The organism is Paenibacillus sp. GL_099_B, assembly GCF_057835695.1.
In genome coordinates this window covers 980,414-1,038,084 of the sequence record NZ_CM174430.1, presented here as the reverse complement: position 1 = coordinate 1,038,084, position 57,671 = coordinate 980,414, and the positions used below count along the sequence as shown (strand labels likewise).

Annotated in this window: 48 protein-coding genes (2 of these 48 running past the window's edge); 17 read left to right on the top strand and 31 right to left on the bottom strand. The window is 47.2% G+C overall.

What is annotated here, in order from left to right:
* A protein-coding gene (locus AC3ITG_RS04815) for an alpha-amylase family glycosyl hydrolase (RefSeq protein WP_489252973.1) crosses the window boundary here: on the top strand, positions 1–206 show its end. Its footprint begins 1,954 nt before the window's first position; 206 of the gene's 2,160 nt are visible here — the last part of the coding sequence; its start codon lies beyond the left edge, outside the window; the stop codon is at positions 204–206.
* Positions 207–305: 99 nt separating this feature from the next.
* Here AC3ITG_RS04815 and AC3ITG_RS04810 read toward each other — a convergent pair whose 3' ends face one another.
* From AC3ITG_RS04810 to AC3ITG_RS04795, 4 genes are all read right to left on the bottom strand, one after another.
* Positions 306–1,592 carry an MFS transporter gene (locus AC3ITG_RS04810; protein ID WP_413375535.1) on the bottom strand — a complete coding sequence of 429 codons (1,287 nt, stop codon included), beginning with the start codon at positions 1,590–1,592 and terminating at the stop codon, positions 306–308.
* 159 nt (positions 1,593–1,751) lie between these two features.
* Positions 1,752–2,588 carry a sugar ABC transporter permease gene (locus AC3ITG_RS04805; protein ID WP_024628944.1) on the bottom strand — a complete coding sequence of 279 codons (837 nt, stop codon included), beginning with the start codon at positions 2,586–2,588 and terminating at the stop codon, positions 1,752–1,754.
* On the bottom strand, positions 2,585–3,940 hold the full coding sequence (locus AC3ITG_RS04800) for a carbohydrate ABC transporter permease (RefSeq protein WP_413375533.1): 1,356 nt from the start codon (positions 3,938–3,940) through the stop codon (positions 2,585–2,587). The genes AC3ITG_RS04805 and AC3ITG_RS04800 overlap by 4 nt, the downstream gene beginning before the upstream one ends.
* A 94-nt stretch (positions 3,941–4,034) precedes the next feature.
* Positions 4,035–5,321: a sugar ABC transporter substrate-binding protein gene (locus AC3ITG_RS04795; RefSeq protein WP_413375531.1), complete on the bottom strand. Its 1,287-nt coding sequence runs from the start codon at positions 5,319–5,321 to the stop codon at positions 4,035–4,037.
* 457 nt (positions 5,322–5,778) lie between these two features.
* On the opposite strand from AC3ITG_RS04795, the gene AC3ITG_RS04790 reads away from it, so the two are divergent.
* The gene (locus AC3ITG_RS04790; RefSeq protein ID WP_413375529.1) at positions 5,779–6,807 is read left to right on the top strand and encodes a LacI family DNA-binding transcriptional regulator; all 1,029 of its coding nucleotides are present in this window, start codon (positions 5,779–5,781) and stop codon (positions 6,805–6,807) included.
* A gap of 124 nt (positions 6,808–6,931) precedes the next feature.
* On the opposite strand, the gene AC3ITG_RS04785 is transcribed toward AC3ITG_RS04790, so the two are convergent.
* Positions 6,932–7,690 (bottom strand): SDR family oxidoreductase, encoded by a 759-nt coding sequence (locus AC3ITG_RS04785; RefSeq protein ID WP_024628948.1) that lies wholly within the window; start codon positions 7,688–7,690, stop codon positions 6,932–6,934.
* A 190-nt stretch (positions 7,691–7,880) separates the two neighbouring features.
* On the opposite strand from AC3ITG_RS04785, the gene AC3ITG_RS04780 reads away from it, so the two are divergent.
* The 3 genes from AC3ITG_RS04780 (at position 7,881) to AC3ITG_RS04770 (ending at position 10,511) form a co-directional block, all read left to right on the top strand.
* A complete protein-coding gene (locus AC3ITG_RS04780) occupies positions 7,881–8,489 on the top strand; it encodes a TetR/AcrR family transcriptional regulator (protein ID WP_489252972.1) in 609 nt (202 codons plus the stop codon).
* 165 nt (positions 8,490–8,654) lie between these two features.
* Positions 8,655–9,698, top strand: coding sequence for a cupin domain-containing protein (locus AC3ITG_RS04775; protein ID WP_489252971.1), 1,044 nt, complete (start codon positions 8,655–8,657; stop codon positions 9,696–9,698).
* A gap of 99 nt (positions 9,699–9,797) precedes the next feature.
* Entirely contained in the window at positions 9,798–10,511 is a 714-nt protein-coding gene (locus AC3ITG_RS04770; protein WP_489252970.1) for a YoaK family protein, read from the top strand.
* A 107-nt stretch (positions 10,512–10,618) separates the two neighbouring features.
* Here AC3ITG_RS04770 and AC3ITG_RS04765 read toward each other — a convergent pair whose 3' ends face one another.
* The 5 genes from AC3ITG_RS04765 to AC3ITG_RS04745 all read right to left on the bottom strand — a co-directional run bounded on the left by AC3ITG_RS04765 (position 10,619) and on the right by AC3ITG_RS04745 (position 17,605).
* Positions 10,619–11,758, bottom strand: a complete 1,140-nt coding sequence (locus AC3ITG_RS04765; RefSeq protein ID WP_489252969.1) for a toxic anion resistance protein — start codon at positions 11,756–11,758, stop codon at positions 10,619–10,621.
* An 81-nt stretch (positions 11,759–11,839) separates the two neighbouring features.
* On the bottom strand, positions 11,840–13,528 hold the full coding sequence (locus tag AC3ITG_RS04760) for a vWA domain-containing protein (RefSeq protein ID WP_413375519.1): 1,689 nt from the start codon (positions 13,526–13,528) through the stop codon (positions 11,840–11,842).
* Positions 13,529–13,540: 12 nt separating this feature from the next.
* Positions 13,541–14,272 carry a hypothetical protein gene (locus AC3ITG_RS04755; protein ID WP_413375517.1) on the bottom strand — a complete coding sequence of 244 codons (732 nt, stop codon included), beginning with the start codon at positions 14,270–14,272 and terminating at the stop codon, positions 13,541–13,543.
* Positions 14,273–14,633: 361 nt separating this feature from the next.
* Positions 14,634–15,200, bottom strand: coding sequence for a Uma2 family endonuclease (locus AC3ITG_RS04750; protein ID WP_489252968.1), 567 nt, complete (start codon positions 15,198–15,200; stop codon positions 14,634–14,636).
* A gap of 83 nt (positions 15,201–15,283) precedes the next feature.
* The gene (locus AC3ITG_RS04745) at positions 15,284–17,605 is read right to left on the bottom strand and encodes a beta-L-arabinofuranosidase domain-containing protein (protein ID WP_489252967.1); all 2,322 of its coding nucleotides are present in this window, start codon (positions 17,603–17,605) and stop codon (positions 15,284–15,286) included.
* Between the two features lie 194 nt (positions 17,606–17,799).
* Here AC3ITG_RS04745 and AC3ITG_RS04740 point away from each other — a divergent pair, with 194 nt between their 5' ends.
* The 3 genes from AC3ITG_RS04740 (at position 17,800) to AC3ITG_RS04730 (ending at position 20,718) form a co-directional block, all read left to right on the top strand.
* A complete protein-coding gene (locus AC3ITG_RS04740) occupies positions 17,800–18,567 on the top strand; it encodes a helix-turn-helix transcriptional regulator (RefSeq protein ID WP_489252966.1) in 768 nt (255 codons plus the stop codon).
* Positions 18,568–18,733: 166 nt separating this feature from the next.
* Complete coding sequence (locus tag AC3ITG_RS04735) at positions 18,734–19,243, top strand: GNAT family N-acetyltransferase (protein ID WP_379376911.1); 510 nt, start codon at positions 18,734–18,736, stop codon at positions 19,241–19,243.
* A 147-nt stretch (positions 19,244–19,390) separates the two neighbouring features.
* Positions 19,391–20,718 (top strand): IS3 family transposase gene (locus AC3ITG_RS04730; protein ID WP_489252965.1). Its coding sequence is split into 2 segments (ribosomal slippage): positions 19,391–19,775 and positions 19,775–20,718, totalling 1,329 coding nucleotides; the frame shifts between segments, so codons are not numbered across the junction.
* A 132-nt stretch (positions 20,719–20,850) separates the two neighbouring features.
* Here the strand turns inward: AC3ITG_RS04730 and AC3ITG_RS04725 are convergent.
* The gene (locus tag AC3ITG_RS04725) at positions 20,851–21,894 is read right to left on the bottom strand and encodes a 2,3-butanediol dehydrogenase (RefSeq protein WP_413375509.1); all 1,044 of its coding nucleotides are present in this window, start codon (positions 21,892–21,894) and stop codon (positions 20,851–20,853) included.
* 141 nt (positions 21,895–22,035) lie between these two features.
* Between AC3ITG_RS04725 and AC3ITG_RS04720 the strand changes: the two genes are divergently transcribed.
* On the top strand, positions 22,036–22,941 hold the full coding sequence (locus tag AC3ITG_RS04720) for a LysR family transcriptional regulator (protein WP_489252964.1): 906 nt from the start codon (positions 22,036–22,038) through the stop codon (positions 22,939–22,941).
* A gap of 93 nt (positions 22,942–23,034) precedes the next feature.
* Here AC3ITG_RS04720 and AC3ITG_RS04715 read toward each other — a convergent pair whose 3' ends face one another.
* From AC3ITG_RS04715 to AC3ITG_RS04705, 3 genes are all read right to left on the bottom strand, one after another.
* Entirely contained in the window at positions 23,035–24,789 is a 1,755-nt protein-coding gene (locus tag AC3ITG_RS04715; RefSeq protein ID WP_489252963.1) for a methyl-accepting chemotaxis protein, read from the bottom strand.
* Between the two features lie 179 nt (positions 24,790–24,968).
* Positions 24,969–26,309, bottom strand: coding sequence for an amino acid permease (locus tag AC3ITG_RS04710; RefSeq protein ID WP_489252962.1), 1,341 nt, complete (start codon positions 26,307–26,309; stop codon positions 24,969–24,971).
* A 357-nt stretch (positions 26,310–26,666) separates the two neighbouring features.
* Complete coding sequence (locus AC3ITG_RS04705; protein WP_090952748.1) at positions 26,667–27,122, bottom strand: GNAT family N-acetyltransferase; 456 nt, start codon at positions 27,120–27,122, stop codon at positions 26,667–26,669.
* 254 nt (positions 27,123–27,376) lie between these two features.
* Here AC3ITG_RS04705 and AC3ITG_RS04700 point away from each other — a divergent pair, with 254 nt between their 5' ends.
* The gene (locus AC3ITG_RS04700) at positions 27,377–27,952 is read left to right on the top strand and encodes a GNAT family N-acetyltransferase (protein ID WP_489252961.1); all 576 of its coding nucleotides are present in this window, start codon (positions 27,377–27,379) and stop codon (positions 27,950–27,952) included.
* A 2-nt stretch (positions 27,953–27,954) separates the two neighbouring features.
* A complete protein-coding gene (locus AC3ITG_RS04695) occupies positions 27,955–28,296 on the top strand; it encodes a DUF1801 domain-containing protein (RefSeq protein ID WP_413379443.1) in 342 nt (113 codons plus the stop codon).
* Between the two features lie 451 nt (positions 28,297–28,747).
* Here the strand turns inward: AC3ITG_RS04695 and AC3ITG_RS04690 are convergent, their stop codons facing one another.
* The 4 genes from AC3ITG_RS04690 to AC3ITG_RS04675 all read right to left on the bottom strand — a co-directional run bounded on the left by AC3ITG_RS04690 (position 28,748) and on the right by AC3ITG_RS04675 (position 34,498).
* On the bottom strand, positions 28,748–30,052 hold the full coding sequence (locus AC3ITG_RS04690) for a DUF1963 domain-containing protein (protein ID WP_489252960.1): 1,305 nt from the start codon (positions 30,050–30,052) through the stop codon (positions 28,748–28,750).
* A 78-nt stretch (positions 30,053–30,130) separates the two neighbouring features.
* On the bottom strand, positions 30,131–31,309 hold the full coding sequence (locus AC3ITG_RS04685; RefSeq protein WP_489254411.1) for an alanyl-tRNA editing protein: 1,179 nt from the start codon (positions 31,307–31,309) through the stop codon (positions 30,131–30,133).
* A gap of 280 nt (positions 31,310–31,589) precedes the next feature.
* On the bottom strand, positions 31,590–33,359 hold the full coding sequence (gene dhaK / locus AC3ITG_RS04680) for a dihydroxyacetone kinase subunit DhaK (protein ID WP_489252959.1): 1,770 nt from the start codon (positions 33,357–33,359) through the stop codon (positions 31,590–31,592).
* A complete protein-coding gene (locus tag AC3ITG_RS04675; protein WP_489252958.1) occupies positions 33,359–34,498 on the bottom strand; it encodes a glycerol dehydrogenase in 1,140 nt (379 codons plus the stop codon). Before AC3ITG_RS04675 ends, dhaK begins: the two co-directional genes overlap by 1 nt.
* 367 nt (positions 34,499–34,865) lie before the next feature.
* Here AC3ITG_RS04675 and AC3ITG_RS04670 point away from each other — a divergent pair, with 367 nt between their 5' ends.
* Both AC3ITG_RS04670 and AC3ITG_RS04665 read left to right on the top strand, forming a co-directional pair.
* Entirely contained in the window at positions 34,866–35,897 is a 1,032-nt protein-coding gene (locus AC3ITG_RS04670) for a PocR ligand-binding domain-containing protein (RefSeq protein ID WP_489252957.1), read from the top strand.
* A gap of 140 nt (positions 35,898–36,037) precedes the next feature.
* Positions 36,038–37,027, top strand: coding sequence for an aldo/keto reductase family protein (locus AC3ITG_RS04665; RefSeq protein ID WP_489252956.1), 990 nt, complete (start codon positions 36,038–36,040; stop codon positions 37,025–37,027).
* Positions 37,028–37,064: 37 nt separating this feature from the next.
* Here AC3ITG_RS04665 and AC3ITG_RS04660 read toward each other — a convergent pair whose 3' ends face one another.
* From AC3ITG_RS04660 to AC3ITG_RS04645, 4 genes are all read right to left on the bottom strand, one after another.
* Entirely contained in the window at positions 37,065–37,952 is an 888-nt protein-coding gene (locus AC3ITG_RS04660; protein ID WP_489252955.1) for a LysR substrate-binding domain-containing protein, read from the bottom strand.
* Between the two features lie 32 nt (positions 37,953–37,984).
* Positions 37,985–38,455, bottom strand: a complete 471-nt coding sequence (locus AC3ITG_RS04655; protein ID WP_076290404.1) for an SMI1/KNR4 family protein — start codon at positions 38,453–38,455, stop codon at positions 37,985–37,987.
* A gap of 199 nt (positions 38,456–38,654) precedes the next feature.
* Positions 38,655–39,755, bottom strand: coding sequence for a threonine aldolase family protein (locus AC3ITG_RS04650; protein ID WP_489252954.1), 1,101 nt, complete (start codon positions 39,753–39,755; stop codon positions 38,655–38,657).
* Positions 39,756–39,761: 6 nt separating this feature from the next.
* Entirely contained in the window at positions 39,762–40,637 is an 876-nt protein-coding gene (locus AC3ITG_RS04645) for a LysR family transcriptional regulator (protein WP_489252953.1), read from the bottom strand.
* A gap of 137 nt (positions 40,638–40,774) precedes the next feature.
* Between AC3ITG_RS04645 and AC3ITG_RS04640 the strand changes: the two genes are divergently transcribed.
* The 3 genes from AC3ITG_RS04640 (at position 40,775) to AC3ITG_RS04630 (ending at position 43,269) form a co-directional block, all read left to right on the top strand.
* Positions 40,775–41,764, top strand: a complete 990-nt coding sequence (locus AC3ITG_RS04640) for a quinone oxidoreductase family protein (protein ID WP_489252952.1) — start codon at positions 40,775–40,777, stop codon at positions 41,762–41,764.
* Between the two features lie 393 nt (positions 41,765–42,157).
* On the top strand, positions 42,158–42,376 hold the full coding sequence (locus tag AC3ITG_RS04635; RefSeq protein WP_489252951.1) for a bacteriocin immunity protein: 219 nt from the start codon (positions 42,158–42,160) through the stop codon (positions 42,374–42,376).
* Positions 42,377–42,480: 104 nt separating this feature from the next.
* Complete coding sequence (locus AC3ITG_RS04630) at positions 42,481–43,269, top strand: formate/nitrite transporter family protein (protein ID WP_053784134.1); 789 nt, start codon at positions 42,481–42,483, stop codon at positions 43,267–43,269.
* A gap of 201 nt (positions 43,270–43,470) precedes the next feature.
* Here AC3ITG_RS04630 and AC3ITG_RS04625 read toward each other — a convergent pair whose 3' ends face one another.
* The 5 genes from AC3ITG_RS04625 to fabF form a co-directional block, all read right to left on the bottom strand.
* Positions 43,471–44,457, bottom strand: a complete 987-nt coding sequence (locus AC3ITG_RS04625) for a WXG100 family type VII secretion target (protein WP_090952727.1) — start codon at positions 44,455–44,457, stop codon at positions 43,471–43,473.
* Positions 44,458–44,508: 51 nt separating this feature from the next.
* On the bottom strand, positions 44,509–44,967 hold the full coding sequence (locus AC3ITG_RS04620) for an acetyltransferase (RefSeq protein ID WP_063566042.1): 459 nt from the start codon (positions 44,965–44,967) through the stop codon (positions 44,509–44,511).
* A gap of 313 nt (positions 44,968–45,280) precedes the next feature.
* Positions 45,281–50,266: a DUF4132 domain-containing protein gene (locus AC3ITG_RS04615; RefSeq protein ID WP_489252950.1), complete on the bottom strand. Its 4,986-nt coding sequence runs from the start codon at positions 50,264–50,266 to the stop codon at positions 45,281–45,283.
* A 23-nt stretch (positions 50,267–50,289) separates the two neighbouring features.
* Positions 50,290–50,709, bottom strand: coding sequence for a hypothetical protein (locus AC3ITG_RS04610; protein WP_063566044.1), 420 nt, complete (start codon positions 50,707–50,709; stop codon positions 50,290–50,292).
* Positions 50,710–51,016: 307 nt separating this feature from the next.
* Positions 51,017–52,255, bottom strand: a complete 1,239-nt coding sequence (fabF, locus tag AC3ITG_RS04605; RefSeq protein WP_489252949.1) for a beta-ketoacyl-ACP synthase II — start codon at positions 52,253–52,255, stop codon at positions 51,017–51,019.
* Between the two features lie 142 nt (positions 52,256–52,397).
* Here fabF and AC3ITG_RS04600 point away from each other — a divergent pair, with 142 nt between their 5' ends.
* Positions 52,398–53,261 (top strand): helix-turn-helix transcriptional regulator, encoded by an 864-nt coding sequence (locus AC3ITG_RS04600; RefSeq protein ID WP_099855384.1) that lies wholly within the window; start codon positions 52,398–52,400, stop codon positions 53,259–53,261.
* 125 nt (positions 53,262–53,386) lie between these two features.
* Here the strand turns inward: AC3ITG_RS04600 and AC3ITG_RS04595 are convergent, their stop codons facing one another.
* The 4 genes from AC3ITG_RS04595 to AC3ITG_RS04580 form a co-directional block, all read right to left on the bottom strand.
* Positions 53,387–54,226 (bottom strand): MetQ/NlpA family ABC transporter substrate-binding protein, encoded by an 840-nt coding sequence (locus AC3ITG_RS04595; RefSeq protein ID WP_489252948.1) that lies wholly within the window; start codon positions 54,224–54,226, stop codon positions 53,387–53,389.
* Positions 54,227–54,302: 76 nt separating this feature from the next.
* A complete protein-coding gene (locus AC3ITG_RS04590; RefSeq protein ID WP_413375450.1) occupies positions 54,303–54,971 on the bottom strand; it encodes a methionine ABC transporter permease in 669 nt (222 codons plus the stop codon).
* The gene (locus tag AC3ITG_RS04585) at positions 54,961–55,779 is read right to left on the bottom strand and encodes a methionine ABC transporter ATP-binding protein (protein WP_413375448.1); all 819 of its coding nucleotides are present in this window, start codon (positions 55,777–55,779) and stop codon (positions 54,961–54,963) included. The genes AC3ITG_RS04590 and AC3ITG_RS04585 overlap by 11 nt, the downstream gene beginning before the upstream one ends.
* A gap of 131 nt (positions 55,780–55,910) precedes the next feature.
* Positions 55,911–57,671, bottom strand: partial view of an outer membrane protein assembly factor BamB family protein gene (locus AC3ITG_RS04580; protein ID WP_489252947.1) — the 3' portion only. The gene runs 528 nt beyond the window's last position; 1,761 of the gene's 2,289 nt are visible here — the last part of the coding sequence; its start codon lies off the right edge, out of view; the stop codon is at positions 55,911–55,913.

Below are 57,671 nucleotides of genomic sequence, written 5' to 3'. Positions count from 1 at the left end.
CTCTCGCCATTGGTCCGGTCTTCAATCAGGTCATCTATTCTTATCCAACCTGGTATTATGACGTCAGCGTGCCTGCCGGAACCAATCTGGAATTCAAGTTTTTCAAAAAGAACGGCTCTACGATTACGTGGGAAAATGGCAACAATCATACCTTCACCACACCAACCAGTGGAACCGCGACCGTTACAGTGGACTGGCAACCTTAATTTCTTCACCGTCCTATCATTCAACCCGGAGTCAGACGCGACAAGCGCCTGCTTCCGGGTTCTTTGATTAGGCTCGTCCTTATCTATGGCATGCATTTACTATCGATAGGTACGAATGGATTTTAATCCTGCTGCCGCAATAATTCCTACCACCAACAGCAATGCTCCCAGGCTCTCCAGCACGGTTTGGGCACCCCACTGATCAGCCAAAACGGAAACCACCGTTAATCCCAGGATCGGTGCTGTACTTGTTATGGTTCCGAGCACTCCGTAGATTCTCCCCTGCAGCTCATCGGGAACCTCTGCACGCATCATGATCTGGGTTAACATCGTACAGCATGCAAACATGGCTCCCCCGGCAATGATCAGCGGCAAGGCCACCAAAGGAGAAGAAACATTGGATAACAGCATATACAATGGACCAAGAACCAGTAGACCGATAAACACCCATCGTCCTCTTCGTTTCAGCCGATTGCCTGAGGCGATCAGAATCCCGGAACCCAGCATGTACCCCAGTGGAATACATGTCTCGATCAGTCCGAACTGGACAGGATTCGCCTGCCATACTTTGACGGCCATGACTTGAACAAGCATGATGGCTGACATGAAGAAGAGAATCAGCAGCGGATTAAGAATAACGATTGAACGAATCAGAGGATGTGCAAAGATGTAGGAAAATGAACCGCCCCACTCCTTTACGAATGATCCTCTATGCATGGAAGAGCGTTGTACATCCGGAAAACGCCCGGCCAACATCACACATATCGCAGACAGCAAAAAGGTCACACCCGTAATCATAATAGCCGTAAATCCTCCAAATGCAGAAACCGCAATCCCCGCTGCGGCCAATCCGCTGATCCGGGCAATATTATCGACCAGATGAATGGTTCCTGTAGCTTGTTGCAGATGCTCCCTCCCCACCAGACTGGTTACCGAAGCATGAAATGCAGGCGCCTGAAACAGGCTGGAAAACATCGAAAGGGAAAGCATGAGCAGTACGATTGCAAAAGGAGCGTGCAGCACAAACAGACTCACCGCGATGATAAACGCTATAGCCCCACGAAACAAATCCGACGACAGCATCAATGTTCTGCGATCCAGCCTGTCGGCAAACGTGCCCGCGAATGATCCAAACAAAAAACTGACGACCATATTACATACTTGTACAGCTGCCATGCTCTTCGCACTTCCCGTGGTCTGCAACACCCACAGACTGATGGCAATGCCGTTGAAACAATCACCAAATACGGAGATGCCGTAGCCACACAAAATTCTGCGATAAGCAACATTGCGCCACAGCGCTCTGTTAGCCATTTTCTGACTCTCCGCAGCAGCAAGAGCCCCGTTCGGTCCCAATTCTGGTTCTGGGGACTGTAGCGTTCCCATCGATCTTTTCCTCCTCTTGTCATTCGGATCTCAGACAGCAGGCAGGCGCTTCCGGAGTAGTTCCAGCGATGAATGGAACCTCTCAGAAGCGCCTGATTGGTGGCCTGAATATGTTCTACAGGCTGTCTATGCGATTTGGGTGTTTATCCACTTATCCTTTTATCCTTTGGAGGCGCCAGAGGTCAGCCCCTGCACCAGGAAGCGTTGCAGGAATACAAACAACAATGTAATTGGAATGGCGATCAGTACCGCCCCGGCAGCAAACATCGTAAAGTTACTGTCCTGATAACGGCTAACTAGATCCCACATGCCAACTGCAAGTGTCCAGTTTTCTTTTGTTCGAAGTACCAGCCGGGCAAAGATAAAATCCATCCACGCACCAGTGAAGCTGGTTAAGGCTACATAGGTCAGCATCGGCCGGGACAACGGCAAAATGATACTGGTGAACACACGCAGATGACTGGCACCGTCAATTCGTGCTGCTTCATCCAAACTGCGCGGGATGGTATCAAAGAACCCTTTAACAATAAATCCACCCAGTACGGCCCCAGAAGAATAGACCAGAATCAACGCGGCATGGGTGTCCAACAATTTGATCTGAAGCAAAATAATATAAATGGCAATCATGCTCATGAAGCTGGGGAACATCCCCAGGATCAGCATGGTGGATAGAATGGTCTTGCGACCGCGAAACCGGAACCGGGATAAGGCATACATGCCCAAAGTGACCATAAGCGTTGAGAAAATCATGGTGAAAAAGGCGATCTTCAACGTGTTCAGATACCACGTTCCATACATGAACGACGGGTTGTTAAACAGTTCCCCATAATGGGCCAGCGTGAACGCTTCAGGCCACAGACGTTCACTGAACAGGGCCGCACCTGGACGCAGTGACGAGAGAAATATCCACAAGACGGGATACACCGATACGATGGCAATGATGACCAGCAGCACATAACTGATCGTCAGACGCATGGGATTATTGCGCTTTTTCATTGAATCATGTCCTCCTCCTTGAACGATTTGGAACGACGGAAATTCCAGATGGAGAACGACGCAATAATCAGGAAAATAATGATGCCGACCGCCGAAGCCATATTGAACTTGTTGTTATCCAACGTCAGTTTGTACAACCAGGTCACGAGAAGATCGGTTGATCCCGCATACTGATAATCACCACGTAGTGGATTACCGTTCGTCAGCAGGAAGATGACATTGAAGTTGTTGAAATTCCCGGCAAATTGCATAATAAGCACCGGTGTCGTAGCGAACATGATAAAGGGAAGCGTAATGATGCGGAACTTCTGAAAGCCGGACGCACCGTCTACCTCAGCCGCTTCATACAAATCCCGTGGAATCGCCGTCAGCACGCCCAGTATGAGCACCATGCTGACCGGGATTCCAATCCACATGTTGACAATGACGACTGTAACTTTTGCCCAGAATGGATCGGTTAACCATGGCAATCCCTCAAGGCCAAAAGCCTTCATATACGTATTAATGGGACCAAACTGTCCGTTGAACAGGTTACGCATTAGGAGCAGTGAGATAATCTGTGGAATGGCATAAGGAAGAATGAATATCGTCCGCCACACCTTTTTGAAGCGAATACCCTTCTGCTCGATGAGAAGTGCAACCAGCACCCCTCCGAAATACGTGGTGACCGTTGCCAGAATGGCCCAGATCACCGTCCACGTTAATACCCCAAAAAAGGTATGGCTCCACGATTTAAGCTGGATCAGATCCGTGAATGTCTTGAAACCAACCCAGTCCACCAGCTTGGCGGGCGGAATATGATCCGGTGCCGAGTAATTGGTGAAGGCCAAGGTAATCGTAAACAAAATCGGCATAATCGTGAAAAACAGGATGCCGAGTGCAGGGATGGATAAGAAAAGATACGGGAATTGTTTATCGAGCAGATATCTCAGGGAAGCAGAAGCTCCGGTGGCCTGCTTTCCTTCCTCTCTTAATTTTCCCGTGATGTACGCATCCCGGATATTGAAGATATACAGAAGAAGAAAAACGAAAAATACCAAAAGCACTATAATTCCATTGAGCAGCAAAAAGATGGAGTGGTCGCCCTGTTGAAGCACCGTTGATCCATTGACTTTGACGAAACGCTGCGTCTGCTCGCCCAGCGTCCATACTCCCCATACGGCCTGATTCAAACGGGGAATCAGATATGCGAGTCCCACTCCCTCTAAGATCAGAAAACAGATTCCCTTGATCCATTGACGGTTATACAACTGTCCAAGTCCTTGCAGGACAAGGGACAACACAGCCGCTGTCATGCGATGCTGTCTTTCTCGATTCGGTTTAACAGTGACTGGAACATGCTGTTGTTTCATTCATTCCTACTCCTTCCCGGCAAGCGAAGTTACCGATCAGTTATAGCAGAGTGCAGAGGATATGTTGACTTCCTCTGCACCTGCTCTTTCTTTTTTATTGGACAGTTGCAAGGCTCTCCTTGACTTGTTTGACTGCGTTATCCAGAGAGGTTTTGACATCCTTGCCTCCATCCCATATGTCGGTAATTGCCGCGCTGATGGGACCCCATACGCTATCCATGGCAGGAAGCGAAGGCATTGGGGTGGAGTTGTTGAATTGCTCAAGGAATGCCTTCGTGATTTCATCCCCTTGAATCTTCGGATCTGCCGCCACGTCTTTATTGGCTGGGAGAGTTCCGTTCATCTCAAAGTTGACCATCTGGGAATCGGCACTGGAGAGATAAGCTGCAAATAACTTGGCAGCATTCGGATAGGTTGTAAATGCATTGACGTAATATGCCTTGACTCCAGAGAAGGAGGTCATCGGTTTGCCTTCAATCGCCGGGAGTGGCGCAACACCGAAGTCAATGCCCGCATTGCGATAATCGGCGATGGACCAAGGTCCGTTAATATCCATGGCCAGTTTCCCGCTTGAGAAGAGACCTTTCTTGATGTCATAGTTCACATCGCCCATCTTCACAGGCAGTACTTCCGATTTCAGCGTTTGCAAGAACTGACCGCCCTTGATGGCTCCCTCATTGTTGAGGCCAATATCCTCGCTGTTCATGCCTTCATCACCAAAGATATATCCGCCCTGGGAAGCCAGATAAGCAAAGTTATAATAGAACTGCTGTAACTCCCACATCAGAGTGTACTTGTTGTTTTTGGTGTCATTAAAGGTTTTGGCAAAGCTGATAATGTCATCAAATGATTTCGGTGCTTCGGGATAAAGCTTTTTGTTGTAGAACAACGCATAGGTTTCTACGCTGTAGGGATAGCCGTATAAGATGTCTTTGAAGGTTACGGCTTTAACCGCATTGTCACTAGTGGATTGTGTAGTCTGTTGCTCAAAAATATCGTTCGGCAAAATCAGTCCGGCTTCTGAAGCGCTGCCAATCTTGTCATGTGGGAAAACGACCACATCCGCAGCCAATCCCGCAGGTCCGTCCGTAGTGAGCTTGGTCACTTGATCGGTCGGCGGCAATTCCTCGATTTTTACAGAAACGCCGTACTCTTCTTCAAATTTCTTCGCCCGCTCCTCGATAAAGCTTCGCTGATTTTTATCCTCCCATATGACAAGGCTTGCGCCCTCTTCTGGCTGAATATTTTCCGCGGTCACTGTGGTTTCTCCAGTCTCACCGCTGTCTGTTGTGGTTGGCGCAGCCCCTCCACCTCCGCTTGAACACGCGGTAAGTGTGAGTACCATGAATCCTGCAAGTGCTGCTTGCTGCCATTTTCTCATTGAATTTCCCCCTTTTCGTAGTCATGATCGATGCTGTACTCGCGCTTTTCACCCGTTTTTCTGTGTACTGTTCCTGTATTCCGAAGTTCGGCTTGTATCCGTTTGAACGCAATACAAACGTTTGCTCATATTAACCTCAGATGGGTACAATCCTTATGTAATCGGGATGAATTTTCTAGGAAGTATGTTGACTCAAGTCATGTAAGCGCTATAATAACAATCACATCATACAATAGTGAACTTTATTTGCACAAACGTTTGCACAAGTCATTTTCGTCCATTTTCCTTCACTTTTATGGCTTATGTTCCTGTAATTTCCGATTTGCTTGATCTCCCGCCGTCTTCCTTTGTTTTGCTTTCCCATCTTCACCATGATGCAGTTAGCAATTGATTTATCGAAGTCTTTGAATTAACATAGGAGACATGTTGAAATGCTTGTACAGAAGGGATTTTTCACATGATTACAATCAAAGATATTGCCAAATTGGCGGGTGTATCCCCTTCTACGGTCTCACGGGTTATTTCCAACCATCCCAGAATCAGTTCGGAAACGTCACTCAAAGTGAAGCAAATCATGAAAGAAATGAATTATCATCCAAATATGATGGCCAAAAGCCTTGTTTCCAAAACGACTCAAACCCTGGGTATCATGCTACCCCGACCTGCTGAAGAGCTGTTTCAGAACTACTTTTTCGGAGAATTGCTTCGGGGAATCATTACGTATGCCACCCGCATGAATTATGAACTTCTTCTCTCCACCGAAACGTCTTCCAGCGATGAATTGAATGCCATATCCCGCCTGGTACATGGGCGACGCGTGGATGGTATCTTGCTGCTTGGCTCCAAAAGGGAAGATCCGATTATTTCGTTTTTGGAGGCGGAAAAGTTTCCTTTTGTGCTGATTGGCCGTAGCGAAACGCATCCCGATGCACCAATGGTGGACAATAACAATGTACAGACAGCATTCGATGCAACCACACATCTGATTGCCCAAGGGCATAAACGAATCGGATTTGTCAGCGGACCACCAGATTTGACGTTATCTCATGATCGCATGCGAGGATACAAAAATGCGCTTGAAGAAGCGGGTCTTGATGCTAACAATGACTGGATCGTGGAAGGAGAATTCCTGCAGGAAAGCGGCTTCCGGGCGATGTCCCTGTTCATGTCGATACCCGACAGGCCAACCGCCCTCGTTGTCATCGACGACAATGTTGCCTTTGGCGTGCTTCGCGCTCTGGCTGAACTGGGATATAACGTCCCTGAAGATATAAGTGTTGTAAGCTTTAACAATATTGCCTTATCGGAACTTGCTTCACCGCCGCTAAGTTCCATTGATATCGGAACTTATCAGCTAGGTTATACTGCGGTTCAGGTATTGTTAAAAATTCTAAATGGTGAACACCTGCCTCAGAATCCGGTTATTATTCCGCACCGCTTGATTGTTCGGGATTCGTCCCTGTTTACGTTATCCGGGAATGCGTAGACATGTTTGTGCAAACGTTTGTCCTACTCAACTAATGTCCCACATTATCGCCTGTTGTGAACATGCAAAAGAAGCCCATACACTGGTATGAGCTTCTTTGCATATTTCAGTTATGAACGACGGATTAGTAAGAGCTCCATCCTGCATCTGCCGTTACGACTGTTCCGTTCACGAAGCTGGATTCATCCGAACCAAGGAACAGCGCTACCTGTGCAATTTCTTCACTTTTACCTGCACGCGGATTGATCGCCATTCCCAGCTGTTGTCTGCTGGCACCGAAGTGGTTAATGTTTGTCATTGTGGAAGCAATATTGGTTTCAACTCCACCCGGAGCAATTGCGTTACAGCGAATACCTTGCTGAGCATACATGAAGCCTGTATTTTTGGTGAATCCCACAACTGCATGTTTGGAAGCCGTATAAGCCGCGCCTGCACGTGCACCATGCAATCCGCCTGCTGAAGCGATGTTGACGATAACGCCTTTTTGTTTTTCCAGGAAGATTGGCAGCACTTTGCGGGTAGCACGCATGACACTTGTTGTGTTGATTGCAAAGATCCGCTCCCACTTGTCATCCACAATGTCACCAGCTGGTTCCATACTGTCCATAATGCCTGCATTATTGACCAGAATGTCCACTGTTCCATAGGTGTTAACCGTCGTATCGATCAGGTTCTGAATATCCTCTTCCTTCGCCACATTGGCAACCACAAACGTCGCTTCTCCACCTTTTGCCTTGATATCCTCAGCAACCGCCTGCGCTGAAGCTTCATTGATATCCGATACAACCACCTTAGCCCCTTCTTGCGCGTACAGTGTTGCAATCGCTTTGCCCATGCCGGAACCCGCACCTGTTACTACAGCTACTTTATCTTGAAGTCTCATATTGTATCATCCTCCATGTATTCGTTTACAATAAGTTAACAAACAAATGTTCATTAACTCTTATCCTTAGTATAATAAGTCATAGCATTCTTGTTCAATCAGTAAAAGCTTGCCCAATTGTACGTTAATCAACACTTCTAATTCCGAATGTACTTTATCTTAAAATACCTATTTACGAGGAGTACTGTATATGGCCGAACTTCCGAGTTCTATGGACCGAAGAATCAAGAAATCCAAAGCGGCGCTGAAGGGTGCCCTGATTCAATTAATGCAAAAGCAGTCATTCAAGGAAATATCCATTACCGATATCGTGCAGCTGGCGGATCTGAATCGGGGAACTTTTTACAGACACTATCAATACAAAGAAGACCTGTTCAATGAGATCATCGATGACATCATTAAGGATCTGGTCTTCTCCTATCGTGAGCCTTATCTGGATAAAGAAATATTTGAAGTAAGTCATATGCCCTCTTCCGCTATCAAAATATTTGAACATGTGCATCAGCATGCGCAATTCTACACCCTTGTCGTGAAGTCGGAGGCATCGTCCAATTTTCAGCAGATGATCTGCGATGTTCTGCGTGACCTTGCTCTTCAGGACCTGAACGAAATATTTCCGTCCCACATTAATCGCGAGCTGCTGGCAAGTTATCAATCCCATGCGATCTTTGGCATGATCATCGAATGGATTCGACAGGAATTCAAGCATAGTCCCGCTTATATGGCAGATGAGTTATTTAAAATCATTAATTACAAGCCTGGCAATGTAGTGTATCACACCTCGTATAAGGCACCCTAAGTACAACATGTACAGACAAATCAACATTAATTTTGAATGAAAGTCTCTCTTTTTCCTCATATTAATCAGGAATCAAATTGAATAGTTTCGCAAAATATGGGTAAAAGGTATGAACGCCATATTTAACTATTTACATGTGTACCTAATATAATATGAGGAGGAATCATGATGACATCTTTCAAATATCGGCTCGAACAAAAAGAACCCCGTACGGGCCCTGGCGGTATTACCCGCGGTGCTTCCGTTCGGGATTTTCCTGCGTCCATTGGAATAGCGGGTGTATCCATGCGCCTGGAACCGGGAGGCATGCGTGAATTGCACTGGCATGCCAATGCGGCAGAATGGGCTTACGTGATCAGTGGCTCCTGTCGCACCACTGTCATTCATCCGGACGGACATGCGTACACCGATACATTTGAGCCAGGAGATGTGTGGTATTTCCCACGTGGTTACGGACACTCCATTCAGGGATTGGGACCGGACGAATGCCATTTTATTCTGATATTTGATAATGGTGATTTCTCGGAAGATCACACGTTCAGCATTACCGATTTCCTGTCTCATACACCGAACAACATTGTTGCCCAGAATCTTGGGATTACCCCCGAGCGTGCAGCGAAAGTGCCTCAGGGAGAAGCCTATTTCGTCAAAGGGCCTGTCCCTAATGACAGCTCCTCTTCCGGGACCTATCGCCGCAATTCGGAGCTGACGACTCCCCACCGATACCCGCTGCATGCCAAGCAGCCAAGACGTGCGCCAGGCGGCGGAACCCAGCGCACGGTTACTGTCGAAGATTTCCCCATCTCCACCACGATGGCCGGATCACTGATCGAGCTGCAACCAGGCGCATTACGAGAGATGCATTGGCATCCCAACGCCGACGAATGGCAGTATTACATTAGCGGCACTGCCGAAATGACAGTATTTCTGGCAGAAGGTCATGCGGTGACAGAGCAATTCGAAGCCGGGGATGTGGGTTATGCCCCGATGGGTGCAGGTCACTATATCAAAAATACGGGAGATGAGGTCTGCCGTGTGTTAATCGGGTTCAACAGCGGACACTATGAAGCTATTGATCTGAGCGAGTGGCTCGCAGGCAATCCGAATGATGTGCTGTCCACGAATCTGGAAATGTCCAAAGAGGAAGCCGAACAGCTTCCGAATGATACTCTTTTTATCGCACCGGCCCCGAATAAGCCGAAGTCATAGTCCAACTACCGGTACCTATTGAATATAGGTTTGGGTTAGTGATCTTTCTGTCATATATCACGAAACCACTCCAGTATCATGGAAAAGGGGTTGGACATCATGGCTTCTGCTTCCGATTCCGATTCGACCAGTGATCGCAAACGCGTGGGACATACCGTAGAACGACTGGAGCCGGGTCTTTCCCGGCTTCTGCTGTCATGTGTACTTGTGCTGATCTCTGGTTTCATTGATGCGGTCGGCTATCTGCAGCTGGGGAAAATCTATCTTTCTTTCATGAGTGGTAACAGTACCAAGCTTGGCATCGCGCTATTTGAAGGAGACTCCGCTGTATTAACGAATATAGGTCTGGTCATCTTTTTATTCGTTGTAGGCGCCTTTATCGGAACGTTTATCACAGATCGATCGGGAAAAAGGCGACTGGCGGGCATTTTAGGCTTTGAATCTTTGCTTTTTGCCGGCGCCATTGTATTCTTGCTGTTCCTCCATACACAGAGCGTACTTTTCCCGATTGCCGTTGCCATGGGTATGCAAAACACTATGCACCAGATGGTTGCTCATGCTGATGTAGGCAAGGGCTTTGTGACAGGCACATTATTCGGTATTGGACAGGCACTGGCCAAAGCCGTTCGGGGTAAGGCTCCTGCTTCCGAATGGGCAGTACTCGCCCTGTCCTGGGTTATTTTTGTGATCGGTGCAGCTCTGGGAGCACTGCTATTAACCCAAGGAAGCCTGCTGCTTGCCCTGATAGCCTCACTGGCTCTACTTCTTCTGCTGATCCCCTACGTCCTCCATGTTCAACGTGATTTGACCTAATCAGCAGAAAATCAAAAAAAAACGGTTGAACCAGAGCTTATCTGTGTTCAACCGTTTTTTGAGGTCATGCCCGAAATTTCCGCTATACCTTCTGAATACCTTTCAAACTACAGCCCCAGCTTCTGCCCTTTCTCCAACCGCTGAATCTGCTGCTCTCCGGTATCCGCCAGTTCACGGAATTGATTAATAGTTTCCCGCATCCGTGGCAAAGCCTCCTGCTTATAGAGACTGATGGAGTCGAGCGCGGAAAGCACATCTGTGAAGGCCTGCTTCATCGTATCCACGGAAATGCTGGCCTCATAAGCTTGCTTCTGGATGGCAATGCCCTGATCTTTCAGCATTTTGGACGTACCTGCGATCAGGTCGTTGGTCGTCCGGTTAAGCAGTTCAATTTTCTGCAATACAATCTTCTGATTGTACAGTGCACTCGCAACAGTGACGGCAATTTTCAATGCCGAGATCGTTACATTTTTGGCCCGATCCACACCGCGGATCAATTCCTTGTTGTTGCGAATGACAACTTCAATCGCCATGATGCCCTGCTGGTTCACCACCAGCATTTGCTGCAAATCCATGACCCGCTGACGTAGCGGGAACAGTACTTCTTCCGTAATAAAACGGACTTTCTCCAGGTCCTCATTACGCACTTTGGCAGCTTCGATCTGTGCGTCAATCGACTCATCCATCAGCACCCCAAGCTGAATTTCCTTTTGCAGTCGTTTGGTGAGTTCCCGCAGATTTTGCTGTTCAATCTCCAATGTTGTATTGTCGTTTCTCAAGGTCGCTCTGCCTTTATCCAGCGAGGTTACGATATCGGCGATAACAGCGTCAGCCTTCTGGTATTTCAGGAAATAGGCCCGGAGCGGATTGAACAATTTACCGAGAAATCCGATCTTGGCGAAATCGACCACGCTGGGGTCTAGATCCTTCAGTTGCATATGCAGCTCGGTCAAGCCTTTGGCGACCTGACCGCCCTCGTCTCCCGTCTTGGACAGATGTCCAACGGAGACTTGAAGCAACGCGTTTTTCTCGGAAGAGGATCTCATCGTATTCATGCCAAAGCCATCAATGGATTGCAGAATCTCCTTGCGTTTCTCCAACGATTCGAGATCCAGTGTCATGATCATCTCCACGTTGGCATTTGCGACTTGCTGCAGCTCCGCCACCTCGGCAGGTACGGGCTTTATTTCCTCCTCAATCACCTTCTGAATTTCCTTCTGGCTAGGTATCTCCATCGAAAACGACATCCAAGTTCCCCCTTCAATTACGTGCTATATAAAATGGAATAATGTACCTTACATTAGGTAAATTTGAGTGCAATCCCCGTGCTACATCTGCACGTTGAACAGGTTACCGATTTTGTATACAACATCGTCTGTATCCGCGTTAATGCTCGCCGCTTCGTTAATGCTGGAGATGCTCTCCAAAGCTTTGATGTCCGCGTTATAACCAATCGTGTAGATCGGCACTTTGTACGTCTCGACCAGATCACGAATATCCTTCAGTGTATGACCTTCGTTGGTTTCTCCATCACTTAGGACAAAGATCAGTGGCTTCACATTTGGATCAGTAGCCATATAATCTTCCAGCATCTTCATCGCCACAACGATCCCATCAAAGGTTGCCGTACCGCCACCCGCTTGCAGGCTATCCACCGTACCGACAAACATCGACTGCTGATTCGTATCATACTTGGCAATCGGCAGGTTCACAGTTACTCCACTAGAATAGGAGACGAGGCCGATACTGTTGTCTGTGCCAAGAAACTTCTGGCCTTTGCGCAATGATTCCTTGAGTCGATTCAGCGGTTCGCCATCCATACTTCCGGATACGTCGGTTACAAATACGGCTGCAATGGGTTTACTGCCGTTCTTTTTCTCTTTCCATACTTTCTGAGCGGACAACAAGGTGCCACCATCCACTGTGTTCAATTCGGACTTGTAATCCTGCAAACCGTTGAAGCCGAACTCCTCAGCCGATTGCTGATACTTCGCTTGGGTTACGAATTCCGCATACTTCTTAATGATCTCTTGCTTGTTCTGCGGCAGTTGCCCCAATGCATACAGTGGGCTGTCATGTCTTACACCAAAAGGTGTAAAGACATATCCGCTTTTCAGATCTGCGGTGTTTACGTAAGTCTGGTATTCCAGTACAAATGCGTCCAGTCGCCCTGACTTGGCTGCCTCACGCATCTGAATGGTTGTGGAAGCCGTAAACGGTACGTTCGCTTGGAACTTCTCAAAACCCTCAATCGCTTTCTCTCCAAGAGGATTGGAGCTGTCGTATGTGTTGAGTGCCGTCACAAGAAAGTTCAATCCCGTGGAGCTGGCGAACGGATCGGTGTACCCCATTGCGAGTTCATTGTTCGCAATCGCTTCGGTCACAGTTTTTACATTAACTGAGCCGTACGTGTCGACCAGCGCATCATATTTGGCTTTGGAGATGACGATACCGGGAACGTTCCCCACCAGTCTTTTGGATACCAGGTCTGTCTTTACTCCGCTTGCAGCCACCATCTCGCCCCACAACTCATTCGAGGGGGTAAACGCATCAGGTACATATTTGCCTGACTTGATATAATCAGCAGCCGTACCGGATGCGATATTGCGTAATTTCACCGAAACCTGTTTGCCATCAACGGTAATGTTAGCCTTGTTGAACTCTTCGCTCACCTCGGTTAACCAGCCATCTGCCCCGGTTCCCGCCTTTTCGATGGAAGAAAAGATCTCTACATAATCATTCGTTGTATTCTCGACCGTGATCGGAAATTTCGAGATGTCCGGCAGTGATTCAGCCACATCCACCGGATCGAGATCAATCTGTCCCTTCACGGGTTCAGCCGTTGCCGGAGCAATGTCTGCATACAGCTTGCCTAACTCTTTGCCTGCATTCTCTGTCGTTACCTGTGTACTGGTTTTACCAACGTTCGACGTCAGCGTGATACCTGCGTATACCAATCCGAACACGAGCACCAGCATCAAGATCGATATGAAAAAAAACTTTCCCTTCTTAGCCATACGTACAACCCCTCACTGTCTGTATAATTTGGTGTGCTTGATTAATTGGTCAATTTCCTGCATACAAGGCATCTGTTCGATATCTCCAGCTTCAAAGCTGTCCAGGCGGGAGATTTCCAGCATCAACTGGTCGAGCTTCAAAAGAATTTCCTCATTGGTATGAAGCGAGTTTTTCACATAGCTTAGATAGTCGTTATATACTTTGGTCTTCTCTTGAAAGAGCTTCTGGGGAAGTGTAGCGGATTTGGACTTCATCAGGCTGGCGTACTCGGCTTCATCGAACACATTGAGTCGGTTAAGTACACTTCGGATGTTGAGGTATAACAGCTTCTCCACTTCGAGGGTGACCGAAGCAAATTTCTTGTAACTCAGTTCCCCCGGATCAAATCGCTGATTCAGCACGTTCAGGAGGGTTTCTTTCTTTTTCTTCATACGACTCAGTTGGGATAATCCCAGTGTGATATCTTCCTCAAGCACTTTAATGCGTCGATAAAAGGATAACGCTTCCACATAATCTTCATGGGTTTCGATATTCTTCACGGGCAGGACTACAGGCTGTCTGAACAACAAGGTGTAGCTTCCATAGAAGAGAGCCAGCACGCTGCCGAACAGAAATGTCACCGAGAGCGCTGTCGTAAATGCTCCCCCGCCAAACTCCAGTCCGATGAATCCTGGCGAGAACAATAGAACATTCATGACCACAACGCCGAAGATCAGCCCCAGCAGTTTTATGTACTTTATCATGTAAATCATCAGACCCCCTTCGCGCTATGTGTTGGACCTTTATGTCGATATTTACCATTGGAACTTTATTTCATTGTACATGATGTTGCCGCATTCGGGTGGATTAATATGGATATTCATAATATACGTGGCATAGGCTTATCCCATTTCATCTTTAGAGGGACAACGTGGATAAGATTTTGTAACCTTTGGGAAGCGAGCCTGGTGCCCTTGAACAATCAGTGGCGGAAAAAGAAATGTTATCAGGTAATACGTGGAAATTTGCAGTGCGTGTCATTTTTTATATAGGGCTAATTCGATACGATAAAAATCAAAAAAACACCCCGACGCCAGCGCCGGAGTGATTATGATGTTGTCAGATCTAATTCAGCTTGAATAAATTTCGAAGCGGAATCTCCAGTTCCGGATATAACACCGATTGAATCGTTTCTTGCTCCGTGTACAGATGACGGTTCTGGTAACTTCCTTCTTCCAATGTGTACACATGAACGGTCTGATTGCCAGGGTCAACAATCCAATATTCATTCACACCATATTTCTGATACAGATTAAACTTCTCATTAAAATCCTTCAGCGCAGTTGATGGAGACAATACTTCTATGATTAGAGACGGCGCACCTTGACAGCCGTTTTTGGTGATTTGGTCTTTGGAAAAAACCACCGATAAATCTGGTTGGACAACATGATCAGGTACGTCATACTGTTCACTCTCGCTGAAATACACGTCAAAGGGAGCAACAAATACAATACATTTCCGATTCTGAAAAAAAGTACGCAAGGAGAAGTGCAGCTCACCCACAATAAACTGGTGTAATGAGGTGGGGGCTGGAGACATATTGAACGCTTTGCCGTTAATTAACTCCCAAGTCCCCTCCCAAGTTAACCAATCCTGAAAACTATAGATGCCTTTATTATCCGGTTTTGCCACACTTCCATCCTCCTCTTTTACCTAATCAGCATTTTGCTTTTATTATACCATTGTGTTTGCCCATTTTCATACAAATGCCTCTTTTATGAAAAGATGGATTCCGGTTTGCTGCGCGTTGTACGTACCTCCACGACTTTCCCGGCACAACCCTTGTCGTCCAACGCTTGGAATGCAACTCGCACACTGTCTTTACCTGACGTAACCGTCTGAGGGATGTCATAGGTAACGTAGAATACTTCGCCGATCTTGTTCATATGAATCCGCTGTTCACCGACCACATGTCCATCGACGGCGATACTAAATATTCTCTCATGCCGTGTTCCTTCCCGTTCAAAAGGAGAATGATCCCCGCCCCAGTATGCCACGCATACATAGTTCGGTGCAGAACCATCCACCGCCAGCTGGTAGCTGAAGTAAGCTCCGCTGACACCAAAAGCTTCCCGCCACATATGCAGCTTGTTGCGGCTGTCTGTATACGAACCGTTATGATGATCTGCACGGCAATTGCTATCCAGATGATGTCCGATCTCATCCTGCTGACCATCGGGCTGCACCCTGTCGATGGTGATATCATTTAATTCCTTCTCCAGCGCATCCCCTTCATCGTTAAACGGCCAATAGACCGTATAGAACTCATGATGCACATCATAGAACGGAATCAGTTTCACCGGGTTACCGTCCGATGTGACATCCTTGCTGATCTCAAACGTCAACGTACTTGCGTCTACAACCTTGATCCACTCGCGCACATCCTCCTGCTCTGTCCAGATCACAGGTACAGGTGCGGTTTTGGGATTCAGTGCCGTTTCGTCCACGATGGTATCCTCGGGCAGCCCTTCGCTTCCCAGAGCCCCTGCCAGTACAATGGGGCCGTACAGGAATGCCACCTTGTGCGCATCATCCCGGGACGTGTAATGATGGAGCGACATCGGCAGCGTGATTGTGATGACATCACCAGCGGTCCATGTGCGCTCGATGTCGAGGTATCCGGGTTCCATCCGGGTATGCGGATGAGCCGTATCCCCGTTGACCGTTGCCGTCATTGGCTCCTGCAGCCATGAGGGCACGCGTAGTCTAAGATTGGCCGAGGCGCTGCCTTCGGTGATCGTAAGGGTTACCTTTTCCGAATAAGGAAAGTCGGTTTCGAGCTTCAGCGATATGCCTTGGGATCTCCAGTCCAACTGGGAAGCAATATACAGGTTAACGTACAGATCCTGCTCATCCTCGAAATAGATCGCCTCGGCGTATTTGCCCGGGTTTTCCATGCCAGATCCTGTGCAGCACCACCAGGCAGTATCGTGAGTACCGTAGATTTTGTAGTGGCCTTGTAGTGTTGATGCAAAATACGTTTTGTTCCCTGTGTCCGGGTCCTGTGTGCCCAGGATATGGTTGTAGATCGCATTTTCATAATAGTCCATGTATGCACTGTCTGGATTCCAAGTGTAGAGCTGCTTCGTCAGATGCATCATGTTGTGGGTACAGCAGCTCTCTCCGGTTTTGATACCCAGACTCTCCATGCCTTTCGCTTCATAATGCTCCGAAATGCTCATAGCGCCAAATACATAAGAACGGTGATGAATCGTGGTGTCCCAGAAAAACTCCGCAGCTGTCCGGTAACTCTCATGGTTATGGTCCTGGTTGTAGATTTCGGCTGCACCGATGACTTTCGGAATCTGTGTATTCGCATGTTTGCCCTGAAGATCGTCCTGCTTGTGTTCCAACGGTTCGAGGATTAATTGATGTGTGAATTTGTTGGCTATCTCAAGGTATACAGACTTCCCGGTGATTCCATACAAATGTGCAAATACTTCATTCATGCCGCCGTGTTCACATTGAAGCATGATCTGCATCTGTTCCTCGGTCATCGGGACCAGGCCGTCCACCGCCCAATCAGCAAACCGTGTTACCACCTCAAGAGCCTGCCCGTTGCCCGTTAGTTTGTAGGCGTCAATTAGACCGCGATAGATCTTGTGCACACTGTACCAGGGCACCCAGTATTCGCCGATGTTAAAACCACCAATATGGTCTGCCCGAAATGCAATGCGGAAGGCTTCTTCGGACAGGCCGCCGACATACCCGCTGCCCGTTGTCAGCTGAATGGAAGCAAGCTCGCTGACGGCATAGTCCAGCATTTGCTTTAACATTTCATTACCTGTCGCCTGATAGGTCACAGCCAGGGCAGACAGATAGTGTCCGAGGGAATGCCCGCTGATCGAGCGCGCCTCCCAACCCGCGTATCGTTCCTTTTTCGCCGGTAACCCATGGGCCTCAAAACATGGTGCCAGAAAACGGTCAATGTCCAGGGATAACAAATACTTTTCTCCAACTTCCTGTGACGTTTGAAAAACGCCATTTAACAGATCTACATGCTCAGGTCCCAGAAATCCCTTTTTGGTTTCAATCATTCTGCTCGCTCCTCCTCGGTATGTAGTGGATATTTAGAAGTACTTTTATAGATATACAAAGGGTAAAATCCGTGTTTCGATTCATGCATCCCTTGCGATATTTCTTCATATAGGCCTTGAATATCCTCATATTATCAAATAAAATACAACTACATCAGACTCATAATCCAAGAAAAGGTGGAGAAATCCGTCCTATGCTAAAGCCATTGAAACATTACCTGTGCGGCAAGTTCATAACCGAAGGCAATTGGAGCCACATGAAGCGCAGCATGCCTGTTCACGAGGTCATTTTGATGTTGGAAGGCGAGATGTACATTGCGGAGGAGGACGAGCAGTTCGTGGTTCATGCAAATGATCTGCTGTTTCTGAGGGCTGGACGCACCCATTATGGCTATCAGGTCAGCGATGCTCCCGTCAGCTTTTATTGGGTTCATTATGATTCGATTGAGGAAGAGTTCGACCAGTATCCCACCCATGCGACCATTCAGGTACCATCCACGGCTAATCAGCTGTTCAAGCAGTTGCTGCATAGTTCATCGTTCTCATCGGAAGAAGCAGACGCGGCATTGCTGCTGCTGCTCAAAGAACTGGAACGCAACACACAGGCGGGTTATCGGCCGCACAATGCGATCGTTGACCACATCTGCAAGTGGGTGGATATTCATCTGCATACCGACATTACGGTTGGTAAGATTGCCGAGACTTTTAATTTTAACAAGGACTATATCTCCAAAATGGTGAAACGTGAGAAAGGCATTGGGCTCAAAACCTATATCCTCACGGAACGGATTTGCCGGGCCAAGCAGATGCTGCTCAATACCAATGCCAGTGTGAAAGAAATTGCAGGACAATGCGGTTTTTCGGATTACAAACTCTTCCTGCGCATGTTCAAACAATACGAAGGCAATACCCCCACCGAATATCGCAATAATTTGTATTCCACACAGCTCAACCGCCTATAATGAACCTTATACGTGCGAACCTTGGATGTACTTGTGCGGATATACCAACTCATAGAATTTCATGAGTCATATATAGAAAATTTGAATTAATCCATTACCATTGGGTGTGATACAATTCAAGTCAACTATATCTCTTATCAAACCAAGATCAGAAGGAGAACTTGAGATGACAACGGCAGTAACGATTCATCCCGCTACAGAAGCTGACCATGAAGAAATTGTACATATTCTCATTGAAAGTTACTCCGAGTACCGGGACACGTTCCAAACACAAGAACAATGGGAACATTATTTGAAGGACATTCGGGAATCGCCAAGCAATCCTTATATCAAGCAATTATGGATTGCCAAAATTGATAATCAGATTGTCGGTACGGTCCAATTGTTTGAGACCGCGCATAAGGCTTACCCGAACTTCGAGTTGCCTATTGATTATCCGTTTATTCGACTGTTGGGCGTTGATCCCAAGTGGAGAGGTCACGGCATTGCCAGAGAATTGCTTCAACAATGTGTTGAATCTGCCAAAGACATGGGCAAAAATACGGTGTATTTATATACGGGCGGTCAGATGGTCAACGCGATCCGATTATACGAACGTTTCGGTTTTGTAGAAGACCCGGAATTTAGTTCCGAGAGTAGTGGTGGCAAAGCGATCTGCTACCGTTATGATTCATAATTCTCGCAAATGGTAATAAGCGCGGATAGCACAAAAAGGGATGCCCATAAGTCTAAAATGTACCCTATAAGATGGACACTTTAAAAAAGGTCATCTTGTAGGGTCTTTTTGTGTACAATGAATAAAAAACGAGCGGTGGTCAAGCGGATGTCAAAGAAATGCTTTACAACTCAAGAGCAAGATCAGTTAAGAAGAAATCCCTATGTGAAAAATGTCAGCGCTAAAGCTATTACGTACACGGATGCGTTCAAAGAACGATTTATTCAAGAATACAGTCAAGGTACGCTTCCCCGTGAGATTTTTCAGGAAGCAGGCTTTCCCATTGACGTCTTGGGTGCAACCCGAATTCGAAAGGCTTCCAATCGATGGCGTGCGGCTTTTCAAGAACAAGGACCTGCTGGATTAACAGACGGTAGAATACACGCTTCAGGCCGTCCTCTGACCCGTGAATTAAGTCTTGAAGAAAAATATGCCCGTTTGGAAGCGAAAATGAAATGGCTTGAAGCGGAGAATGAATTCTTAAAAAAGCTCGATCAACTCGAAAGGCAGATGAGAAAAAAGAAATCCAACTAAGTACGCGGCAAAAATTCGAACTGATTCAACAGATGATGCATACATACCCTTTCCAACGCAAGGTGCATGTTCTTTGTGAAATTGCTGGAGTTTCACGTTCGGGCTATTACCAATATTGTAGCGAAGATGCCAGGTTACATCGTCAAAATCAGGAACAAGACGATCAGAAAGTGAAAGCCATCGTTCTGAAAGCCTACCATTACCGTGGAAGAAAGAAAGGCGCCCGTCAAATCAAAATGACGCTGGAGCACCAATATGGAGTCATATACAATCTCAAGCGAATTCGTCGTGTCATGCAAAAGTACAACATCGTTTGTCCGATTCGAAAAGCTAATCCCGCACGTCGTATGGCCAAAGCGACCCAAGAGCATCGAACCTGTCCTAACACGTTAAATCGAGCTTTTAAGCAAGGGATTGCAGGCAAGGTACTATTAACGGACATCACGTATTTAACTTATGGGAAAAATAAGCGAGCCTACTTATCGACCATTAAAGATGCTGAAACGAATGAGATTTTAGCTTATGAAGTCTCTGCTTCACTCGGTTTGGACATTGCGATTGAGACGTTGAATCAACTCAAAAAGCATCGTCACCTCACCTCAGATGCGTTGATTCATTCAGATCAAGGTTTTCACTATACGAACCCAAAGTTCCAAAAGCTTGTGAAGAATATGGGGCTGGGACAATCCATGTCGCGTCGAGGAAACTGTTGGGATAACGCTCCACAAGAATCATTTTTTGGGCATTTTAAAGATGAAACGAACTTTAAAACGTGTATGACCTTGGAAGAGGTCAAGCAAGAAGTGAAAAGCTACATGATTTATTACAATCATTATCGAGGTCAATGGAACTTAAACAAGCTGCCGCCTGCACGATACAGACAGCAGCTTGAAGTTGCCTAACCTTTTTAAATTGTCCTTTACAAGGGGTACATTTTAGTCATTAACATGACAGGGGGCATCCCTTTTTAGCGTTATTCTGAGCTAAAGAATCGGAGTCGAGCGGCAAATGCAGTCGCTCCATTTTCCTCACTATTAACCGCCGATTTCCACCAGAATTTTCGCATGGCTCTTGTCGGTCATGAGCAGTTCAAGTCCTTCCTGAACGATGTCGTCCAGCTTGATTTTTCTGGTGATCACCTGTCCCACATCAAGTGCTCCCTCAGCAATCAAAGAGATGACTTCAGGGAAGATGTGGCGATAAGCCAGTGTTGCTGTCAAGTTCGCTTCCTTCACTAGCAGGTCGAAGAAATTCACCTGTAGCGGATTCGGAATTGCTGCGATGACAACAACTTCCCCACCTTTTTTGATCACGGCTACGGCGCTGTCCATGGTTGGCTGTACACCTGCCGCTTCATATGCTACATCTATTCCGCCAGACTGCTGCAAAATCACTTCAGTGGCATTAACTTTGGCACTATTCACTGGAATGGCTCCCAGCTTGGCTGCCAAATTCAGGCGTTCTTCAAATACATCGACTGCATAGATCGTGGAAGCTCCAGCAGCTTTGGCTGATAGGATCGTCAGCAGTCCAATCGGACCTGCACCATATACAGCAACCTTCTGACCTACTTTTAGTTTGCTATGGCGAACTGCATGAAAAGCTACCGCTGTAGGCTCAACTAATGCGCCCTCTTCAAAGGATACGTTATCCGGCAATTTATGCACCATATAAGCCTCAACCACAACGTATTCAGCAAAGCCTCCATCACCGTTCAGTCCCACAAATCCGAATTGGGTACATTGGTTATAACGCCCCTGAATACAGTACTCACACTGTCCGCAATGATACAGCGGTTCAACAACAACACGGTCCCCTACACTGATACCGCTTACATCACTTCCCAATTCACTGACGGTTCCTGCAAACTCATGACCAAGTGTCAGCGGCGCTTTCTGTCCTGAAAGCGGGTGGTTCTGCCCTTCCTGAATACCTACGCCATGATGGTAAGCATGCAAGTCACTACCACAGATTCCTGCGTACTCGACTTTAATTTTCACTTGCCCTGATTGGGCTACCGGTATTTCCCGTTCTTCGACCCGGACATCTTTTTTGGCATACCATACTGCTGCTTTCATGAGATACATCCCCTTTGGTTTATCTTGTCTATCTGAAATTCAACTATTGTCTATTAATTATATCGCTGTTCACGTATTATTCATATTTATAGATACTAATGTTAATATTACTTGTACTAATGCTAAAACGGAGATGAAACCATGAATCTGGAACAGCTTGAATATGTCGTTGAAATTGCCAAAACTCAATCATTCTCGGCTGCCTCGGAGCACCTGCATGTCACTCAATCGGCGATCAGCCAATCTGTGCATCGTCTTGAAAATGAGCTGGGTATGATCCTGTTCGAACGCTCGCGGCATGGGACGTTTCCCACCCCTGAAGGCAAACCGTTTATTGCCAAGGCACTCGATATTTTGCAGCGAATTGATGAATTGAAATCACTGAATGCCGAGACATTCTCGTTAACTGGAGAACTGCATGTTGCCACCTTTCCAAGTGTGATGCCTTACCTTGTGCAAACGGCAGCAGATATGAAACGCGAGCATCCTCAATTGAATATTGCCATTGAAGAGAAAGGTTCTATGGAAATCATCGAGGATATCCGCAACAACAGAACCCATCTGGGCTTCATCGCCATCTACGCCAAACAATTGCGGGAATTCGATGGACTGCATTTCAGTCCCATGTATTCAGGCAAACTGGTTGTGTGCACTCATCACCAATCCGAACTAGCCAAGCTTAACCGAGTTACTCCCGAACAATTAAAAGAACATAAGCTTGCTCTGTATCGTGATGGATTCATCGAAGATTTCCTGCAGGAGTTCACGTATGATTATGGCCCTCTGTCCATCCTGTTCAAAACGAACAACTCGGAAGCGATCAGCACCGTCCTGAAAAATAATATTGCCGCCACCATTGGTCATGACTTCTCCTTCCACCAACATCCGCTATGGAAAGAAGGCATTGCGAAAATGGTAGAGATCTCCTCGATCGATCAACCTAAAATGCAAATCGGCTTCGTACAGACCGAATCCAAGGAGGTTGCTGTAGCAGCAGAGCGATTTGCCCAACGCTTCAGACAGGCGATTGAGCTGGATCAGTTATGATAGCAGAGTCTAAGTCATAATTGGGTGTCAAAAAAACACTCAGGTGCTTGCACCAGAGTGTTCCATATTCGATATGGGTTCAGCTTGCTTCCCCTATACCTTTACTTTTCTTACGGCTTCGCTCAACTCAATCGTTTGCTGCCGCAGCAGGGTGGACGTTTGTGCCACCTTTTGGAACATGCTCGACTGTTCCCCTGTCAAACGATAAATTTCATCCGAATGATCTGAAACGCCAGATGAAATTTGCGAGATGGTGTTGACCGATGCTGCCGCTTCCTCGGAACCTGCCGATATCTCCTCCGCTGCTGCGGATACCTCCTGGATACGATGTGTCACCACACGAAACGTATCAACCATATGCGTGAAGGCAAGCTCAGCTTCTGCTGTGCTGGTCACCCCCTGGCCGATCTCTTGCGAGGTAACATCCATCTGTGATCCGATGTGCTGGGACTCCTTCTGAATGCCGAGTAACAAATCAGATATCGTCTGCACAGATGTGCTTGAAGCCTCCGCCAACTTCCGTACTTCATCAGCTACAACGGCAAATCCCTTCCCATGCTCTCCTGCATGAGCGGCTTCAATTGAAGCATTCAGCGCCAGCAGCTTGGTCTGACTCGCAAAATCCCGCACTGTATGAAGCGCACCGCCGATTTGCTGCGAGAAGTTGTTAAGCACTTGGACCATGGCTACAACTTCAGCAGATACAGCCGAAATGCTCTCCATCTGTTTCTTCATTTGCGTCATGCTCTGCTTACCCGATTGTGCCGTAGCAAGCGCAGTTGTTGCAGCGTCGGACACGGCTGTAGATGACTCTGAAATATCAGTAATCCCTTTAGCGATTTCTTCCATCGCATTGGCGCTGTCGCTAGCACCTTGCTTCTGGGTGTGTGTTCCCTGTCTGATCTGCTGCACGGACTGGTCAACGCTCTTATTCATCTCAAGCATGTCTTCTGCATCACGATTGAATTGCTCCGTTGATTCCGCGAGAATATCGGTGGTTACCGAGACACCCGCGACCATGTCGCCGATCATTTTATTTAAGTCCCCGGACATATGGATCATCGCCTTGAATGTGCTGCCAATCTCATCCTCACTCTGCAGCCGATAGGCTGTCAGGATCCGGTTGGCCTCCGCCAGCTCACCTTGCGCCATTTGTTCGACACTTGCCTTCAACGGTTTCAGCGGTCGCAGGCCTCTTACGATGAACCACAATACAACCGCGATGCCTGCAACCGTGATGAACAACAACAGGGCATACAACGGAATGCTGGATTTCATAATATCTGACTCAATACTTCCAATGACCGACACAGCTGTATCGATTCCTATTACACCCGTTAAGGCCCCATTACTGTCCAAAATCGGAGCGTATGAGGAAATATATTCGCCATACTCCTCATTATTAATGATGGGAGAACTGGCTGTTTTCCCTTGCAGGAGCTTTTGGACTGCATCACCTGGGATATCCGTCACTTCATTGATCGGTGATGCTTTATCTGCATCTTTCATGCCATCCACCATAATGAGAGGCGTGCCTGTATCGTCTATTTTTACAAAATACACATACATCGCACCGATGCTCATACGAAAATCATCCAGCTCATCACGAATCTTCAAGAACACGTCATTTTCCTTGGGATCTTTGGCAAATTCCACATACGGTCCTGTATCCAGCTGTTTCACATAACTCTCGGCAATTTGAATATTGTAACTCGATATGGCCTCCTGCGCGGCTAGCTTCATATTCGCCAGCTGAAGCAACATGCTTCCCGCAGATATAATCATAATGACCAATGTAACAATGGCAACAATGCGAACAACCAAACGTTTCTTGAAAAACCCGACCATCCAATCCTCTTCCTCTCACGCCTGTATGTAAGCCTTTTCGACTACGCCCTACCCAAAAATAACATGCTTGAAGCACTATGTAATGTGAAAATAGTATATGAAGTTGTCGAATTAGGCAAGAAAATATTGGATGAGGAAGCGATAAAAAAACACCTCGGCACGAACGCCGAGATGTCGTTTTAAACCGCCTTTCTGAATCGAATCAGGGACCAGATAATCAGTACAGCAAGTACTATCAGACAGATACTGATGCTAAAACGATTGCTCTGATCAAATACAAACATGACTGCAATGACACCGAGACAGAGCACAGCAGCTCCAGTTACGTAAGGGAATCCCCAGACCTTAAATGTCGGCTGTACCGGATATCTCTTGCGCAGCTTCATCTGTGATGTGGCGATACAAATCCACACGAGCATCACGACAAACCCCGGAACCGCCAACAGCACGCGGAAGAGCTGATCTTGTGCGAATAGCCCCAGCATGGAGCCCCCAAGCAGAATCACAGCACATACCAGCAGTGTATTTACCGGACTGCCGTTACGATTCGTTTGTGATAATGCCTTGGGAGCTTCACCACCTACCGCCATGGAATGCATCATACGGGATGCGCCGTAAATGCCGGAATTTGCAGCAGACAGAACGGCGGTCACCAAAATAAAGTTCATAATATGTGCGGCCCCCGGAAGTCCTGTAGAAGCCAGCACCTGTACAAACGGACTGCTCTCGGGCCCCAACTCATTCCACGGAATGAGCCCACAGATGATGAGAATCGGCAGCGTGAAAAATAAAATGATTCTCAGCATGAAGTTCCCCACAATTTTGGGCATCACCTTGTCCGCATTTTCTGTCTCCGTTAAGGTTAAGCCAATAAGCTCAGATCCTCCATACGAGAACATGACGACCAATAGTGCCGAAAAGATCGATGACCATCCGTTAGGGAAGAAACCGCCTGCTTGCGTGTAATTTTGCAGATAAGGCGTGTTGTCACTTGGAATGATCCCGAAGATCAGACCAGCCCCGAGGATAATAAAAATAATAATCATGGCGATTTTAATGCCAGCCAGCCAAAATTCAAATTCCCCAAATACGCCTACACTCAGCAGATTAATCAGTATAATAAACACCGCACATACCAGGCTCAGCATCCACAGCGGCACTTCCGAGAACCAGTACTGCAAAAAGCTCCCTGCTGCAATCACCTCAATTACACATACCGACAACCAGAGGAAACAATACATCCATCCCATGATAAAGGAGACTCTGCTGCCGAACGCTTCCTGCACAAAGTCTTTCATATTTTTGTTCTTGTACACCGTAGCCATTTCCGCCATCGCAGCCATGACAACCAGTAACAATAAGCCTGCAAAAATGTACGTTACAATGACGCCTGGACCTGCAAGTCCAATCGTTTCGGCGCTTCCTTTGAAAATTCCGGTTCCAATGACACCGCCCATAGCCATAAAGCTAATATGCCTTGGTTTAAGTTTCTTCTGCAATGTTCCTTCTGTCTGAGCCAATTCAAGTCCTCCTGATGTAAAAAACGTCTGTAATCTTCTGTTATGTTTTCTGAAACATAACTTCCAGTATACCCTATTGTTCATGGATCAGCCCAGCGGATCCGTATGGCCAATTCATCCCAAACGAATGCTGACATGACCTATGTTTTATACCCCACAATGATACAAAGCAATCTGTATGCAACTCAATCCGTTCATTTGAATACATTCTACTCTTCTTACGATCTCCAATATGTATGATTTGTTGCAGTCCAGCACTTCTCAAAACAATCATTACATGCAAAAAAACCAGTAGTCTGCATGCAACAGAATGCTGGTTTCCTGTGTTTCTGCTATGTTTACTGCCTATCGTGTAATTTATAATTCCTTCGTCATAAAAGCGCTGTTCGGGTCCAAACTATAATCTGCGAATGGCTCACAGTATACAAACCCAAAGTCCTCATACAGCTTCCGCGCCGGAATAAAAGAATCCATCGAACCTGTCTCCAAACTGATCCGTTTGTAACCCCGATCCTTGGCAACCTCAATAATATGGGCAAGAATTTGTCTTGCTACGCCTTTTCTCAGGTGGGCTGATGCTGTACGCATCGATTTCAATTCTGCATGCTCCGAATTCAATTCCTTCATGGCGCCGCAGCCAAGCAGCTCCTCCGCTTCCCATGCACACCAGAATGTTATCTCAGGTTTCTTTAACCCATCCAGATCCAGGGCGTGAATGCTTTCCGGCGGCGAATCTGCTGCCATGCCCTGCAGATGTTCTGCAATTAATCCAATGACTTGATGACCGCTCAAATCGTCTACTTTGATCTCCATATCTACCACTCCTGCCGACAATTTTGTTGTGTGTCGTATCACTGAATACATGTCTATTGTTTATATAGTACTACCATGACAGGTTTCCTGACAATAACTTAAAAACACGAATGAAATATCTATTGTGATACCCTTAAATTTCCATTATAGTGAGGCTATCTGATTACAAAGGAGCGAAGAATATTGCGTAGAAGCCATATAGCTAATTGTCGTACTGAGGTGAAGCGAACTTAATTTGTGAAAAGGAGACCATTATGACACTATCGACTGATAATCTGTTTTATAGCAAACGCTTGAAAATGACTCCGCCCCGTGCTGAAGACGTGCAGACCATGCTGCAATGGAATGAAGATCCCGAATATTTGCGAAATGTGGATACGGATATCGCCATTCCTTATTCGGAAAAACAGCTTGAAGATGAAGGCGAGACGAAGGACAAGGAAGTTTACTTTCGGCTTCGAATGCTTGAGGATGAACAACTGATCGGATTCGTTGTCATTCACGGCATTGAATGGAACAACCGTTGCGGACAACTTGCCATTGGCATTGGACTTGCAGAACATCGCAACAAGGGCTACGGCACGGAAGCGTTGAATCTTATTTTGCGGTACGCCTTCCATGAATTGAATTTGGACCGGGTCGGTCTGGATGTCATCGCCTATAATGCCAAGGGTATCCGTGCCTATGAGAAGGTCGGCTTTCAGTTGGAGGGTCGTGCTAGGTCAGCCGTGTATCGTGATGGGAAACGCTATGATCGCTTATTGATGGGAATTCTAAGACCGGAATGGGAAGTACACAATCAGATCAATGTGGAGGGTGGACAAGCATGAATATGAATGTGGAAGTCACTGAATTTATCGAACAGATCCCGGTTCCCTGGCAAGCCCAGGTTGCAAGTAAACTGCGGGAGTTGGTACATGAGTCCATCCCTGAAGTAGAGGAACGTGTGCAATACAAGAAACCTCATTTCCTGAAAAACGGTAAATATGCAGCAGTTATCTCCCCTTCCAAGCCGGCAGTATCCTTCACGATCTTCAATGCAACCGGACTTGAGCTGCCAGATGGGATATTCGAAGGCCCAGCGGAACGTAAAACAATCAAAATCAAGGAAAAAGATACGCCGGACTATGAGTGGCTGGCTGCACTTCTGACACAGGCATCGGTAGAACTCTAAGCGTTAAAGAAAAAGGTCAATAGTAAGACTATTTTGAAGTTTCATTTCTCCATTTGGCCGAGTCGCTTGGCCAAGATGCTAACGAACCTGTTACACCTTAAACGGCGGATCCTCAAGGCATGCATATTTTAACGAATCTCAGTGACGTTATTTCGGTGTAACAACGGGGTCAAAGCCTTATATTCGACCCTATCGATGAAATAACGTCTCTGTAATTCGTTACATCTCAGATCGGTGCAAATGGGAGCAAATAACGTGTGCCAGGTTCGTTAGACCAAAATAATGTGAACAAGGGGCGTCCCGTGTCATCCTCATGACTATGGGACTGCCTCTAGTCATACAAAGGGGCCTCCCGTAATGTCGAAGACATGTGGGATAGCCCCTTTTGGGTATGTAGCTGTCATTACAATTTAAATCGCATCTATGCAATAACAGATTATTACTTCCCTCATCAGGATTGTTGATAAGATACCGCAGTCATCTGACACGGCTCGCAAATGAACATGTAATACATGCCATCCCCGTATTCCTCAACCTCGCCCCAGTCCATCTGTCCAACGACCCTCATCCTTGAAGCGCAGCATGGACAATTCGGATAATCTGCGTCCTGAACCCATCCGGGATGGCCCCCAATCTGGGATGTAGAAGGCTCCATCGCCCACTCACTGCCATGGAACGGGTGACGTGGTGCAGTCGCAATCCGAAACTGCCGGCATGAATCCGGTGCAAGCTGTACGTAGTCGTCCGGGTCAAGATCATCCGCTCCCATCGGCATCACATTATGCGCACTCCAGCACGGTTCCCCTGCTGAATCCAACTCCATATAAACGACGCCATAACAGCTGCATATAACGCAAGTCTGTATTTGAAGTCGCTCACTGTTCCAAGCAACGTCCTGCAGTGCTGGATGCCGTACATCCAGATCAATTAAGGTCGTTAACTGACTGCCACACCACTCACAGTTATCGGCACTGGTCAACAGAATGGAGATTGGATCGCCAATTGACGTGTCACCAGCCCCTTCATTTTCTTTTACTTTATAGAGTGAATAACTTGGGGTGATGAATAAATCCCTGTGTTGACCTTCATTCGTTAACTCCCAACCGGCTTCGGTTGTATAGTGCTCTGGTGCGACATGCAGCTGATCTGCCCAGCGAGGTGGAGACTGCCTCCATTGCTGGAACTGACGTACGACCACTTCATCTCCAATATAGGCGAGCATGAGCAAGAGATTATTCCGATTCTCATCATCGATGTTCACCCGCTGCAAGAGTTGATTACGTACTTCGGCAGAGGCACTCTTATACAAAATGCCAGGGTAGTAGATTTCGCGCTCCAATAGCTCAGGAATCTGTGCACACAACGAGGTACCATGATAACAAACCAGATATACCAAAATATCTTTACCTGTATCGTCATCCCCTGTGCGAATCAGCTTCATCGCATAATCGATCATGAGGGCTTGCTGCTCCGTAGACAAGGACAGATATACCTGTTCTTTGGATTGCTCATATGCCACATAACGGATTAGTGGATCATGAACCTGACGTGTATGCATGATTTTCAAAATCTCCACAGGGTCCGTTATTCCCTCATACAAGTCCACGTCGCGCCGATTGGCTTCAATATATCTTTGATGCGCCTCGCGTTCCATCTCCTGCTTGCAAGGCATGCAGTACCCACCTGTTCTGGCAGCCGTTGCTGGCAAAATGGTATTCGGGCACCCCTCTCGTTTGCACGGAATGCGTTCTGTCATCTATGGGTACCTCCTTTGCTATTGATCACGCTTCACGATCCATCGAGTCCGATCCATATCGATCAGCGGGATGATAGTTTAGTGATGTCCCAGTTGGTCCTTCGTAAATTCATAAAATGCGATCGCATCTTCGCTATTGGCAAAACCCGCCTGAGCCATCTTGTCGCTGCCGCCACCTTTGCCCTGGTAGGCTCCGAGATTGCCCTTGAAGAAAGGTCCACAAGCCCACTCCGGCGGCTGCCCGTTCTGTGCCAATACAACTTTGGCCTCCGAGATGCTCGCAAAGAGTACAAGCCCCTCATGTTCTGATGTCAGCTTGGTCGCCAGACTCTGCATATCCTTGAGTGATTTGTCTTCAAAGATTTGGGCAATGACAAGCCCTTCCCGTGCAGATAAAAGCTCCTGCGCATAATAAGCGTCATTGGAAGTTTTCACAGCGTTCAGCTCTGCTTGCAGCTGCTTTTGTTCTGCTTCCATTTTGCCGATCCGATCCGCAAGCTCTTCCCGGCTGGTCTTTAATTTGGCTGTAATTCCAGTCAGCACGCTTTGCGCGGCGTTGAACTCATTCAGTGCTCGGTACCCGCATTTAAAATAAATCCGGGTGCCGCCCTTCACTTTCTCGGTTTTCAACAGTTTAATAATCCCGATCTCTCCTGTGGCTGACACATGTGTTCCACCACAAGCATTATATTCCACGCCCTCGATCTCCACGATGCGAATATCTTCAGTGACGGAAGGCTGCTTCACCAGCGGTAGACGGGCCGCTTCTTCCGCTGTGACCCAGGAACTGCTGATTCTGGCATTCCGGTAAATCTGCTGATTGACCTCCATTTCAATTGCAGCCAGTTGGTTCGCTCCCAGTTCGGCTGCGGCCACATCAATCGTGATATAATCTGTCCCCAGATGAAAACTGAGCGTCATCGCATCTGCCAGCTTCAGCGTAATAGCCGACAGCAAATGCTGCCCGCTATGCTGCTGCATATGATCGAATCTGCGCTGCCAATCGATGTGGCTATCCACGTCATTCTGCTCCGGCGCACGCTCCAGCTTGTGCAGCACCTCACCATCTTCACTAATCACATCCAACACGTCAATGCCGCCGATCTGCCCCAGATCACAAGGCTGTCCACCCCCATGCGGATAAAAAGCCGTCTCCGCCAGCGTGACATATATACCGTCTTCCTTGTCCACTCTGCCTGTAATTTGTGTATGCCACTCCTGTGTGTACGCGGAGTCATAATAGATTTTTTGCGTCATCGAATCATCCGATCCCTTCTCGTTCAAATGGCTATCCATACTCTCCAGATTACACTATCTGGAACCGCCAAGCCAAATTCCCGCCTCACATCACCGCTTTTCATATCAAAAAGACCGCTCTGTAAGCCAAGCTACAGAGCGGTCTCCTTACTTATATCCACTATCCACGTTTAATGAAACGTTGGAAATAGAAGACAATCAAAAAAATCCGGGGATAACAGCGATCGAAAGTATGGTCTGCAATCGGAGTGGCCAAGTGTAATCTCGTTGCACTCCATGTTTATTTCATTGACTCGGATAGCTCTGTGAAAATAACACCCAGCGCATACGCTCCAGCATCCGGGTAGCCCAGACTGCGATCGCCAACAGCACCTGCGCGGCCCATACGTGCCACGATGTCTTCTGTTTTCTTCGCACCTTCTACTGCAGCTTCGGCACCTTTGGCAAACGCCGTTTTGAAGTCATCTCCAGACTTCGCACTTTGCGTCCATGAGTCTGCACAAGGGACAAGTGCGTCAATTAATGTCTTGTCACCTACAACGGCACCACGTCCGAAGGAACGTTCGCCTGTAGATTGAATCCCTTGTACTGCCGCCTGTATCATGTCAGCGAACTCTGCAACGTTCATTGACTGCTTGTCACCAACGGCTTTGCCTGCTGCCCGGAATGCCGAACCCCAGATTGGGCCGGATGCACCGCCGCAGTATTCCATAATGACAAGAGAGCATGCATCGAGGAATGAACCGATATTCTTTTTCTCTTCGTTCAAGATATGGTTCCATTCGCGTTTGAGCTGTCTGAAGCCCTTCGCTATGCTCATGCCAAAGTCGCCGTCACCCGCATGGGAATCCAGTTCACAGAACGGCACTTCGTTCTTGATGATGATCTCACTCATCTTATCGATCAGGTAGACGATATTATCCAGGGAGAATTGATTGTTGTTGATTACCGCAGACGTGGCAGGTGTCTCCACTTCATAGGATACAGGCGCATCTTCAATCACGATGGCTTCCAACGCTTCCGAATATGCCACTTGCGCTACTGGAGGACCAGACACTTTGAAAGCAGGTGTATCACTTTCCTTAAACAACAACGTTTTTAGTTCATCGTCCAGTTTCAGGATGGTTACCGATGCGCCTGCCATATCGATGCTCGTCATGTAATTGCCAACAAACGTAGTGGCTACACCCAGTCCTGAACGCTGTGCCAGCTCACGCTGAACCGAGTTGTTGAGCAGATAGAGCTCCTGTAAAGGTGTAGCACCAAATCCATTTACAAGCACAGCAATCTCAGCCGATGCATCGTTGTCCAGCTTCATGTCTGAAAGCAGTGATTCAACCATGCGTCCTGCAAGCTCATCCGCAGATACCAATTTCTCGCGGCGTATGCCTGGCTCACCATGAATTCCTACACCGAATTCCATCTCATCTTCAGCGATTTCAAATGTCGGTGTTCCTTTGGCAGGTACGGTACAGGAAGTAAATCCAAATCCGATGCTGTGAACGTTCTGGGCTGCTTTCTCAGCAACAGTTTTCACCTCTGCCAGACTGCGGCCTTCTTCGGCTGCGGCTCCAGCGATTTTATGCACCAGTACAGTTCCGGCAACGCCGCGGCGTCCTACCGTATACAGACTGTCTTGAACAGCAATGTCATCCTCAACCCGTACATATTGCACGTCAATGCCATCTTCCTCGGCAAGATGCGCCGCGTTCTTGAAGTTCATCATGTCGCCGCTGTAGTTCTTGATGATTAGCAGCGTACCCTTATTGCTGGCTGTGGCCTTGATCGCCTGATACACCTGAATCTGGGAAGGCGATGCGAATACATCTCCACAGACCGCAGCATCCAGCATGCCTTTACCGACATAACCAGCATGAGCAGGTTCATGACCACTACCGCCGCCACTGATGAGGCTGACTTTATCAGCATTAATCTTCCTCCGCTTAATGACCTTATATTTTTTCAAAAATTCAAGCTCCGGGTGCGCGAGCGCAATGCCGTTGCACATTTCCATGACAACATTTTCAGCCTGATTGATGATTTTCTTCATTATTTCGCCTCCCGGCGAGCCTTGTACTCCGCACCAATCCGGTCAGCGGTAGCAATCGCACCAGCAACCTCAGTTACGGTGATCGGGAAAGGCATCGCGTGGATCGACTCTTCCGGAATACAAGCAATTTCAGCCACTTTCAACAATTCTTCCTGGCTAATGGTATCTACACCGATGTCAGCCAGACATACAGGCAGTCCCACTGCGAGACAGAAGTCCATGACTTCATGCAACTCTTCGGTTGGTGCATTTTCAAGGACGAGTTGTGCAATCGTACCGAAGGCTACCTTTTCCCCGTGGAAGAAGTGATGTGTGCCTTCCAGAATGGTAAATCCGTTATGGATTGCATGGGCTCCAGCCAGACCACCACTTTCGAATCCAAGACCGGACAACAGAATATTCGTTTCTACGATATTCTCCAGCGCTTGAGTGACCATGTTGCTGTCACTTGCCACTTTCGCTTTTACACCGTCACTGAGCAGCATTTCGTAGCACAACTTCGCCAGCGCGAGAGCTGCATTCGTACCTACCGCAGATGGTGTGTATCCTTCACGGGAACCCATCGGTAAACTTGCATTCACACGAGAGTACGACTTCGCTGTAGCTCTTGCTTCGAAGTACGTAGACAACGCGTCACCCATACCCGATACGAGGAAACGTGTTGGTGCGTTTGCAATAACCGTTGTATCCACGAGAACAACACTTGGGCTTTGTTTGAAATAAGCATAATCATCAAAAGCACCTTCAGGCGTATACAACACAGCCGAATGACTTGTTGGAGCATCCGTTGCTGCGATGGTTGGACAGATGATCAGCGCTTCACCTTCTGCCACACATTTGGCTGCATCAATCGCTTTACCGCCACCAAGACCGATCGTACAAGTGCATCCTTTTTCTTTCGCAATTTCCTGAAGACGAGCGACTTCCTCACGGGAGCATTCTCCTCTAAAACCGCTTTCAACAAACGTAATATCGAATTTTTGTGCCGTTGCATCAAGCTTCGCTTTTACACGCTGTACATCATCGGGATGTGCGATCAGCAATGCAGATTCACCAAAGGATTTCACAAAGTAACCGAGGTTCAACAATTCGTCTTCGCCTTGCACATATTTCGTTGGACTAATAAATGCTTTTCTCATAATGATATATGCCTCCTATGAATGATATAAGTTAAGTTCGTTTACTGCATAAATCACCTGCATACCTTCAACTAAGCTACCTGATGTAATTCTTGGATGAACTTAAACATGAAATTTTAAATACTCATAATTAACCTAAATATATACCATGCATGTGAGGTTTACAGTGGACTTTGATAACAAATTATTATAATTTTCAATCGTAATTTTTTGCTTTTCAACGGAAGCATGGTATCTTATTGTCATGTGATGGTTTATTTTTGACCTCCCATAACTATTTACCCGTCATTAACTCATCTTAATATGTACAACTTGCTAACTTTTAACGAACGAAATCATTCATCAGGTTAGCTATGGAGGATCACCCATGATTAAAAAATATCTGCATATCAATAAAATCCTTGACCTTAATAAATGGAAGCGTCTACAGGATTCCCTTGCCACTGTGACCAAGCTGGCTATTCTAACCGTTGATTATAAAGGCATTCCCGTAACCAGCCATAGCAGCTGTCAGGCCTTTTGCCAAAATGTTCGCAAAGATCCCGAACTGCTCCCCTACTGCCAGAAATGTGATTCTCGCGGTGGTCTGGAAGCCGTTCGATTGAATGAGCCTTATGTCTACCTGTGTCATTTCAATATCGTGGATATCGCGATTCCAATCACGATCGATGGGAAATATATCGGTGCCGTAATGGCAGGACAAGTGAAGCTCGCTGACCCGGAGAAAGGTACGGAACTGGAACAGATCGTCACGTCCAAGAACGTGCCTATGCATGCTGCGAAGCTAAAGGAATTACAGGACGATTATGACCAGCTGCCTGTCATGACCTATGAAGAGGTTGTGAAAATTTCCAACATGCTTTCTTTACTTTGTAACTACATCGTGGAGGAAGCACTGAACAAAAATTTGCTGGTGGAAATGTTCGAGAAAGCTTCGGGTCATCAGGAGTCTCTGAATCTGTCCACTATTCTGCCTGGATACTCCATCCGTAATATTGAGTCGATCAAAAAAGAAATGACCAATGCGATTGCGGATGCCTATCTTAAAAACAGCCCAAGTGATACAGAGAGTTCCAGCCCGGTGCTCCAACCTGCTTTTGAATATATTCACAGTCACAAGAGTGAGCAAGTCTCACTTAAACAAATGGCCGATCTGTGCCACCTGAGTCCAAGTTATTTCAGCAGGCTGTTTGCCAAGGAAACGGGTGAGAACTTCACGACTTATATTGCACGACTCAAAATCAAATGGGCCAAGCAATTGCTGGAAGTTACGGACATGCCCGTGTCGCAGATCAGTGATGAACTGGGATTCAATGAATCGGGTTATTTTATCAAAATATTCAAAAAATTCGAGGAGATTACGCCTGCCCTCTATCGCAAATACATGCAGGAACAATGAGCAAGCCTAACTATAGTTTTTGTTACCAGAGGAAGACCTAGTGATATCTTTTTCATATCAAAGATGGGGTTAAAAGATATTTCACCTATTAATCTGCCATTGCTACAATGGAGTCCAGATTACTTAGGGAGGCGTCACGAATGGAATATCGCAAATTGGGAAACAGCGGTCTAACCGTCAGTGAGATTTCACTGGGCAACTGGATTACACATGGAGCACAAGTGGATGATGGAACCGCAAAAGCCTGTGTCCGGGCTGCTTTGGAGGCAGGCATCACGACATTTGATACGGCAGACGTCTATTCCAACACCAAGGCAGAAACTGTGTTAGGACATGCTCTAAAGGAGATCCGAAGAGAAAGTATTGAACTGTGCACCAAAGTCTGTCATCCAACCGGCTCAGGTCGCAACGACAGAGGACTTTCCCGCAAACATATTATGGAGGCCTGCAACGCTTCGTTGCAAAGATTGCAAACCGATTACATCGATGTCTATTATGCTCACCGTTATGATCCAAACACGCCGCTGGAGGAAACATTCCTTGCGTTTGCCGATCTGGTTCGTCAGGGCAAGGTTCACTATATTGGAGTTAGCGAATGGACTGCGGCTCAGATTGAAGAAGGTTCCGCATTAGCTAAGGAGCTTCGCGTGCCTTTTATTGCGAGCCAGCCACAGTATTCCATGTTATGGCGGGTTATTGAGCAGGAAGTTGTACCAGCAAGTACACAAGCAGGTCTTGGCCACATTACATGGTCTCCCCTGGCTCAGGGCATACTATCTGGTAAATATATTCCGCACGAAGCGCTGCCAGCCGGATCACGTGCAGCTGCCGAGGCTGGAGCACCCTTTTTCAACAATCTTGCTGGTCGGTGGTTACGTGACGACGTTCTGACTGCTGTTCAGCAGATTATTCCACTCGCGAAAGACATCGGGCTGACGCTCCCTCAACTTGCCGTCGCCTGGGTTCTCCAGCATCCGTATGTGTCATCCGTCATTATTGGGGCATCCCGTCCAGAGCAAGTCCTTGAGAATGTGAAAGCCTCTGGTGTTCAACTGGATCGGGAAATCCTGTCCCGCATTGATGAAATACTGAGTGAGTGGATTGAGAGAGATCCTGCCAAGACGGGTTAACCGCCATTTTGGGACAACTTTCGGAACACGAGAATTCTCATTCCCCATCAACGCATTCATCTACAATATTCATAAAACGGGAAATCACTTCCTGATTCATGTCCGTCCGCCATGCCGTGTATAACGGTACGGAGGGCGGACTTTCTATTAGTGGTAGAAATACCACACCCCTCCGCTCGAACACATCTACTGAAGAAGGAACGATGGATATCCCCATGCCCGCTGCAACGAGATTCACAATCGTGTACATCTGAATGGCTTCCTGTGTAATACGAGGATCTACACCCTGCTCCCTGCAATAATCCAGGATAAGACGATGGAACGGAGAGCCCAGATGCCGTGGAAAAAAAATAAAATCTTCGTCTGCCAGCTCTGTTATGGACACCTGAGTCTGTGCAGCTAAAGGGTGATGGTCTGGCAGCACTGCGAGTAATGTTTCCGTCTGACAGACCCGGAACGACAAATCTCCGTTGTGATCCTGATACCGCAAAAATCCAATATGGATCTGTCCATCTCCCAGTGCCTGCAATTGTTCGGACGAGGTCATCTCACGCAACGTAAGTTCAATCTGCGGGTACGTCGCACGGAATTTTCTCAACACATTGACCATAATACTCCCCGAAGCCGAATCCACAAAAGCAACCGTTAAATGTCCAATGATGCCCTGATCAGCCTTCTGCGTAAGCTGGATGGATCGCTCAAGTTGGGCCATGATCAGCCTCGCCTGTTCCAGAAATACAGCACCGGCTGCCGTGAGACGAACCATTTTTTTCGTGCGTTCCAATAACTTCACGCCGAGCTCTTCCTCCAGATTCTGAATCTGCTGGCTCAGCGGCGGCTGCGTCATATTTAATTTCTCAGCCGCACGGTGGAAGTGAAGCTCCTCCGCCACGGTGATAAAGTATCGTAATTTTCGAATATCCATATGCCTGGTGTACTTCCCTTCTGTCTGACCTCTTACTTCATCTGTTCCTGAACCCAAACGGCTGATTCAGCCAGCATCGTCATTAATTCATTAAAGTCCACGGCTATCTCACGAAGAGGTAGTTCTCCCGCATCGTGGATTAACATCAGAACCTTGCCAGAATTTTGATCCAGTATAGCAATGCTTCCTTCGCCAAACCCACCAATTGGAAATGGTTGCAGCTCAGCGGGCAACTCGTATTCCTTCTCATATTCACGGTATACTTCCAGGAACTCGGGATATGCCCAATTCAATTCTTTCACCGAATACAAGGCAGGATCGCCGAAGTTGCATGCACCAAATTCAAGCAAGAGCTCACGATACACTGCGGGCAATTTCACGTTATACTTTTGCTCAAAATCCTCAATGCTCTGTTGCGTTTCAGGAGTACACCCTTCTCCCATGGTTGTATTGTAAGCTTCAACCAAAAGATCACGAATGGGTTCCAAACCTATCGACTCCACTTAACTCCTCCTCTATAAATGAAAATCAATGAAATTGTGGTCCACGAATATGTTCACTATTAACGACGCGATGATACCAGAAGCTGCATTATTGCTGTTATTGCTGCATTAAAGTACCTTTCGTCAGCTATCCTTCTTTTCCTGCAACAAAAATACCCTATCCAGCAAGTGGATAAGGCAGAATAACCATAGCTTTATTTTAGTTCACATGTTTCCGTAGTTCTCCATCCAGCCATTGTAGCGCTGAATGCAGCTTGTCCTTGGGTACATTCTGATATCGATCCCCCGTTGACAATTCAAAGGCACAACTATGAGCACTGGTCTGCTGCAAGTATGAAGTAATCCCCAACCCGAATTGCTGAGTCATGGATGCCAGAATACGCTCCACCTCGGCTTGAGCCAAGGGAAAATGTACGTGAAACATATTGGAGACGGGTACTTCTGGCAATGTACGTATACCGTGACACGCATTTAACAAGGAAGCAAGTTCCTTCGCCTGCTCATAATAAAGCCCCATTTTGCCAAACCGTTCATTGAAATAATATTGAGAACTAAGAATATATGGATATAGGCCGATCAGATCGCCGCCGTGCCGACGTTTCCATATTTTCGATTCTTGCATAACATCCGTATCTCCTGCCAATATAGCCCCAGCAATTCCTCCAATGCCTTTGTAAAAAGACACGTAGACACTATCGAACAGACTGCAAATCTCGGCGGGAGTCTTCTGATAATAAGGCGTGATTTCGAACAAACGTGCCCCGTCCAGATGAAGCTTGATTCCACGTTCACGGCAATAGGCCGAGATTGCCTCCAACTCTTCATAGGCAGGCAATTGTCCACCAATCTCGCGTTGGGGCAGTTCAAGCAGCAGGCAGGAAATCTCTTCATTCATCCCCTCCACATCTTCCAATCGAATCAATCGGTCCTTATCCGCCAGCAAAATGGATTCAATGTGATGTAGTTCCTTCAGTCCGTCCTCTTCATGAATTTCCAGATGAGATAAAGGATGATAAGCTACCCGCTTGATGCCTTTGCGGTCACACCAGATACGTAGCGCAATTTGCTGCGCCATCGTACCACTGGGGAAAAATACAGCGGATTCCTTGCCCAGAACGTCAGCCATCTGCTGCTGGAATTGATCAATGATTTTACCAGTGCCATAATGATCACTATACTGTTCCCCATCCACCTGCTCCAGCACTTCCTGAAGCACTTTGACTTTACGACTTCCGTGACCGCCTATAATAAATTCTGCCTGATTAAAAGCTCCCGCCAATGTTAACTCTGTATTCTTCAAGGTTATTTACTCCTTTATTATCCTGGTTTTTTGGTTCGTTATCATCTGCACCAGTGCACCCAGCGCTCCGTATTGATGCTCACTCCGGGAATGCACAAATCCTACTTCCAACCTGCGATACGGATCAGGCAAAAATAACACTGTAACCTCGCCTCTTTGTTCTGCTTTCGTAACCGAGGATCGTGGGAGCAATGACACACCTATTCCCGCAGATACGCCATTCATAATGGTGTCCAGTGTTCCGTATTCCGTAACGTTGAGGGTGTGCACGCCTTGATCTTTCAAAAAGGCTTCTGCCTGCTCGCGATGGGTACAGCCTACTTCAAAAAACAACATCGGTTTGCACAATAGAGCATGCATTTCATGGGTTCCGGGTTCAGCAATCAGTACCAACTCTTCGTCGTACACTTTCATATAGTTCAGCTCAGGGTGGTCGATCGGGCCATATACCAAAGCTCCATGCAGCTCATGTTGAATGACCTTCTGATTGAGTTCATGTGTACCCCCTGTAATTAACGAATGTTGCACCTTGGGGTAACATAAACGGTATTCAGCGAGCAGCGGCGTCAGATAACTGGAGGCTGCGGTCTCAATCGCGCCAAGACGGAGTATCCCAGCAGGTGGATTCCCGACCTGCGTTGCCTGCTCCGCTTCATATAATAAATGTAATATTTTATCCGCATATCCCAGCAAATTCTCACCCGCTGGTGTGAGCGTCATGCCCCGGTTGGAGCGATGAAACAGCGGTACTTGCAGCTGATCTTCCAACTGTTTAATTCGTGTTGTTACATTGGATTGCACATAATTCAGCGCTAATGCTGCTTTGCTGATACTGCCTTCGCGGGCAACCGCCTGAAATATTTTTAAATCTCCTGCATCCATGCCCTGATCACCTGCTTGTTATCTATTATCTGAATTGATACTGACATTCATTTTTGTTCATTTTACGTGAATCTCCCCCATCTGTACAATGAGGCTCAGTAGTTAAGTTTTTGTATACACAAGGAGGAATTTTGAAAATGAAAGCTATTATACATTCCGGCCATAGCGGCCTTGAAGGTCTTCAATATACAGAGTCAACATCTCGGGCACCAGAAGCCGGTGAAGTACAGATCCAACTGAAATCTGCTGGAATTAATCATCGTGATCTGTTCATTATGGCAGGACGTACATTCCAAGACTCACCACTCATTCTTGGTTCCGATGGAGCAGGTGTAATCATAGCGATTGGAGAAGGTGTAGAGGACTTATCCGTAGGTGATGAGGTCATTATCCACCCTACTCTCGGTTGGGACCACGCAGTAGACGTGCCCATTGTGCCCGATATTGTAGGAGGCCCTTCGGATGGAACTCTCGCACAATACATCACGCTGCCTGCCAGAAATGCCTTGCCCAAACCCTCTCATCTATCCTGGGCGGAAGCAGGAGTGTTGTCCCTTTCGGCTTTGACAGCATACCGCGCCTTATTCACTCGTGGCGGACTTAAGCAGGGTGAACATATCCTTATTCCCGGTATTGGCGGCGGTGTAGCGACCTATGCCCTGCTCATGGCCGTAGCTGCTGGTGCCAAGGTAACCGTTACATCTAGAAGAGAAGCCAAGAGACATGAGGCTCTGCGTCTGGGCGCTTTCCAAGCTCTGGACAGTCATGCAGACTGGAGTCTGCAGAACGATCTTGATCCTGTTGATTTCATCTTGGATAGCATCGGACAAACCATGTTCCCAAAATATTTTGATATAATCAGACCAGGTGGCCGTATCGTGATGTATGGCGCAAGCTCGGGAGATGATCTGGCTGTTCCAATCCGCTCGATCTTTTTCCCGCAAGTTAGCCTGATTGGCACCTCCATGGGCAGCCGTGAAGAGTTTATCCAGATGCTGCAATGGGTGGAGAAGCATGATATACATCCTGTGATCGATAGCATATATCCGCTACAGGACACAGCGAAAGCATTCGAACGTATGGAAAAGGGAGAGCAGTTTGGCAATCTTGCTATACTCGTGGAGTGACATCTGGTTTTAGATGGACCTTCATTAATTAGGTAAAATCATTTTACGATAATGGGGTGAATCCATCTGACCCGTCTCGCTAAACGTACAGTAATTGTTCTTGTCGCGATTATACTTTTGGCCGAAATTCCGATGTTGAAAGCAACCTTTGCCCGCGGGGTAACTACGCTATATGTGAACATAAAGTACCCCGAACGCTCCTTTCAATACAGGGAATTCATCTATGAATCTCATTTTGGAAGCTATCTCATTTCTTATGCTGATCAAGAAGAACAACTCATTTGCCTGATGCTTGAGCCCAAATTTTTACCGGTGATCGTTACGTATGTTCCATTGGATCAACCCATGAAAGACTAGTTTGTTCACTCTATGAATCATTCAGGAGGTATCGATATGTCTAACCATTTGCATTTGGTCGAAAGGGTTCGCAAACTGATGAATGCGGAAGGAACCGAAGATGAACTGGATGACATGTTAACCGAGTTACAGCAGCAATTGCCTTACGCGGAGATCAGCAATCTGATTTTCTGGGATGATCGAGACCTGACACCCGAACAGATTGTGGAGGAGGCGCTAGCTGCTCGTCCAATCATTCTTCCGCCCAGCCCTTAGTTCTTATCCTATTAAATAAACATCACAAATCCAGGCCAACCCTCCCCAACTTCCATATTTTCGTTATAATGTAAACAAGACATCAGGAAAACGGGAGGAGAATTATGGAAACGGAAGGTTTACGCAACGTTGAGAAGCTGGCGCTGAAGAAACACAAGATTTACAAACAAAGCTTGATCAGGTACCTTGCACGCTCCATGCTCGCCAGCATGTTTATCGGGTTTGGCGTCATCGTGGCGTTCAAGACGGGCAATTTCTTTTATATGGAGGATTCCCCTTTTACATACCCTATGGCTGCCCTCACGTTCGGCGCGGCAATTATTCTGATCGCTTATGGTGGCGGTGATTTGTTCACTGGAAATACGTTCTACTACACCTATGCCGCCTTACGCAAGAAACTGAAATGGTTCGAAGTGGTGAAGCTGTGGATCGCGAGTTACAGTGGGAATCTGATGGGTGCGGCGGTATTTGCCTTGTTAATCTACCTGACGGGTCTGTTCGATTCATCTCAGGTGAATGGTTTTCTGCTGAGTGTCGTAGAGCACAAGATGGAGGCACCAGCCATGCAGCTCTTCTTCCGGGGCATTCTGTGTAACTGGCTCGTATGTTTGGCGTTCTTTGTGCCAATGTTCATGAAGGAGAATGGTGCAAAAATGTTCGCCATGATGCTCTTTGTCTTCTGTTTCTTCATCTCGGGATATGAGCACAGCGTCGCCAATATGTGTACGTTTGCGATTGCGCTGGTACTGAACCATCCAGGGACGATCTCATTCGGCGGGGTTATTCATAACCTGATTCCGGTCACGCTCGGCAATCTGGTGGGCGGCGTGCTGTTGATGGGCTTCATGTATTATGCGGTGAACAAACCGTTTCTGGACGAAGAGACACACTAATCTTTGGGCAAAAAAAGCCCCCTTACTGGCCCGGTCACCTGACCTTGGCTGGACGGTAAGCCAGACCACAAACACCCGCGCAACCTTTCCATCCTGTGATGAAGGTTGCGCGGGTGTTTGTTTATGGGCAGGTTCCCTATATACCTGCCCTCAGTTCTACCTGCCTTGTACCAATGGGGCTACAAGGCTTGGCTCCGTAGCTTAGTTATACTCACGCCACGGAATATATTCAATATCGTTGTCGCCACGCGTGACCACGATCATATTCTCGATTTTGCCTGTATCCTTGTTGGTTCGGTAAATCATCGTACGCGTCTCGCCTTCTTCCGGCACGGAGAACAGGAACTTGTCCGCAACAAAGGAGGAACCGAGCCCTGTCGCATGTTCTGTAAAGGCAGATCCGCTCTTGCTGGTCAACAGCAGTCCGATTCCATAAGCTGTAGCCGTTTGTGCTCCTTTGCCAAAGAGATGCTCCCCTTGACTGGTCGTATGGGTTTGTTCCCAATACTCGTATTTTTTCGTATCCTTGTTGTAATCCACGACGTTACCCTGTTTATCCAAGCTGATGCTGGTCGTTTCACCCTTGTCGCTTTTAACCTGATACGTACCTACAATCGAATCCTCGGTAATTTTCACCGTCTTGCCTGTGTTCGGATCGGTTTGATAGATTTCGTCCTCATATTGAAGCCGAATAACGTTCATGCTGGCCTGAAGCTGCTGCGCCAGTTTCTCGTCACCCATTTCCTCGGCTTTCTTCAACATTTCCTCATAGTTTTTGTAATCCTCGGCGTCCTTCTTATCCCAATCCTCCATATTCTCCGGAGGACCTGACGTTTTGCCCGAGCCATCACCTTTATGTTTACCGAGGGACGTAAGAGTCTGTGCCGCAGCCAAAGCCACCATAAGAGCCTTGTTCACAACATCTTCATCCGTGGTGCGGAAACGCTCGGCAATTTTCTTGAGTTCGGATTGGATGGACAAGACCAGCTCAAGAACAGACTTCATTGTAGCTTGGGCCGTTGCATAATCGTTATAAAAGCGCTCCCGCTCCATTCCGTCCCAATTGCTGCGCATGACACGGATCTGGCTATCCAATGTGGACATAAACCCCGACAATTGCTGATGTGCCTGGGCGAATTGCCCACTGACTGTATCCAGTTGTTCCGGTGTTACCTTAATCTGTGTCATCCTGCACGCTCCTCTTCGTCATATTCCTCCTATTTCGTGGTCCACCGTTCTTTATCTTGCAGCCTGATCTGCCTTGATCTCCAGATGCAGCAGCGGAAACGGATTACCGGAACCATCCAACTCGGAACGACCCATTTGTACAAATCCCATTTTCTCGTAGAATCGGGCTGCTCCAGCATTCTGCTCATTGACATCCACCTTGAGGTGACGACCTTTGATGTTAAGGGTATGGTTGATCAGAAGACGCCCCAGGCCCTGCCCGTGCTGACTGACATCTACAAACAACATCTCAATAAAGTTATCATCCAAACCGATAAAACCAACGGGTTCATTGTCAGCATCCAGCGCTTCCCATACCTCGACTTGCCTTTGCTGCAACACGTCGCTCACTACTTTTTTATAGAACTGGATGTGATGTTCTTCCAAAAACGTATGTGTTGCCCGAACGGCTCTCTCCCAAATCTCTACCAACTTGTTATGATCCTGTTCACGATATGAAGTGATTAACATGTCCAACGTATTCTCCTTTTCCTAGAAAACAATTATGTAAACATTCGATCCTGCGATTGGACTTGGTTAATACATCAAATTTTATATAACTCTACGTATATTTTACCATGCCCAATACTCAATCTGTACCCACCATTACCAATCTTGAGACAGCTTTTTACTGCTATTTAAGGATTCCTTACCAAAAAAACAGAAAATAAAAGGCAGCTAAAGTCACCTTGACCCTGGTGCTCTAGCTGCCTGATATTCGATAAGTTCACTCGGCATCATCAATCTAATGCCGCTTGGCTGCAGCATCATTCAACATTACTAATCAATGCTGCAATTGTGCAAGGATTTGCGGGTCCTTGATCTTCTTGTCTTCAGCCAATAACATCACTTTGGATAAAATTTCTGCCGTTCTCGGATCTTCATCAAGGAATGGCAGGAATATTCTGCCTCGATGCTGACTGTGCACAGGAACGATATGAAGCGCGCCCGTCGCCTGTTTGAACACATTGCCGCTGCCAAGATGAACGGCATACTCGCCCAGTTCACCATCAATTCGAGCGTAATTTCCATCGAGACGTACGTTATCGACCTTCAACAGACGCAGTGACTCATTCACAATCACATGACGCATCTCAATCGTGGTCAAGCTGGCTTCCGGATCTACTCCGCCAACATGCGCAACGCTAACCACCAAATCAATATCACGCATGACTTCCGAGAAGAAGACCGGCGGTACATCCTTCAACGCAACAGGTTTATACGTTTTTCGATCATAGAACTGCACCGTCTCCAGAGTAGGCGCTTCTGTATCTGCGGGCGAGAACCAGTCTGCCATGGCATAGAGATTTGCAATCAGATTATGCTCATAGCTTACCTTTTGTAGCCCTTCCTCATAGCTGACGGTCCATTGACGTCCTTTAAGCAGAGCAACTGCTTTTTTCGGCTGAATCTGATAACCTGCATACCGACGGGATACCGTTCCATTAGCCAGCTCATCCTCATTTGGAAGATAGAGTTCACGGAACACCTGCTTGAATGGCTGACGTTCCTGACGGTTGAACAGATCCCGTTGGAATTCACTCCAGCTTCCACTCTGGAACAGATGCAATGGATGCGCAATCAGTAGGCGATCATGTGCCGCCAAGGTTTGTATCGTGCTTGTCGAATCATCCGAAGCCGGAGTAACCAACCCACCGGACGTTACATCGAATCTTCCAAGCTTGTCATCTGCTTGGAACACAAGCGTGCGAACCAGTGGACGAAGAACCGGATTCTGCAGCAGACTTGAAATTTCCTCACTCGTAAAGGATGTTCCTGCCGTCATGGAACGCTCCAATTCCTGTCTTGCCCGGCGATACTGATCAACCAGATCCGTTTTTAATTCCTTCAATTCGGCGATGTATCCATCTTTCTTGAACCGAGCAGGTACAGATTTGAGTGTTTTCCCTTTGCTTACGATGAGCAGTTCCGGCTGGCCTTCTTCATCAATGACCAATTGGGCTGTAGTAGCCTCATCCAGTTCATGCGGCTCAAAATAGGATTTCATCTCATCCAGCTTGCGAGCTTCCATATCCCACATCAGCCGGGTAACATCGGCATATCCTGCATTACGGGCAAGGTTGCCCAGCGCTATCTGGGATACCAGACCTTCACTGGCACGGCGCTGTGCACCAAACTGTTTGCTCTGCATCAGAAATTTCTGAATGAAGTCGTACCGCTCACGCAGATCCTGTTCCCGTTCTTCAGCAAACGGAATCAGGCTGTAGGTCAACAAATGATCTTTATTGCGCTTATCTTCCACGGACTCACGCATATCTTCAAGTTTCAGCTTCCCAAGTGCCGCATCCGCGAACAACTGTGATCTGCGGTGATTGGCTCCCCCGGAGATATATTTGGCACAATCGTACAACAGGCTGAACCGCTCCTCACCGACGGCCTCGTATGCCTCCTCGAACCATGCGATATCAAATGCGCCTTCGTTAAAGTCCTGAGGTGAAATTGGAGAATAATGAGCCACAATGGTTTCCTTTTCAGCAGTGAACCGTTCATTAATATGGGCATGGAAGTACCAGGCTGCACTTCGCAGTCCTTCCCATCCGAGATGCTTCGCAACAATCTCCATCCATTGCGGCGCGTACATTGCAGCTTCCATGAGCTTCTTCTCCTGGATGGGATGCTTCGCCAGCAATTGTCCCAGCAGTACTTCGTCCTCTCCATCACGCGGATGGCAAACCTGGATCAGATGGCTGAACGTTTCTTTACGTGTCGTATTGTCACCGTAGCTGTAGATATATCCACGGACAAAGGTATCCTGATCCATGGCAGCAACGAGATGCACCCAATGCTCCATACCTTCAATGCGTTCAAGCTTCATGGCCAGCGTACTTACTTCTGTTGAAAGCTCTCCTCGGGTCAACTCAATCTCCAAAACTCGTTCAACAACTGTTCTTCGCAGTTCTGCCAATACCGGTTTCTCCGTAATCCAGTCGGACCGACTGGATGTCAATTCCCGAATAAACAGGGCACGAGACTCTCCCACAAGCAGCTGCTTGTAGACTTCCTGTACATCAATGAAGTCCAATTCATAGGCACGCAGGTAATCGTTCAGAGTGAGGAAGGAACCTCGGTTACTTTCCTTATTTAATCGGTCGAATTGGCTTAGCGTCTGGAAGTATCGCATGAAACTGTTATCGTCATATACACGATCCCGGACAATATAGAACCATGGGCCAGACAAAAGAGCGAGCATGCCCGATTCCTTTTCCATTTGTTCCTCAGGCATCATTTTCATCAGCGCATAGAGTGTCCGCTCAGCTATTTCAAATGTATCTGACTTATCACTGTCCTCATAAACGGCCTCCATCAGCGTTTTCACCTGATCTGCGTAACGAAGCTCACTGACCATCTTTTTCATGTCCTGGATATATTGAACCGGATAGACCTCTTCGGCAAATTCCTTGCGCCATCCTTCCAGCAGCCAGTGTTTCTCCATTTCACTATATTCGTATATGGTGGAGTAGTAACGGTAATAACTATCCAACTTCTTGTTCAGATCCTCCAAACGGATCGCAAACAAAATTTGCAGCAGTTCTTTACTATCCAGACCACTCTTCTGAACATATTCTCCCCATATGTTATGGAGAGGGAACTGCTCCAATAATTTTATATCTTGCCGCTGATCATAAGGAATGAAGACCATAGCACGCAATGTCGCACCTACAAGCAAGGTTTCTTTGTAGCCCGCATAATATTCTGCCTCGTATTCATGGTCTCTGTGCTCATGTAGCAACGCATCCAACCCTTCAATAAACTGCTTCACTTTTTCCAGGGAAAGGGTAAACATGTCCTTCGGCTTGAAGCCCCCGAGATCACGTTCTTCCTGAAGCAGTGGGTTTTCCCATGAAGGATCATACAGGCCGAATCCATTAGCCGCCGTATACCTGCTGCTCTGCTCTGTAAGCTTGTCCAGCAGCTTCTGCTCCTTGGCTGTTGGAGTCTTGATTAACGCTATGATTGGCTGCATCTGCTCCTGCTGCTCCGTGCGTTGTGGATCTGCGGAGATCTCGGTCAACAGTTCCAGCGCACCCAATCGTTGCAGTTCAGTTTTGGATTGTACAAGTCGTTTCAGGGATACCATCAGCTGATCGGTTGGCTGAAGCAATAACACCTGAATGGTCTTCTGACGCAACGATCCCGTTTTCAGTTTGAGCAACGCCTCCATTTGCAGCATCTCTTCGAGCGTAAGCGTCAGCAGCTTGGCTTTGAGCAGAGCATTCTCACGGTTGTTCATGCTCTTATCCGACAGACTGTCAAAAATAAACTGTCTTTGTACTTCATTCTCGGGATGATGGACAAACTGGGACAACAATTCTCCTCGCAAATCCGGGCTTAGCTTGTCTTTGAGCGCAATGACCTCGCCAATCCATTCCGGGTCCATGTCATACGCAGCAAGGTATAGCATTTTTTTCACTATATCATCCGGATCGATCCGATATTGAACAAATTCAAGAACACCGGATGGCCCACCTGCACCTCCCTGCGGAATGTAGGCCAGCATTTGTTTAAACAGATCAAAGTCACGCCGACGCACGGCTTTATCTTCAAAAACAGACAGCGGCCAGACATGAACACTACGTTGATTCTCCCCATTTTCAAAGCTCCAGTTAAACATGTACATGGCATCATAATTCTCAATCACCCAATGCAGCAACTCCAGATCCTGTACTTCAAGATACTGACGTGCCATGTTTAAGCGCAGTCCTCTGTTCTGACTGTTAGCAAGTACGTATTGTGCAACAATCTGCTGATATACTTGCCCGTGATCCATGATTTGGATGACTTTTCGCTCCAACTCATTCTCTTCGATGATTGCCGTTGCCCAGAGACTGATAAATAATTGGTTTGCATTGGCGCTTTCCTGCCATTCCTCTCGCACCGCAGGATCAGTCAATGCTTGATGTGCTTGTGTAATTAGTTGCGCAGCAACACGCTGATTCGCCGCTTCAATTCCGATCCCTGTCCATACGGCGAGCGCTCTCACCACTGAACTGAACCGAATCAAGTTGTTGTCGATAATTATTTTTAATATGTATATATACGCCTCAAGCGTTCCTTCATCCATCCGTTCCACAATGCTTTGACGCAAACCCTCCTGCAGTCTGGCTGCTACCAGCAATTCCCCAACCATCTGGTAAGCATCCACCTGATCGCTCATAAAGATACCTTTGATCATTTCAGTGGTCAGCAATGCATTCTGATTGTCGCCATAAATAATATCATGCAGCGCCTGCTTCATATCCCCGGTTTCATGATCCAGTTCATAGGCAATGCAATCCGGTATAACGGCTCTAACCTCATGAAGATAATCAAACTTGTACTCCCGAATGGATACATATTCGTTCAGAGAAAAGTCATGCATCTCCATACGGAACAAGGCAATCATTTTACGAAGAACCTGTCCTATATGCTGTTCGGGATCGGTCGTACGAAATGGTCTGCGCTCATAATGTTTGCTATATGGAAAATTCACGGCACGTTCTGCAATGTAACGGAATCGAGCCAGGAAGGATCCACTGACCAGTTGCTCCAATACATCCAATAATGGACGGAACAATGGAGTTTTCGTCTCATCATACATACGTTGCAATTGCTGCTCTGCATCCAAATAGGCCTTTTCGTCTTCGCGCAAATAGGTAAATCCAGCCATCTCTGCAACATAGCCCGCGAGTTCCTGCTCCACACCCTTCAGCGATTTCACTTTTTCCTGCAACTCTTGTTGATACTGTTGAACTTTATCTTCCTGATTCATTCCATTCTCCTCCTCGTCACTCTCTACCACAGACGCCCGGCAAGCATTGTAAAGCGAATAAATACCACGTTATCGTCTTCCTTTAAAATCAACGGCTCATCCAGTGCCTGCAACTCTTCCTCATTGAGAAACACTTTAAATAACCCATCTTCATATGCGGTTACAGCTGTATCCATGGCGCCTTCTACATCGGGAACCCCTTCGTTATATATCGTGCCAAAGCCTACTTTTCCTGCTGCTCCCTGCTCTTGAATGTCCTCGGGCATCAGGTAGGCAAGCCATTCTGCTTCATTCTTCTTGTCCTGAAGAGCCTTGAGCTGTTGAGCCACCATGTTCTTAATAAGCTGTCTCAATGTATCGGTTGTTTCCGGAAGTTCGGCAGCCTGTTTGGCAAGTGCCGGCTTGCGTTTACCCAGACTTTTCACCGTAATCCATACATTCACTGCTTACCCTCCTATGTATAGCTTTATGTTAGAAGAAGCCTCTATCAGCCCTTATATCTATACCACCATGGAAAACGGACCAAACTTAAACTTCGTCCTATTTCGTTATCCATTCAATTATGCGTACATATGTGCCCCTATTGAACATTTTAACGAATATCCCGACCATATTCATGGGCCATTCCTCATGTTTACATGCAACCAGCGAACTAATGACCTATATAGCACTTTCGCAGCCGGAACAGCCTTCCCACAGCAAATAAAAAGAGAACAGTGCGCCCTAGGGCAGTCACTGCTCTCTGTAAGTTTACGATGAATATTTCTGCAAAATAATGACCGCATTATGACCACCGAAGCCAAATGAGTTGGACATGCCAATCTTCAGGTCAGCTTCTCTTGCAACGTTGGGTACATAATCGAGATCACATTCCGGATCGCTCTGCTCTTGATTGATTGTCGGTGGAATGATGCCGCTACGCAAGCTTTGAATGAGCGATATGGCTTCCGCCCCACCAGCCGCACCCAGCATATGTCCGGTCATCGATTTGTTTGCTGTTACCGGAATATGATAAGCTTCCGCACCAAACAGCTGCTTAATTGCTCGTGTCTCGGAAAGATCACCCGCTTCCGTACTGGTAGCATGAGCATTAATGACATCAATCTCATACGGCTGAAGCTGTGCATCCGCCAGAGCGGCTTTCATGGCCAAGTATGCACCCCGCCCTTCCGGATGGGTCGCTACCATATGATACGCGTCTGAACTGGCACCATAACCTACGATCTCTGCAAGGATGTTTGCACCTCTCGCAAGGGCGTGGGACAAAGACTCCACAACCAAGACTCCTGCACCCTCAGCCATGACAAAACCATCCCTGCCTGCATCAAATGGTCGACTCGCTCCTTCGTACGCTTCGTTTCGTGTAGATAGCGCCGTCGCATTACCGAAGCTTGCCAGTGATACTTCGGTGACAGCTGCCTCCGTCCCTCCAGCAAAAATCACGTCTGCTCCACCGTGACGGATCAGCCGGAAAGCCTCACCTATCGCGGTGTTGCCGATCGAACAGGCTGTCACTGGCGAGAGAGTGGGTCCCCAACAGCCAAATCTCATGCTCACCATAGCCGCAGCCATATTGGATATCATCATGGGCACCAGTGTTGGACTGACTCTTGCAGGCCCACGTTCAGACAAGAGTTTGCCTTGTTCCATCAGGGTCTGGATTCCGCCGATGCCGGAACCGATATACACGCCAACGCGCTCCCTGTCCACATTATCCATTACGAGACCGGAGTCAGATAAAGCCTGATCTGCTGCCGCAACAGCAAATTGCACGAACCGGTCCATACGCCGTGCTTCCTTCCGTCCAAACCGTTCTTCTCCGTCAAAATCACGGACCGCCCCTGCTATCTTCGTCTTATAGGAAGTTGTATCAAACGCTTCAATTGGCGAAATTCCCGATTTCCCTTCCACCAATCCATTCCAAAATGTATGCACATCATTCCCCAAAGGAGAGATAATCCCCATTCCTGTAATAACAACACGCTCCATAATACATCCTCCTTTAGTGCTCTTTCCATACTTGTTTAGTTAAGTTATGCACTTATATTGCCATTCGTATTATCCTATTACAAGTTGTCAATTATAATAGTATAATGACTACCATGATAAACTCAGGAACGAAGGTGATGGAATGAACCATGATGTCAGGCTGCAAGCACTGTCCGCTTTTCTGAAAAACCAGCGTTCCAAAATCTCTCCGGAATCCGTCGGATTACCCGCGGGCTCCCGGCGAAGAACGCCTGGATTAAGAAGAGAAGAAGTATCCCAATTGGCAGGTGTGAGCACAACATGGTACACCTGGCTTGAACAGGGCCGAGATATTCAGGTATCTCATTCCGTATTGGATAACATCGCCTCAGCTCTCAGGCTGACAGCGGATGAACGGAAGTATTTGTTTTCCCTTGGTCTGGATTACCATTCGGAACTTCATATCCTGGATGAGAAGCCACTCCAAATTCATCCCTCCTTGCAGAAAATATTACAGGAACTTCGCAATTGTCCCACAATCATCTCAGACCGACGCTGCCACATTGTTGGTTGGAATGACGCGGCGCGACATGTGTTTATGGACTTTGAACAGATTCCTGCTGAACAGCGGAACATGATCAGCTTGTTGTTTGAACGAAAGGAATTTCGGAGACTGGCTGTCAATTGGGAGGATTTTGTTAGCGGATTCCTGGCTATTTTCCGAGCTTATTACGGTCAGTATGTCGATGATGAATGGTATAACTTGTTTTTGGATGACATGATGGACAGATATCCCGATTTTCAACCCCTTTGGAAACAAAGCAGTGTTAGCAGCGCCCCGGACGTGTTGATTGAATTTAGACATTCCAAAGCTGGCAAAATGCTTTTTGATCTTACCTCACTTCAGGTTCAGGGAAATGCCGATTTGCGGTGCAGTATCTACACACCTGCAACGGACACTGCTACCGAGCGTAAATTGATCCGCCTCATGGAGCCAAAGGTAGAACCTGACTCTGACAAAAGCTGATGCTGCTCTTCTCCTTTACTCCGTAATACAAGTTAACAAAAAAAGACCCAGGCAATGAGGCCTGGGTCTTCATGTTTGTCCTGAATCCTATCTGTACAATCATTTCAGTTGCTGATTAACGGATGTTATTTAAACGCCGGGATTGCAATATCTGCATACTTCTCTTCAAAGAAGGCTTTCACTTCTGGACCAGCCATACGCTTCGCCAGCTTCTGAATGGCTTCCGAATCCTTGTTATCTTCCCGGGCAACCAAGGTAATGGCAAAATGGGAATCATCCTTCTCAGTGAACAGCGCATCCTTCTTCGGTGTAAGCCCCAGCGGACTCGCATAGGCTGGAGTCATGGCAACCAGATCCGCATCATCCAACATGCGGGCTAGCATCAACAGATCCACTTCTTTGAACTTGAAGTTCTTCGTGTTTTCCGTGATGTCTGCTTGCGTAGCATTAAAATCGACGCCTTCTTTCAGCTTGATCAGGCCGTTCTGTTCCATCATCACCAGCGAACGTCCAATGTTGGACGGATCGTTTGCAATCGCTACCGTTGCACCTTCAGGCAATTCTTCAATGGATTTAACCTTTTTGGAATATGCTCCATAGATGGCATTGTAGATCGGTTGAACAGCCACCAAGTTAGCGTTATTTGCTTCATTGTACTGATTCATGTAAGGTACGTGCTGGAAGAAGTTTGCGTCTACTTCTTTGTTCGCCAGTGCAGTATTCGGTTGAACGTTATCGGAAAGTACAACAACTTCCAGATTAACACCATCTTCTTTCAGCAATGGCTTCACAATATCCAGCACATCCGTCATTGGCGGAATCAAAGTAGCTACTTTCAACGTCACTTCTTGTCCGGCTTGAGTGCCTTCCTTATTTCCTTCCGCCGCAGGTGTTTCTTCTTTTTTGCCGCATCCGGCTGCTACGATCGTCACTGCCAGCAGCATGAGTATTAGTTTTGCTTTCATCTGATATAAACCCCTTCATCATGTAATCTGTATTTTTCATGCTGTAATTCAATCTTTCTGCACTGCTTGTCCTTCTTCAGGATCTGCGATCGAGCCAGCGGGACAGTCTGCTGCCAGTAAATTGGATCATCTGTACCAGGATAATCATAATGATAATCGTAAATACCATGATCTCCGTCTCGAATCGCTGATAACCGTAACGAATCGCAAAATCACCAACACCGCCACCACCGACAATACCCATGACCGTAGAGTAAGAGATAAAGCTGATGGTTGCCGTTGTTAAGCCGAGTACAAGACTTGAGCGAGCCTCCACATACAGGAATTTCACCACAAGCTGTATGGTCGATGCACCCATGGAAGAAGCAGCTTCAACCACCCCTTTCGGGACATCAAGTAATGCCTGTTCTACCAGTCTGGCGTAATAAGCAATTGCGATGACCGAGAGCGGCACGGTTGCCGCGAGCGTCCCGATGGATGTTCCAACGATCAGACGTGTGAACGGAATCATAAATACGACTAGCAGCAGAAACGGGAAGGAACGAATGATGTTGACGAGACTTCCCAGAATCGTGAACAGAGGTCGATTCTGATAACGTTGCCCTTTTCTGAACAGATACAGCAGTGTACCCAGAGGCAACCCGATTAACACAGCCGCCGTGATGGAGATCCCCACCATGACAAACGTCTCTCCGATGGCCTGCCAAATTTCATGCTGATACTTCACAATGGACTCAGGTATCATCGTTATTGTCCTCCTGACCGCCATGAAGAGAGGTATTTCGTCCGCTCATGGATACATCTTCGCCCATCAACAATGATGTTAGAAGATCAGGCTTCGGTGCCGGTATGCTGCGTACTTCCGCTTCCGACAGCGTTTTGATGATCCGTCCCTCTTTCATCACCGATATCCGGTCGCAGAGCTTTCGGGCAACCTCCATCTCATGTGTAACGAGTACAATAGTTACCCCCAGCGTTTCATTGACATGACGCAGCACATCCAGAATTCCACTCGTGGTCTGCGGATCAAGCGAAGATGTTGGTTCATCACAGAGCAGCACATCCGGGCGGCTGGCAAGTGCTCTGGCGATGGCAACACGTTGCTTTTGCCCTCCACTTAACTGTGCAGGATACTGGTTGGCCTTATCTTCAAGTCCGACAAATCTCAATACCTCAAGTCCTCGTGCAACCCGCTCGGTCCGGGAGACGCCCGCAAGTTCCAGAGGCATGCAGACATTTCCACTTACGGTTCGATTGCTGACCAGATTGAAGTGCTGAAAAATCATGCCAATGGACCTCCGTGCCTCCCGCAGACTACTCTCACTCATCCGGGTCAGATGCTGCCCATTCACAATGACTTCGCCGTCTTCCGGCTTCTCCAATCCATTGAGCATGCGCAGAAGCGTGGATTTCCCTGCACCACTGGAGCCGATAATGCCGTGGATCTCTCCCTGGCCTACTTCTAGGGAAACCGAGCTTAGCGCCTCGAATCCCTGATCTGCACGGGAACCACGCTCGTTATAACGCTTGCTTACCCCGTATAATGAAATCATGGGAGATTCCTCCTGCGATTGATCGTACATGGTCCTTCAAGAACACATGAAGAAAGCCCGCACAGCCGATAACCGGAGCGCGAGCAATCCTGTTTATTTATAATAAATCATCATTCGACATGAAACAAGCTTTAACGTAAGATATCTGTGTCCAAATCACTTGCATCATATATACTAAACCGTCCGTTGGACGACCCAATATAGACTTCATTTCCAAGTCGATTCATGGTTCCATTCTTCGCGTCCCGATCACGATGTTCCGGGTTTCCCATCACAACGTCATGCACACGGCCGATCAAGGTGCCGTCATTTTTATCCATAACTAGGAGATCCTCACCCATCGGCAGCAAAAGCTGATCTTTAATCACCACGTAACTCCCCTGATTGGTAGGGTATCGAAGTGACAAAATCGTGTTTTGTGTATTCCAACGTGTCTCTCCTGTATCATATGCAAGGGCTGCCGGATATCCGTTTTTGATTACATATAATTGATCTTCCTCCACAAATCCACGTTCGATCTTGTCGTTCAGCGTCCAACGTTTTGTCCCGCTCTTGGCATCGTACAGGGTGGTTGTGAAATCCGAAAATTCTCCATAATGATCGCCTTTTTTGTTCTCTCGGATCAACAGCATGCCATCATTCAGCACCTCGAATCTCTGTCCTTCCCGAGCAGGGAAGTTCGCCAGCTGTGCGCCTGTGTTCAGATCAAGTAGTACCCACTGATGACCTTGTAACATCCAGCGTTCGGGCTGAGCTGGCGCAAACGGATCAAGACGTTCGACTCCGTCAAAATATGGATCATTCACAAGTTGTTCTATGGTGGATCGTTTGGATTTCAAGCTCCATATGGTTCGACCTGACTGAGGATCGGCTGCAACCAGTTGATCTTGCTCCCAATATAACACATAAGGGTCATCTGCACTCTGGTTCAACAGTTGATATCCTGTACTAAGCTTCCGCGTCCACAACGTTTTTCCGTTCACACTGTTCAGTACCGTTATTCGCCCATTACTTGAGCCTTCAGCAGCTGGTTTATCTACAATCAATACGTTCTTCGCAGCTGTGATGCCTTTCAATCTGATTTGTTTCTGTGGGGTGTACTCCCAAGTGACCTCTCCATCCTTCATCCGGAGATGGCGTATACGATCCACGTATTCTTTCTTGTCAGGGTCATAGCTTGTATAAATCGTAACTGCTTCACGGTTGGTATCTATATATGCTTGCTGCGCACCATATCCTGAATTGATCTGCCATAGTTTCTGGCCTGAATGACGATTAAGGGCGTATATGGAACCTTCGTAGTAACCCCCACTAAATCCACCGTCATCCCCTTTCATCAGGAGCACATCATCCGTCGCTGCTTGCAAAAAGGTATAGTTGATATCCCCTTGATTTGTCCATATTGGTTTCCAAGGTAGCGTTATCGGCAATGATTTGCCTGTGATTTTGGTTGTGAATTCATATTCATCCGAACGACCGAAGCTCCAATCAGACACCACATTGTTTCGATCATCTTGCGGTATATTCCAGCGTGTTCTAGCAAGTTTGCCGTTCTTATTGAATATCACCAAAAATTGGGCGTCTGCTCGCTCATATCGCCAGGTCTGTCCAATACTCATCGTATAACCGGTGTCATTCAAATTGGCTGAATTCTCTTTCCAATCCGGTTCACCGAGCCATTTTCCGACTTGTTTGGAGGTTGTTTTTTTGTTCAGCATGATATCCGTCAAATGGCGTACAGCCAAAGCCGTCTGCGATGCATCCTGTTGAAACCAACCATCCGCTACAATGGCTTGCTGCTCAACAGCCTGTGCTTTAACCCAAAGCAATGCAGGACGATAGGTGAATGATTCCTTATTCCAAACGCGCGGGGCAATCGACAAACCGTACCA

Coding starts and splice junctions, on each gene's coding strand:
- AC3ITG_RS04700 (WP_489252961.1), top strand. CDS start 27,377: ATGACACTATCGACTGATAATCTGTTTTATAGCAAACGCTTGAAAATG.
- AC3ITG_RS04740 (WP_489252966.1), top strand. CDS start 17,800: ATGCTAAAGCCATTGAAACATTACCTGTGCGGCAAGTTCATAACCGAA.
- AC3ITG_RS04695 (WP_413379443.1), top strand. CDS start 27,955: ATGAATGTGGAAGTCACTGAATTTATCGAACAGATCCCGGTTCCCTGG.
- AC3ITG_RS04630 (WP_053784134.1), top strand. CDS start 42,481: ATGGAAACGGAAGGTTTACGCAACGTTGAGAAGCTGGCGCTGAAGAAA.
- AC3ITG_RS04810 (WP_413375535.1), bottom strand. CDS start 1,592: ATGGGAACGCTACAGTCCCCAGAACCAGAATTGGGACCGAACGGGGCT.
- AC3ITG_RS04625 (WP_090952727.1), bottom strand. CDS start 44,457: ATGACACAGATTAAGGTAACACCGGAACAACTGGATACAGTCAGTGGG.
- AC3ITG_RS04635 (WP_489252951.1), top strand. CDS start 42,158: ATGTCTAACCATTTGCATTTGGTCGAAAGGGTTCGCAAACTGATGAAT.
- AC3ITG_RS04615 (WP_489252950.1), bottom strand. CDS start 50,266: ATGAATCAGGAAGATAAAGTTCAACAGTATCAACAAGAGTTGCAGGAA.
- AC3ITG_RS04720 (WP_489252964.1), top strand. CDS start 22,036: ATGAATCTGGAACAGCTTGAATATGTCGTTGAAATTGCCAAAACTCAA.
- AC3ITG_RS04800 (WP_413375533.1), bottom strand. CDS start 3,940: ATGAAACAACAGCATGTTCCAGTCACTGTTAAACCGAATCGAGAAAGA.
- AC3ITG_RS04645 (WP_489252953.1), bottom strand. CDS start 40,637: ATGGATGCAGGAGATTTAAAAATATTTCAGGCGGTTGCCCGCGAAGGC.
- AC3ITG_RS04755 (WP_413375517.1), bottom strand. CDS start 14,272: ATGATAAAGTACATAAAACTGCTGGGGCTGATCTTCGGCGTTGTGGTC.
- AC3ITG_RS04770 (WP_489252970.1), top strand. CDS start 9,798: ATGGCTTCTGCTTCCGATTCCGATTCGACCAGTGATCGCAAACGCGTG.
- AC3ITG_RS04785 (WP_024628948.1), bottom strand. CDS start 7,690: ATGAGACTTCAAGATAAAGTAGCTGTAGTAACAGGTGCGGGTTCCGGC.
- fabF (WP_489252949.1), bottom strand. CDS start 52,255: ATGGAGCGTGTTGTTATTACAGGAATGGGGATTATCTCTCCTTTGGGG.
- AC3ITG_RS04690 (WP_489252960.1), bottom strand. CDS start 30,052: ATGACAGAACGCATTCCGTGCAAACGAGAGGGGTGCCCGAATACCATT.
- AC3ITG_RS04705 (WP_090952748.1), bottom strand. CDS start 27,122: ATGGAGATCAAAGTAGACGATTTGAGCGGTCATCAAGTCATTGGATTA.
- AC3ITG_RS04595 (WP_489252948.1), bottom strand. CDS start 54,226: ATGAAAGCAAAACTAATACTCATGCTGCTGGCAGTGACGATCGTAGCA.
- AC3ITG_RS04670 (WP_489252957.1), top strand. CDS start 34,866: ATGATTAAAAAATATCTGCATATCAATAAAATCCTTGACCTTAATAAA.
- AC3ITG_RS04790 (WP_413375529.1), top strand. CDS start 5,779: ATGATTACAATCAAAGATATTGCCAAATTGGCGGGTGTATCCCCTTCT.
- AC3ITG_RS04780 (WP_489252972.1), top strand. CDS start 7,881: ATGGCCGAACTTCCGAGTTCTATGGACCGAAGAATCAAGAAATCCAAA.
- AC3ITG_RS04685 (WP_489254411.1), bottom strand. CDS start 31,309: ATGACGCAAAAAATCTATTATGACTCCGCGTACACACAGGAGTGGCAT.
- AC3ITG_RS04585 (WP_413375448.1), bottom strand. CDS start 55,779: ATGATTTCATTATACGGGGTAAGCAAGCGTTATAACGAGCGTGGTTCC.
- AC3ITG_RS04725 (WP_413375509.1), bottom strand. CDS start 21,894: ATGAAAGCAGCAGTATGGTATGCCAAAAAAGATGTCCGGGTCGAAGAA.
- AC3ITG_RS04600 (WP_099855384.1), top strand. CDS start 52,398: ATGAACCATGATGTCAGGCTGCAAGCACTGTCCGCTTTTCTGAAAAAC.
- AC3ITG_RS04665 (WP_489252956.1), top strand. CDS start 36,038: ATGGAATATCGCAAATTGGGAAACAGCGGTCTAACCGTCAGTGAGATT.
- AC3ITG_RS04775 (WP_489252971.1), top strand. CDS start 8,655: ATGATGACATCTTTCAAATATCGGCTCGAACAAAAAGAACCCCGTACG.
- AC3ITG_RS04620 (WP_063566042.1), bottom strand. CDS start 44,967: ATGTTAATCACTTCATATCGTGAACAGGATCATAACAAGTTGGTAGAG.
- AC3ITG_RS04760 (WP_413375519.1), bottom strand. CDS start 13,528: ATGGCTAAGAAGGGAAAGTTTTTTTTCATATCGATCTTGATGCTGGTG.
- AC3ITG_RS04675 (WP_489252958.1), bottom strand. CDS start 34,498: ATGAGAAAAGCATTTATTAGTCCAACGAAATATGTGCAAGGCGAAGAC.
- AC3ITG_RS04745 (WP_489252967.1), bottom strand. CDS start 17,605: ATGATTGAAACCAAAAAGGGATTTCTGGGACCTGAGCATGTAGATCTG.
- AC3ITG_RS04805 (WP_024628944.1), bottom strand. CDS start 2,588: ATGAAAAAGCGCAATAATCCCATGCGTCTGACGATCAGTTATGTGCTG.
- AC3ITG_RS04715 (WP_489252963.1), bottom strand. CDS start 24,789: ATGGTCGGGTTTTTCAAGAAACGTTTGGTTGTTCGCATTGTTGCCATT.
- AC3ITG_RS04765 (WP_489252969.1), bottom strand. CDS start 11,758: ATGTCGTTTTCGATGGAGATACCTAGCCAGAAGGAAATTCAGAAGGTG.
- AC3ITG_RS04660 (WP_489252955.1), bottom strand. CDS start 37,952: ATGGATATTCGAAAATTACGATACTTTATCACCGTGGCGGAGGAGCTT.
- dhaK (WP_489252959.1), bottom strand. CDS start 33,359: ATGAAGAAAATCATCAATCAGGCTGAAAATGTTGTCATGGAAATGTGC.
- AC3ITG_RS04795 (WP_413375531.1), bottom strand. CDS start 5,321: ATGAGAAAATGGCAGCAAGCAGCACTTGCAGGATTCATGGTACTCACA.
- AC3ITG_RS04590 (WP_413375450.1), bottom strand. CDS start 54,971: ATGATACCTGAGTCCATTGTGAAGTATCAGCATGAAATTTGGCAGGCC.
- AC3ITG_RS04640 (WP_489252952.1), top strand. CDS start 40,775: ATGAAAGCTATTATACATTCCGGCCATAGCGGCCTTGAAGGTCTTCAA.
- AC3ITG_RS04735 (WP_379376911.1), top strand. CDS start 18,734: ATGACAACGGCAGTAACGATTCATCCCGCTACAGAAGCTGACCATGAA.